The organism is Arthrobacter sp. ZGTC131, from assembly GCF_002929275.1.
In the GTDB taxonomy this organism is placed as follows: domain Bacteria; phylum Actinomycetota; class Actinomycetes; order Actinomycetales; family Micrococcaceae; genus Arthrobacter.
This window is the reverse complement of the sequence record NZ_PJIK01000001.1, coordinates 398,231-453,895: the sequence shown is the minus strand read 5'-3', so window position 1 is coordinate 453,895 and position 55,665 is coordinate 398,231. Positions and strand designations below refer to the sequence as shown.

General features: G+C 65.8%; 53 protein-coding genes and 1 tRNA gene (1 of these 54 running past the window's edge). 36 read left to right on the top strand and 18 right to left on the bottom strand.

All coding sequences use genetic code 11. The features are described from left to right. Positions 1–24 precede the first annotated feature (24 nt). A tRNA-Ala gene (locus CXQ90_RS02060) sits at positions 25–97 on the top strand. A 381-nt stretch (positions 98–478) separates the two neighbouring features. Beyond that, positions 479–778 (top strand): hypothetical protein, encoded by a 300-nt coding sequence (locus CXQ90_RS22005; RefSeq protein ID WP_146068836.1) that lies wholly within the window; start codon positions 479–481, stop codon positions 776–778. 73 nt (positions 779–851) lie between these two features. Here the strand turns inward: CXQ90_RS22005 and zapE are convergent, their stop codons facing one another. The 4 genes from zapE to CXQ90_RS02035 all read right to left on the bottom strand — a co-directional run bounded on the left by zapE (position 852) and on the right by CXQ90_RS02035 (position 3,436). After that, entirely contained in the window at positions 852–1,361 is a 510-nt protein-coding gene (gene zapE / locus CXQ90_RS02050; protein WP_104136580.1) for an AFG1/ZapE family ATPase, read from the bottom strand. Between the two features lie 4 nt (positions 1,362–1,365). After that, the gene (gene corA / locus CXQ90_RS02045) at positions 1,366–2,361 is read right to left on the bottom strand and encodes a magnesium/cobalt transporter CorA (RefSeq protein WP_104136578.1); all 996 of its coding nucleotides are present in this window, start codon (positions 2,359–2,361) and stop codon (positions 1,366–1,368) included. A 61-nt stretch (positions 2,362–2,422) separates the two neighbouring features. Next, positions 2,423–2,848, bottom strand: a complete 426-nt coding sequence (locus CXQ90_RS02040; protein ID WP_104136577.1) for a DUF1761 domain-containing protein — start codon at positions 2,846–2,848, stop codon at positions 2,423–2,425. 39 nt (positions 2,849–2,887) lie between these two features. Then, a complete protein-coding gene (locus CXQ90_RS02035; RefSeq protein WP_104136575.1) occupies positions 2,888–3,436 on the bottom strand; it encodes an Lrp/AsnC family transcriptional regulator in 549 nt (182 codons plus the stop codon). 152 nt (positions 3,437–3,588) lie between these two features. Between CXQ90_RS02035 and CXQ90_RS02030 the strand changes: the two genes are divergently transcribed. From CXQ90_RS02030 to CXQ90_RS02020, 3 genes are all read left to right on the top strand, one after another. After that, positions 3,589–4,827 (top strand): MFS transporter, encoded by a 1,239-nt coding sequence (locus CXQ90_RS02030; protein ID WP_104136574.1) that lies wholly within the window; start codon positions 3,589–3,591, stop codon positions 4,825–4,827. Positions 4,828–4,976: 149 nt separating this feature from the next. Continuing rightward, positions 4,977–5,687: a helix-turn-helix domain-containing protein gene (locus tag CXQ90_RS02025; RefSeq protein WP_104136572.1), complete on the top strand. Its 711-nt coding sequence runs from the start codon at positions 4,977–4,979 to the stop codon at positions 5,685–5,687. Next, the gene (locus CXQ90_RS02020; RefSeq protein ID WP_104136571.1) at positions 5,684–5,923 is read left to right on the top strand and encodes a 2-nitropropane dioxygenase; all 240 of its coding nucleotides are present in this window, start codon (positions 5,684–5,686) and stop codon (positions 5,921–5,923) included. The genes CXQ90_RS02025 and CXQ90_RS02020 overlap by 4 nt, the downstream gene beginning before the upstream one ends. Positions 5,924–5,946: 23 nt before the next feature. Here CXQ90_RS02020 and CXQ90_RS02015 read toward each other — a convergent pair whose 3' ends face one another. After that, entirely contained in the window at positions 5,947–6,459 is a 513-nt protein-coding gene (locus tag CXQ90_RS02015; protein ID WP_104136570.1) for an Lrp/AsnC family transcriptional regulator, read from the bottom strand. Between the two features lie 133 nt (positions 6,460–6,592). Between CXQ90_RS02015 and CXQ90_RS02010 the strand changes: the two genes are divergently transcribed. Continuing rightward, positions 6,593–7,756, top strand: a complete 1,164-nt coding sequence (locus tag CXQ90_RS02010) for a PLP-dependent aspartate aminotransferase family protein (protein ID WP_104136568.1) — start codon at positions 6,593–6,595, stop codon at positions 7,754–7,756. Here CXQ90_RS02010 and CXQ90_RS02005 read toward each other — a convergent pair. Continuing rightward, positions 7,753–9,060, bottom strand: coding sequence for an MFS transporter (locus CXQ90_RS02005; protein ID WP_104136882.1), 1,308 nt, complete (start codon positions 9,058–9,060; stop codon positions 7,753–7,755). The two genes, CXQ90_RS02010 and CXQ90_RS02005, sit on opposite strands and share 4 nt — an antisense overlap. Before the next feature lie 175 nt (positions 9,061–9,235). On the opposite strand from CXQ90_RS02005, the gene CXQ90_RS02000 reads away from it, so the two are divergent. After that, positions 9,236–10,219 carry a LysR substrate-binding domain-containing protein gene (locus tag CXQ90_RS02000; RefSeq protein WP_104136567.1) on the top strand — a complete coding sequence of 328 codons (984 nt, stop codon included), beginning with the start codon at positions 9,236–9,238 and terminating at the stop codon, positions 10,217–10,219. Positions 10,220–10,234: 15 nt separating this feature from the next. Here CXQ90_RS02000 and CXQ90_RS01995 read toward each other — a convergent pair whose 3' ends face one another. Continuing rightward, complete coding sequence (locus CXQ90_RS01995) at positions 10,235–11,266, bottom strand: nitronate monooxygenase (RefSeq protein WP_104136565.1); 1,032 nt, start codon at positions 11,264–11,266, stop codon at positions 10,235–10,237. A gap of 36 nt (positions 11,267–11,302) precedes the next feature. Between CXQ90_RS01995 and CXQ90_RS01990 the strand changes: the two genes are divergently transcribed. After that, entirely contained in the window at positions 11,303–12,283 is a 981-nt protein-coding gene (locus CXQ90_RS01990; RefSeq protein WP_104136564.1) for an N-acetylglucosamine kinase, read from the top strand. Between the two features lie 35 nt (positions 12,284–12,318). On the opposite strand, the gene CXQ90_RS01985 is transcribed toward CXQ90_RS01990, so the two are convergent. After that, on the bottom strand, positions 12,319–13,401 hold the full coding sequence (locus CXQ90_RS01985; protein ID WP_104136562.1) for a pirin family protein: 1,083 nt from the start codon (positions 13,399–13,401) through the stop codon (positions 12,319–12,321). A 58-nt stretch (positions 13,402–13,459) separates the two neighbouring features. Between CXQ90_RS01985 and CXQ90_RS01980 the strand changes: the two genes are divergently transcribed. The 8 genes from CXQ90_RS01980 to CXQ90_RS01945 all read left to right on the top strand — a co-directional run bounded on the left by CXQ90_RS01980 (position 13,460) and on the right by CXQ90_RS01945 (position 21,443). After that, positions 13,460–13,912, top strand: coding sequence for an NUDIX hydrolase (locus CXQ90_RS01980; protein WP_104136561.1), 453 nt, complete (start codon positions 13,460–13,462; stop codon positions 13,910–13,912). Positions 13,913–14,332: 420 nt separating this feature from the next. Beyond that, positions 14,333–15,445, top strand: a complete 1,113-nt coding sequence (rsgA, locus tag CXQ90_RS01975; protein ID WP_181038390.1) for a ribosome small subunit-dependent GTPase A — start codon at positions 14,333–14,335, stop codon at positions 15,443–15,445. Positions 15,446–15,620: 175 nt separating this feature from the next. Further along, positions 15,621–16,718: an ABC transporter ATP-binding protein gene (locus CXQ90_RS01970; protein WP_104136559.1), complete on the top strand. Its 1,098-nt coding sequence runs from the start codon at positions 15,621–15,623 to the stop codon at positions 16,716–16,718. After that, positions 16,718–17,431, top strand: coding sequence for an ABC transporter permease (locus CXQ90_RS01965; protein WP_104136558.1), 714 nt, complete (start codon positions 16,718–16,720; stop codon positions 17,429–17,431). Before CXQ90_RS01970 ends, CXQ90_RS01965 begins: the two co-directional genes overlap by 1 nt. Next, positions 17,428–18,174 (top strand): ABC transporter permease, encoded by a 747-nt coding sequence (locus CXQ90_RS01960; protein ID WP_104136557.1) that lies wholly within the window; start codon positions 17,428–17,430, stop codon positions 18,172–18,174. Before CXQ90_RS01965 ends, CXQ90_RS01960 begins: the two co-directional genes overlap by 4 nt. Next, positions 18,171–19,127, top strand: a complete 957-nt coding sequence (locus CXQ90_RS01955; RefSeq protein WP_104136555.1) for an ABC transporter substrate-binding protein — start codon at positions 18,171–18,173, stop codon at positions 19,125–19,127. Before CXQ90_RS01960 ends, CXQ90_RS01955 begins: the two co-directional genes overlap by 4 nt. A gap of 205 nt (positions 19,128–19,332) precedes the next feature. Beyond that, complete coding sequence (locus tag CXQ90_RS01950) at positions 19,333–20,553, top strand: pyridoxal phosphate-dependent aminotransferase (protein WP_104136554.1); 1,221 nt, start codon at positions 19,333–19,335, stop codon at positions 20,551–20,553. A 35-nt stretch (positions 20,554–20,588) separates the two neighbouring features. After that, complete coding sequence (locus CXQ90_RS01945) at positions 20,589–21,443, top strand: polyphosphate kinase 2 family protein (protein ID WP_104136552.1); 855 nt, start codon at positions 20,589–20,591, stop codon at positions 21,441–21,443. Between the two features lie 96 nt (positions 21,444–21,539). Here the strand turns inward: CXQ90_RS01945 and CXQ90_RS01940 are convergent, their stop codons facing one another. Together CXQ90_RS01940 and xseA are read right to left on the bottom strand one after the other, a co-directional pair. Next, entirely contained in the window at positions 21,540–21,785 is a 246-nt protein-coding gene (locus CXQ90_RS01940) for an exodeoxyribonuclease VII small subunit (protein ID WP_104136551.1), read from the bottom strand. Between the two features lie 67 nt (positions 21,786–21,852). After that, on the bottom strand, positions 21,853–23,172 hold the full coding sequence (gene xseA / locus CXQ90_RS01935; protein ID WP_104136549.1) for an exodeoxyribonuclease VII large subunit: 1,320 nt from the start codon (positions 23,170–23,172) through the stop codon (positions 21,853–21,855). A 179-nt stretch (positions 23,173–23,351) separates the two neighbouring features. Between xseA and CXQ90_RS01930 the strand changes: the two genes are divergently transcribed. Both CXQ90_RS01930 and CXQ90_RS01925 read left to right on the top strand, forming a co-directional pair. Further along, positions 23,352–24,200, top strand: coding sequence for a hypothetical protein (locus tag CXQ90_RS01930; protein ID WP_104136548.1), 849 nt, complete (start codon positions 23,352–23,354; stop codon positions 24,198–24,200). A 51-nt stretch (positions 24,201–24,251) separates the two neighbouring features. Next, a complete protein-coding gene (locus CXQ90_RS01925) occupies positions 24,252–25,328 on the top strand; it encodes a 4-hydroxy-3-methylbut-2-enyl diphosphate reductase (protein WP_104136546.1) in 1,077 nt (358 codons plus the stop codon). Between the two features lie 22 nt (positions 25,329–25,350). Here the strand turns inward: CXQ90_RS01925 and CXQ90_RS01920 are convergent, their stop codons facing one another. Next, complete coding sequence (locus CXQ90_RS01920; RefSeq protein ID WP_258064316.1) at positions 25,351–26,622, bottom strand: DNA recombination protein RmuC; 1,272 nt, start codon at positions 26,620–26,622, stop codon at positions 25,351–25,353. A 157-nt stretch (positions 26,623–26,779) separates the two neighbouring features. On the opposite strand from CXQ90_RS01920, the gene ychF reads away from it, so the two are divergent. From ychF to CXQ90_RS01900, 4 genes are all read left to right on the top strand, one after another. Beyond that, entirely contained in the window at positions 26,780–27,865 is a 1,086-nt protein-coding gene (ychF, locus tag CXQ90_RS01915; RefSeq protein ID WP_104136879.1) for a redox-regulated ATPase YchF, read from the top strand. Between the two features lie 325 nt (positions 27,866–28,190). Continuing rightward, complete coding sequence (locus CXQ90_RS01910) at positions 28,191–29,954, top strand: ABC transporter family substrate-binding protein (RefSeq protein ID WP_104136545.1); 1,764 nt, start codon at positions 28,191–28,193, stop codon at positions 29,952–29,954. A 184-nt stretch (positions 29,955–30,138) separates the two neighbouring features. Next, on the top strand, positions 30,139–31,680 hold the full coding sequence (locus tag CXQ90_RS01905) for an ABC transporter permease (RefSeq protein WP_104136543.1): 1,542 nt from the start codon (positions 30,139–30,141) through the stop codon (positions 31,678–31,680). A gap of 26 nt (positions 31,681–31,706) precedes the next feature. Beyond that, positions 31,707–32,816 carry an ABC transporter permease gene (locus tag CXQ90_RS01900; protein WP_104136878.1) on the top strand — a complete coding sequence of 370 codons (1,110 nt, stop codon included), beginning with the start codon at positions 31,707–31,709 and terminating at the stop codon, positions 32,814–32,816. A 25-nt stretch (positions 32,817–32,841) separates the two neighbouring features. Here CXQ90_RS01900 and CXQ90_RS01895 read toward each other — a convergent pair whose 3' ends face one another. Beyond that, complete coding sequence (locus CXQ90_RS01895; RefSeq protein WP_104136542.1) at positions 32,842–33,471, bottom strand: PH domain-containing protein; 630 nt, start codon at positions 33,469–33,471, stop codon at positions 32,842–32,844. 79 nt (positions 33,472–33,550) lie between these two features. Here CXQ90_RS01895 and CXQ90_RS01890 point away from each other — a divergent pair, with 79 nt between their 5' ends. The 5 genes from CXQ90_RS01890 (at position 33,551) to CXQ90_RS01870 (ending at position 41,043) form a co-directional block, all read left to right on the top strand. Then, complete coding sequence (locus tag CXQ90_RS01890; protein ID WP_104136540.1) at positions 33,551–35,383, top strand: ABC transporter ATP-binding protein; 1,833 nt, start codon at positions 33,551–33,553, stop codon at positions 35,381–35,383. A 230-nt stretch (positions 35,384–35,613) separates the two neighbouring features. Beyond that, positions 35,614–37,299 carry an ABC transporter substrate-binding protein gene (locus CXQ90_RS01885; RefSeq protein WP_104136539.1) on the top strand — a complete coding sequence of 562 codons (1,686 nt, stop codon included), beginning with the start codon at positions 35,614–35,616 and terminating at the stop codon, positions 37,297–37,299. A gap of 138 nt (positions 37,300–37,437) precedes the next feature. Then, the gene (locus CXQ90_RS01880; RefSeq protein WP_104136537.1) at positions 37,438–38,367 is read left to right on the top strand and encodes an ABC transporter permease; all 930 of its coding nucleotides are present in this window, start codon (positions 37,438–37,440) and stop codon (positions 38,365–38,367) included. Then, positions 38,357–39,307: an ABC transporter permease gene (locus CXQ90_RS01875; protein WP_104136536.1), complete on the top strand. Its 951-nt coding sequence runs from the start codon at positions 38,357–38,359 to the stop codon at positions 39,305–39,307. The genes CXQ90_RS01880 and CXQ90_RS01875 overlap by 11 nt, the downstream gene beginning before the upstream one ends. Positions 39,308–39,318: 11 nt before the next feature. Then, positions 39,319–41,043, top strand: coding sequence for an ABC transporter ATP-binding protein (locus tag CXQ90_RS01870; RefSeq protein WP_104136534.1), 1,725 nt, complete (start codon positions 39,319–39,321; stop codon positions 41,041–41,043). A gap of 112 nt (positions 41,044–41,155) precedes the next feature. Here CXQ90_RS01870 and CXQ90_RS01865 read toward each other — a convergent pair whose 3' ends face one another. After that, positions 41,156–42,010, bottom strand: coding sequence for an SGNH/GDSL hydrolase family protein (locus CXQ90_RS01865; RefSeq protein ID WP_104136533.1), 855 nt, complete (start codon positions 42,008–42,010; stop codon positions 41,156–41,158). 272 nt (positions 42,011–42,282) lie between these two features. Between CXQ90_RS01865 and typA the strand changes: the two genes are divergently transcribed. Continuing rightward, positions 42,283–44,211 (top strand): translational GTPase TypA, encoded by a 1,929-nt coding sequence (gene typA, locus CXQ90_RS01860; protein WP_104136531.1) that lies wholly within the window; start codon positions 42,283–42,285, stop codon positions 44,209–44,211. 32 nt (positions 44,212–44,243) lie between these two features. Then, positions 44,244–44,669: a hypothetical protein gene (locus CXQ90_RS01855; protein ID WP_258064315.1), complete on the top strand. Its 426-nt coding sequence runs from the start codon at positions 44,244–44,246 to the stop codon at positions 44,667–44,669. Here CXQ90_RS01855 and CXQ90_RS01850 read toward each other — a convergent pair. After that, a complete protein-coding gene (locus tag CXQ90_RS01850) occupies positions 44,666–45,172 on the bottom strand; it encodes a helix-turn-helix domain-containing protein (RefSeq protein ID WP_104136528.1) in 507 nt (168 codons plus the stop codon). The genes CXQ90_RS01855 and CXQ90_RS01850 overlap by 4 nt on opposite strands. A 24-nt stretch (positions 45,173–45,196) precedes the next feature. Here CXQ90_RS01850 and CXQ90_RS01845 point away from each other — a divergent pair, with 24 nt between their 5' ends. Continuing rightward, a complete protein-coding gene (locus CXQ90_RS01845; RefSeq protein ID WP_258064314.1) occupies positions 45,197–46,516 on the top strand; it encodes an MFS transporter in 1,320 nt (439 codons plus the stop codon). Between the two features lie 6 nt (positions 46,517–46,522). Here CXQ90_RS01845 and CXQ90_RS01840 read toward each other — a convergent pair whose 3' ends face one another. Then, entirely contained in the window at positions 46,523–46,768 is a 246-nt protein-coding gene (locus CXQ90_RS01840) for a hypothetical protein (protein WP_258064313.1), read from the bottom strand. 153 nt (positions 46,769–46,921) lie between these two features. On the opposite strand from CXQ90_RS01840, the gene fdxA reads away from it, so the two are divergent. The 3 genes from fdxA to CXQ90_RS01825 all read left to right on the top strand — a co-directional run bounded on the left by fdxA (position 46,922) and on the right by CXQ90_RS01825 (position 49,940). Further along, the gene (fdxA, locus tag CXQ90_RS01835) at positions 46,922–47,248 is read left to right on the top strand and encodes a ferredoxin (RefSeq protein ID WP_056636113.1); all 327 of its coding nucleotides are present in this window, start codon (positions 46,922–46,924) and stop codon (positions 47,246–47,248) included. A 13-nt stretch (positions 47,249–47,261) separates the two neighbouring features. Then, on the top strand, positions 47,262–48,410 hold the full coding sequence (dapC, locus tag CXQ90_RS01830) for a succinyldiaminopimelate transaminase (protein WP_104136525.1): 1,149 nt from the start codon (positions 47,262–47,264) through the stop codon (positions 48,408–48,410). A 246-nt stretch (positions 48,411–48,656) separates the two neighbouring features. Continuing rightward, the gene (locus CXQ90_RS01825) at positions 48,657–49,940 is read left to right on the top strand and encodes a citrate synthase (RefSeq protein WP_104136523.1); all 1,284 of its coding nucleotides are present in this window, start codon (positions 48,657–48,659) and stop codon (positions 49,938–49,940) included. Between the two features lie 87 nt (positions 49,941–50,027). On the opposite strand, the gene galE is transcribed toward CXQ90_RS01825, so the two are convergent. Continuing rightward, positions 50,028–51,044, bottom strand: coding sequence for a UDP-glucose 4-epimerase GalE (gene galE / locus CXQ90_RS01820; RefSeq protein WP_104136521.1), 1,017 nt, complete (start codon positions 51,042–51,044; stop codon positions 50,028–50,030). A 152-nt stretch (positions 51,045–51,196) separates the two neighbouring features. On the opposite strand from galE, the gene CXQ90_RS01815 reads away from it, so the two are divergent. Then, positions 51,197–51,850 (top strand): TetR/AcrR family transcriptional regulator, encoded by a 654-nt coding sequence (locus CXQ90_RS01815; RefSeq protein WP_104136520.1) that lies wholly within the window; start codon positions 51,197–51,199, stop codon positions 51,848–51,850. A gap of 89 nt (positions 51,851–51,939) precedes the next feature. After that, a complete protein-coding gene (locus CXQ90_RS01810; RefSeq protein WP_104136519.1) occupies positions 51,940–52,551 on the top strand; it encodes a hypothetical protein in 612 nt (203 codons plus the stop codon). On the opposite strand, the gene CXQ90_RS01805 is transcribed toward CXQ90_RS01810, so the two are convergent. Continuing rightward, complete coding sequence (locus tag CXQ90_RS01805; protein WP_104136518.1) at positions 52,548–53,399, bottom strand: hypothetical protein; 852 nt, start codon at positions 53,397–53,399, stop codon at positions 52,548–52,550. The genes CXQ90_RS01810 and CXQ90_RS01805 overlap by 4 nt on opposite strands. 62 nt (positions 53,400–53,461) lie before the next feature. Next, positions 53,462–54,490: a 2,3,4,5-tetrahydropyridine-2,6-dicarboxylate N-succinyltransferase gene (dapD, locus tag CXQ90_RS01800; protein WP_104136516.1), complete on the bottom strand. Its 1,029-nt coding sequence runs from the start codon at positions 54,488–54,490 to the stop codon at positions 53,462–53,464. Positions 54,491–54,554: 64 nt separating this feature from the next. Between dapD and dapE the strand changes: the two genes are divergently transcribed. Further along, on the top strand, positions 54,555–55,665 hold the 5' portion of the coding sequence (gene dapE / locus CXQ90_RS01795; RefSeq protein WP_104136514.1) for a succinyl-diaminopimelate desuccinylase. Its footprint extends 8 nt past the window's final position; 1,111 of the gene's 1,119 nt are visible here — the first part of the coding sequence; its start codon is at positions 54,555–54,557; the stop codon falls past the right edge of the window.

Here is a 55,665-nt window from a genome sequence, read left to right as displayed (position 1 = left end):
GTTGCCTTTGGCAGTGGCGCCCCCGGGGTTATAGCTCAGTTGGTAGAGCGCTTCGTTCGCATCGAAGAGGTCAGGGGTTCGAATCCCCTTAGCTCCACAATGTGGTGAGTCGAGACATCCTTTACGGATGTGTCGGGGTCATCGGTTACACCCCGGTCTTCGGACCGGGGTGTTTTTCTTTGTATGGACTGGTAGTCCCTGGTGGGGTCGATGGTGAGTTCCCGGATGATCTCTCCGCAGGCGGCGTCGCGGACGGTGACGTCGGCGTCGTGGATGAACATCAGGACGTGTTCGCCGGCTTAGGCGCGCCGATGCCGATGAGGCGGGGGCGTCCTGCATGGCGGCGGGGCGTTCGTGGTTGCAGATCCGGCGGATGGTCGAGGTCGACTGCGGCCGCCACTCGTACTTGTTGTCGTCCTTGCTTGCCCCCGTGGCCATGGCCATAGAGTACCTCTGCTCCGACTGCTACAGTCTGGCCATGGTCAGGTGGTTTAAACGCAAGGCCCTCAGCACGGAAGACCTCAGTTACGCCCGCTCCTGGATGATCTTCTTTGCCATCCTCAACCTCGGCAACGCGGCCCTGACCATCTCCGAGTATGAGGCCGAAAGCCGCGTTCCGCTTAGCGCTTGGGGATCCGTGGCCATTTCTGTCTTCAGCATCCTGACCGCTGCCTACTACCAGAAGCGACTGGACCAGGTCCGAGCCATAACCGGGATCATGCGCGACCCGGATCGGGGCCGTCCCCGAAGCGTCAACAATTCTGAAGCCGCGGATTAGCAACCGCGCCCACTCCCGTAGCTCCACAAAAACAACTTTGCGGAGAGCCAACCATTCACCGCACCCGGGCCACTCAGCACCCAGCGGTTTGTTCGTCTTCCAGCTCTTCGTCGGACTCGATCCGGCGCAGCGCCGACAGCCGCTCCGCAATGCGGGCAAGCACTGAGCCCTCCTCAGCCGGCACCGGTGCGGTCGGCGCGGCATCCTCCCAATCGAGCGGACCGGCACCGACCAGAAACAGCAGCCTGTCCCGGTCGTGGAGTATATCCAGAACGCTCAGGAAGCGGCGCCAGGTGGCCGCTGAGCCTGCGGCGGACTGCACCTCCGGTGGCGGGACGCTATCGATCACCCACGACGGAAACTCGTCCGCAAGCGCAAGGTAGTCGGCGGCTTCCCGCGGCGTGGCGCACAACGCCGCGAAACTGACCCAGAGCACGTCCGGATCGGCGCTCCCGACCGTCAGCGGCCCCGAGGGGAGGACCAGCACCTGCTGCTGCGGGGGTGAGGGCCGGAAAAGCCCGTAGGCGCCCAGTTGCCTTTCGGTTCCCGGCGTAATGATCAGCCCCCGCTGGAATTCGGGCATGACCCTACAGCCAGCCTTTCCTCTTGAAAATCACGTACATCAGGGCAGCGGTTCCGGCCATGAGGACCATCGCCATGGGATAGCCGTAAGCCCAGTGCAGTTCCGGCATGTGATCGAAATTCATGCCGTAGATGCCCGCAACAAAGGAGGGTGCGAAGAAAATGGCCGCCCACGAGGAAATCTTCTTCACCTGTTCATTCTGTTGGGCGCTGGCCTCGTTCTGCCGGTTTGCGGTCAACGTACCGTCCAGTGTGAGCGCGTTCTGCAGGAGGTCACGGAACGAGTTGGCGCGTGAAATGACCCGCTGCACGTGGTCCTCCACGTCACGGAGGCTGAGCCGGAGGTCCGTGTCCACCTCATACTTCTCGAAACCCTGCTTGAGTTGGTTCATCATGGCCGGCAGCGGATGGATCGCCCGCTGGAACTGGATGACCTCGCGGGCCAGTTCGTAGATGCGGCGGGACACCGTGCTATCGCCGGAGAACAGCTGGTCTTCGATTTCGTCGATGTCGTTTTCCAGCCCGGCGATCACCGGAGCGTAGTCATCCACCACCTGGTCCAGGAGGGCGTAGAGCACCGTTTCGGGCCCATGGCGGAGGAGGTCGGGGCGGGACTCCAGCCTGCGCCGGACCTGCCCCACGCCGGTCATTTCCGCGTGCCGGACGGTGACCACGAAGTTCCTGCCCGTGAAGATGTGGAGTTCGCCGAACTCCACCGTCTCGGTGTCATCACGGTACCTGGCGGGCCTGAGGACAGTGAACAGGTTGTCACCGTAGCGCTCCAGCTTGGGCCGCTGGTGCGCGGAGATGGCATCCTCGACAGCAAGCTCGTGAAGGCCGAATTCGTCTGCGACCGCGGCCATCTCCGTTTCGGAGGGCCGGTACAGCCCGATCCACGCCATGCCCCCGTGCTCGGCAAGCGTCTCAAACGTCTGCTCAAGGTTCTCCGGCTCGGCGCTGCGGAGGCCGTTAACGTAAACGGCGTTATCGATGATAGTCACAGTCGGCGGATCTCCGTCGGGGGGCTCTGGACGCTAAGGGTCACCAGGACGTCAGGGGACATCAGGACATGGCGCCGATGATGGCACCGGCAGCGGTCATGGCAAGCACGTCGTGGCCGGAATCAATGAGCGTCACGGCTACCGGGCGGCCGGCGAAGCCGTTGTGGATGACGTGCCCGCCGGCGCGGAAGACAACCGCCAGAACCAGGGCAAACCACCCGCCGGCCACCGCGTTATCCAGCCCCAGCTTGCCGATCAGCACGGCGAGCAGGACGGCGGTCAGCGCCGCGGCCACCATCATGGGCACCCAGATGCCGGCTCCACCCTCGGAATTTTTGAGGTCCTCTTCGGTCTTGCCGATTGCTGCCATCCATCTGTTTCCCAGCACTGCGGGCAGATACCAAACAAAGCCGATTGCCATGCTGGCGATGAAGGCAAGCAGCACGGCGAGCCAGTTGATCTGGGTTATGTAAGAGAGCCAATCCATCTTCGAATCCTATTCCCCAAGCGGAGTACCGGCCGCCGGTCAGCCGCCCGGCCGTGTCGGGAGGGCTGGGGCTCCCTGCGCTGAGGCTCCCTGCGCTGAGGCTCCTTGAACCAGGCGGCTGATCAGCGGCTCCGTCCGGTACTGGATGTGCGTGTGAAGCGCCAGCACAGTCTCGGTCCGGATGACACCCTTGATTCGCAGGACCGAGCGCAACGCGGCCTGCAGGTTGTGGGTATCCGTTGCCACCACGCGGCACCAAACGTCGCCGCGGCCGGAAATCTCGTGCACCTCGAGGACCTGGGGAATCAGCCGCAGCGCACCCACCACGCCGTCGAGTTCCCGGTGCGTCACCTCGATCGTCACGAAGGCGACGACGTCGTAGCCGACCGCTTCGAGGTCGATCTCGCGGCCGCCGTCGTGCAGTATGCCTGAGCGCAGCATGCGCCGGACGCGCGACTGGGCAGTGTTCCGTGCGATGCCGAGCTTGTCGCTCAGTTCGCCGATCTGGATCCGCGGATCGCGGACCAGTTCGAGCAGGATCTTGAGGTCTGTGGAGTCCAGGGTGTTCAAATCATCACTCCGGTTCATGTTTTGGTTCCAAGATTGACTGTTTTGATCAATTTTCCCACGGAAGAAGGTGCTTGTACGCATTCCTGCCTCATTCTGTAGATATCAATTTCCCTTCGCGGAGCAGCTCCCACAAGGGGCGGGCGACGCGGAACACAGGCAAGGGCACGGGCATGACCGTCTTTAGCGAACTCCGGATGCGTCCGGCCGCCGCTGGCCGCTGGGGTTGGGATGCATCCAACACCTCGCGCCTGGCGATGGCCGGCGTCGTCATCTTCACGCTCCTGGTGGGGGCAAACCTGGCGACGCCCCTTTATCCGCTGCTGCAGGCCAGGCTGGGCATTGGCTCCCTCGGCATCACCGTGGCATTTTCCGCCTATGTCCTGGCCCTCGTCTCCACCCTCATGCTGGCCGGCCACTGGTCCGACCACATCGGGCGCCGGGCGGCGCTGCTGCTCGCCGTGCTGACGGGGCTCGCGGGAGGCTTCGTCTTTGCGCATGCCGACAGCCTGCCCGCGTTGTGTGCAGGCCGTGCGCTCCAGGGCATCGCCGTGGCTCTTGCCACGGGTGCCAGCTCCGCCGCCCTGCGGGAGCTCCTGCCGGAGCGGCCGGAGTGGGCCTCACGGTTCACCCTGCTGGCCTCCGCGGGGGGAGTGGCGGCCGGCCCGGCGATCGGCGGCGTGCTGTCCCTGCTGCCGGGGGCCACGTCCACGCCGTACTTCATCCATTCCCTGGTCCTCCTTGCGCTGCTGGTCCCGCTCTACCTGCTCCGCGCCCGTCCCGCCATCAAACCAGCAGTCGCGCCGCGCCCGTTGAAGGCCCTGGCGCCGCGCCGCCCGTCGGTGTCGCGCGAGGCGCGCGGCGCATTCTGGCTCGCTGCCGCCGTCGGCTTCCTCAGCTTCGCCGTCTTCGGTTTCTGCCTGTCCCTCGCGCCGGCGTACTTCGCCCGGATCGTGAGCGTCGATTCCCGTCCCCTCATCGGCTTGCTGTCCGGGCTGACGCTCGGCGCCTCAGCCCTGAGCCAGCTGATCGGCATACGCAGCAGATTTGCCGTTCCGGCCGGCCTGGCCGTGCTGGGAAGCTCAGTGATGCTCATCGCCGCCGCCGCGGCCTGGAGCAATCCGTGGCTGCTGATCGGTGCCAGCCTTGCTGCGGGCGTCGGCCAAGGCATCGCCTTCCGTACCGTCTTCAATGACGTGGCCGGGAAGGTGGAGACGTCCCGCCATGCCCAGATCATCAGCACGGTATACGTCATTACGTACCTGGGAAGTGCCGTTCCGGTTATCGGGCTGGGACTCGCGACGGCGGCCTACGGGCTTGAGGGGGCCGTAGCAGGTTTCGTCGTGGTCTGCGGAGTCGCCGCAGGGGTGCTGGCGGCGGTGACGCTGCGCCAGAGCCTCCGCACCGCTTAAGGACCGGCCGCCGGAGGGTGCCGTGCGCGGCTGAACGAGGCAAAGCGCAATCCGTCGCCAGTGCTGCTCCCGGTGCAAAAGTTCATTTGCAAAGAATGCGTTGCAAAGAAACCATTGCAAAGCTTTCTTTGCAAGCGTAGCCTTACCGCATGGAAACCACTCCTCAGCCCGGCACGGACGACTCGAACGACGTCGAGGAGTTCCCGTTTCCGGTCCGCAGGATGGACACCGCCTCGCTGAAGGCCCTCGCCCACCCGCTCCGCGTCCAGATCCTGGAGATGCTGTCTCGCTACGGTGCGCAGACCGCCTGCGGCCTCGGGGAGCTGCTGGGGGAGTCCAGCGGTTCCACGAGCTACCACCTGCGCCAGTTGGCCAAGCACGACTTTGTTCGTGAGGTCGAGGGTAAAGGAACCGCAAGGGAACGGTGGTGGGAGAGGCCCCGGGGCGCCCTGCAGGTCTCGTCCCCGGAACTGGCCAGCTCGCCGGCCACCGAGGAGGCCTCACGGCTCGTGAGCCGGGAATTCGAGCACAGCCGCCAGGCCGTACTGGCCGACTTCATGGCCCACGGCCTGGATGCCCTGGACGGCCCCTGGCTTCACGCCGCGACCATCGACACTTCCAATGCGCGAATGAACGCCGAACAGCTGGGCCGGTATACCCGCGCGATGGAGGCCTACGGGCACCGGCTGATGGAGGAAATCCGCGACGAGGGCGAACAGGAAGACGCCCGGCCGGTCCAGATTCATTTCAATGCGTTCCCGATCCTTGGCGTTCCGGCCACGGCAGCGAGCCGCGGCGCGCGCAAAGCAACGAAAAAGAACTCCACCAAGAGAACAAGTCCCGAAAGGAAAGAGCCATGAGCGCTCTGTCGATCAGCCGGTCCGTCCAGGGCTCCGCCTACCGGCGCGCGTCCTTCATCGAGGCCGCGGCCGTTCGCTTGGGGTCCGGGCTGGTTGCCTGGGCGGAAAGCCGCCGCGCCCGGCCCGAGGAGGCCATGAGGCAATTGGAGGCCGCCGCCCTGCGCCGCGACGAACTCAACGTGCTCCGTGCCGACATGCTGGGCGCCGCCCACTCCGGCTTGCCGCCACGGCGCTGAGTCGCCGGCCGGCAAAGCTTCGGCTAGTCCTGTTCCGGCAGCGGGCCGTGGTTTCCCTGGATGTGGTCGAACACGAGTGTGGTTTCGGTGTGGCCCACCACCGGGTCGGTGGCCAGATTGTCCAGGACCCAGTCCCGCAGGTCCTCCGTGGTGGCGACGGCGATGTGCAGCAGGTAGTCCACCGAACCCGAGGTGTGAAACGTGGACAGCACGGCGGGCAGCTTGGGCACGCGGGCGGTGAAGCGGTCGATCTGCTCGCGGTCATGGGCGCGGAGCCGGACTGCGATCAGGGCCTGGACCGAGCGGCCGATTGCCGAGAGGCTCAGCTTGGCCTCAAAGCCCTGGATGATGCCCCGCTCGGAGAGTGCACGGGTGCGCATCAGGGCGGTGGAGGGGGCGATGCCCACCAGTTCGGCCAGCTGCTTGTTGGAGATCCGGGCGTCGTCGACCAGGGCGGCCAGCAGCCGTTCATCGATGGCGTCCAGCGGCTCAATGTTTCCCGCTCCAGACCGAATATTCTTCGCGATGCTGCTCACGGACCCTCCCTAAAGTGTTCTGTGTTCATCATAGTCGCGACTTTCCGGCCGATCCATTCATGGGCACTGTCTCTATCCGAATATTTGCCAGATACTTGCGGCATTCAATGGCGAATAATTCACAAGGAGTACCGTGCATTCTCTCGACTCGCTGGCAGTTCACGCCGGCCGTGACGGCCTCACGGACCAGGGCGTCCACGCCGTTCCGATCGACCTTTCCACCACTGCCCCGCTTCCGTCGGTCTCCGACGGAGGCCTTGCCTACGAGCATCTGGCAACCGGCGGCCCGCACGCGGAGGGCCAAAGCACCGTTTACCAGCGGCTGTGGAATCCCACCGTGGCACGTTTCGAATCCGGGGTGGCGCTTCTGGAGGGAGCCCCCGAGGCTGTGGCCTTCGCCACCGGCATGGCTGCCCTGAGCGCCGTACTGCTGGCAACCGTAGCGGGCGGAAAGAAACACGTGGTGGCGGTTCGGCCCTTGTATGGCGGCAGCGACCATATCCTGGCGTCCGGTGTCCTGGGAACCGAGGTGACGTTCACCGACGCCGAAGGTGTCCGCGCTGCGCTCCGGCCCGATACCGGATTGGTTGTGGTGGAGACCCCGGCCAACCCGAGCCTGGACCTCGTGGACATCGCGGCGCTCGCGGTCGCCGCGGACGGCGTGCCGCTGCTGGTGGACAACACCTTTGCCACGCCGATACTGCAGCGGCCGCTCGAGCACGGTGCCGCCCTTGTGCTGCACAGTGCCACGAAGTTCATGGGCGGGCACGGCGACGCCATGGGAGGCGTCGTGGCGGCCTCGGCGGAATGGGCCAGCCGCCTTCGCCAGGTACGGGCGATCACCGGCGGCATCCTGACGCCGCTGCCCGCTTACCTGTTGCACCGCGGGCTGGCCACGCTTCCCGTCCGCGTGCGCGCGCAGCAGTCCGCCGCGCACAAGGTGGCCTCAGGGCTGGGCGGGCACGAGCTGGTACGGACCGTGTACTACCCGGGGCTGCCCGAGTGCGATCCGCAGGGCCTGGTGGGCACCCAGATGTCGGGCCCGGGTTCGCTGATCGCCCTGGAGCTGCACAGCGCTGAGCATGCCGTTCGCGTTCCCTCGGCCGTCAGGATGATCACCCACGCCGTCTCCCTGGGCGGCATCGACACCCTCATCCAGCATCCCGCGGGCCTTACCCACCGTCCGGTGGCCGACGGCGCCAAGCCGCATGCGAGCCTGCTCCGCGTCTCCGTGGGCCTCGAGGATGCCACGGACATCCTCGAGGACCTCATCCAGGCAATCGAGGCAACGCGCTAACCACCTGCCGGGCTGTGCTGCGTCGCTGCCTTCCGCTGTCCGGCCGGGTTCCGCCTCCGCACGGAGCGGCGCAGGGGCCGCTTGCCCGGTTTGCCCGCTGAGCCGGGATGCACGACGGCGGTGATCACCGCCGTCGTGCATCCCAAGGCAATCACGGTAACGGCGAGCGCCGTCCAGCCAAGCGACTGGAACACCAGTCCGCCGGCCCAGCCAATGATGCTGGAGCCCAGGTAGTAGGCCAGGTTGTACAGCGACGCGGCTTGTGCGCGGCCGGAAACGGCGATGGCTCCCGTCCACCCCGCGCCGATGCTGTGGGCCGCAAAGAAACCGCCTGTAAAGACCACAAGTCCGGCCAGGATCAGCACCAGAACCTGGGTGAGCGTCAGGGCGAAGCCCGCCGACATCAGCAGGATTCCGGCGAGCAGCACGTTGCGCCGGCCGAAGCGCTGCGTCAGGCCTCCGGCCCAGCGGGAGGTCACCGTCCCGGAAAGGTAGGCCAGGAAGATCAGGCTGATAACTGTCGCGGGAAGGCCGAATGGCTCCCCGGAGAGCCGGAACCCCAGGTAGTTGTAAACCGCCACGAAACCGCCCATCAGCAGGAACGCCTGAACGTAGAGGGCCAGCAGCCCCGGATTCCGGAGATGCCCGCCCAGCGTCCGGGCTGCACCGCGGAAGCCGCTGGCCTTGGCCGGGCTGAAGCCCCGCGCTTTGGGCACAAGCACCAGGAACAGCACAGCGGCGACGGTGGCGAGAACGGATACCGCGAAGGCGGCGGCACGCCATCCCCACAATTCTCCGACCGGACCGGCCACGAGCCTCCCGGCCAGGCCGCCCAACGTGGTGCCGGCAACATAGCTGCCCGCGGCCATCGCCGCATGCGCCCTGTTGATCTCCTCGTTCAGGTAGGCGATGGCGATCGCCGGGATGCCGCCGAGCGCCATGCCCTCGAGCATCCGGAGACCCAGCAGCATGGGAAAGGACGTGGCCAGCGGAACCATCAGACCCAGCACTGTCGCAGCCGAGATTCCCCAGGCCATGGCCCGGACACGCCCGATCCGGTCCGCCAGGAAGGACCACGGGATAACGGTCACGGCCAGCCCCACGGTGGCCAGCGAAATGGTCAGTGCCGCTTCCGCTGCCGTGATCCGCAGTTCCGCCGCCATGACCGGCAGCACCGCCTGCGTCGAGTAGAGCTGCGCGAAGGTGGCCACGCCTGCGAAGGCCAGCCCGCCGAGGATCTTGCCGTACGCCGACGAACCCTTCGGGTGCCCTTCCCAGCGGTCCTGGTCCGGACGGCTGGGCATGGGCGCACCGGACGCCGGCTTGCTGGGCAGAGCCAGGGCAGGCAGTTTCCGGCCGGACGTGGGCGTGGTGGGCGTTGGCATTTTTCCAGCGTAGATCTATGCTGACTGAGCATCCAATGCATGATTCGGACCGGATTCATGTCGAAAACGGATGACTTTCCGGAGGCCGGGTGCCATGGACCTAGAGCACAGGCAGCTCGTGCAGCTGTTGCCGATCCTTCCGCTGCTCGCCGAGCTCGGCCGGACGCAGCACATCACCGAAACCGCCGAACTTCTCGGGGTTCCGCAGTCCACCGTGAGCCGGGCACTGGCCCGGGCCAGCGCCGTCGTGGGTACGGAGCTGCTCATCCGGGAAGGCAGGGGTGTCCGCCTGACGCCGGCGGCCAAGGCCCTGCTGCCGTACGTCGAATCTGCGCTGGCCGACTTCCGCACCGGGCTTGACCTGGTGCGGCATGAATCCGAAGTGGTCCGGGGCCGCATAGCCGTGACCTTCCAGCACACGTTCGGCGAGGCCACGCTGCCGCTGCTGATCAGCGCCTTCATGAGCCGCTACCCGCACACGGAGTTCGACCTCAGCCAGGGCTCCCGGGACAGCTGCCTTGCCGAGCTGGCCTCCGGCCAGGCCGACTTTGCCCTGACCGCCCCGGTGGCGGCGGCGAGCCGGACCATCGGCTCGGCCGCCCTGTACCGGGAACCGCTGCGGCTCGTCGTGCACCACCGCCACCGGCTGGCCGGCCGGCACAGCGCGGGCCTGGCGGACATCCGGCAAGACCCCTTTGTTGCCCTCGGGCCGGGATACGGCCTGCGGTCCCTCACGGATGCCATGTTCCGGGAAGCAGGATTCCGGCCCCGGATCGCCTTCGAAAGCCAGGATGCCCACACGGTCCGCGGCCTGGTGTCCGCCGGGCTGGGGGTCAGTATCCTGCCGCCGGGCGGCGCCGGGCAGGGGAGCGACGCGATAGCCCGGGCCGGCGGTCTGGGCTGGCTGGAGATCCCGCTGGAATCCGAGCTCGCGTTCCGGGAGATCGGCATGGCCTGGCGCGAACGCCGAAATCCGCGCGACACCGAGCCTGACCCGGTGCGGCTCTTCCGGGAGCTGGTGCTGGCGGATGGCCCCGCGCTGCTGGCCGGCCTGGTCCGGGCACGTTCGGAACCCTAGGCTCGGTGACGGGGCCTAGCCTCCCAGAAGACCGCCGATGGCATCGGCCACGGGCCCGGTCCGGGCCGTTCGCCACCCGGTGCCGGCCCACAGATTCAGGCGTTCAGCATCCCCGGCGGCGGCCGCGGCCGCGCGGATGGGGGCCGTCAGATGGTGGATGGCCGGGTATCCCTCCGGGGCGTCCTCATGGTCGCTGACGAAGTCGTTGACCAGGGCGCGCGCGTAGCGTCCCGTAAAAGCGCGGGTCAGCCTCGTTTCCGTGAACTGCGGGGCGCCCAAGGCGTCCTTGTGCAACTGCCGCGCGCCGCTCTCGTCGGTGCGCACGAGGGCAGTCCCCACCTGCGCCGCACTCGCGCCGGCGTCGAGCACCGACGTCACGGCGGCGGCGTCGGAAACGGCACCGGCTGCTATCAGCGGAAGGCCGACGGCGGCACGCACCTCCCTGACCAGCTCCGCCGTCGTGGACGGTGTACCGGCTGGCCGGCGGTCCGCCAGGAACGCGCCGCTGTGCGCGCCGGCGCTGCTGTGCTGCACCACGAGGGCGTCGACGCCGCGGTCCGCGGCCAGCTCCGCTTCGGCCTTGCTGGTAACAGTGGCAATCACCGCTGACCCCGCCCGCCGGAGCGCGGCCACCACCCCTGATGCCGGCAGGCCGAACGCGAAACTCACCAGCTCAACCGGATGCAGCAGGAGTTCGTCGATCTTGCCCTGCCAGTGATCGTCATCGTCAAGCCTCAGCGGCGGGAGGCTGACGCCGTAGCGGTCGGCATCCACGCGCAGAGTGAGCCGATACTGCTCCAGCCGGTTCACATCCTGGGGCGCGGGGTGCAGTTGCGCGGGATCCGGCACGAAGACGTTCACGCCGAACCTGATGCCCGCTTCGCGTGCGGCCCGTATCTCCTCGCTCATCGCGGGAACAGTTTTGTACCCGGCCGCGAGGAAGCCGAGGCCGCCGGCGCGGTGAACTGCTGCGACGAAGCGGGGAGTCGACGTCCCGCCGGCCATGGGCGCCGCGATTACCGGAGTGCCAAACAGGGGATGGGACATAGTCTGCTCCTTGAGACGACTCAGTAGGCTGTTCGGGTGACTAACTCTGACAACCTACCCGATGCTCCCTCTGTTCCTTCCGGCAGCACTGTTCCTTCCGACAGCACAGATCCTTCCGGCAGCACAGTTCAAGCCCACGACGTCGTGATCGGACTGGACATCGGCGGCACCAAAACGAGGGGAGTCCGCTTCGAACGCGGAGAACCCGTCGCCGACGAAAGCGTCGGGAGTTCGAACGTGCAGAATGTCAGCCGCGCAGAAGCGGCGGCGCACCTGGCGGAGCTCTTCGCCAAAATAGGCCAGGGCCCCGTGTCCTACGTCTACGCCGGGGCCGGCGGCATCGACACGGACGAGGACGCGGCCGCCCTGGCCGCCCTCATCGAACCGCACGTTCCCGGGGCCCGGATCACCGTGGTCCACGACTCGCGCCTGCTCCTTGCTGCCGGCGGGGCGAGCAGCGGTGTGGCCGTCATTGCGGGGACGGGCTCGGCGGCGTGGGGGCGGAACGGGCACGGTGAAGAAGCACGGGCCGGCGGCTGGGGCTACCTCCTCGGCGACGAAGGCAGCGGCTACTGGCTGGGCCGGGAGGCCGTCCGCCACAGCCTCCGCCGCATGAACCAGAGCCTGGAACCAGACCAGCTCACCCTGGCGTTGCTCGAGTCCTGCGGGGTGGACGATCCCAACAAGCTGATCGCCCTGTTCCATTCCCCCTCCACGGGCCGCCGCTACTGGGCGCAGCAGGCCAGGCTGGTGGTTGAGGCGGCGGACTCCGGCCACCGGATCAGCCAGCAGCTCGTTGACCAGGCAGGCCATGACCTTGCTGACATGGCGGCGCAGGTTCTGCGGCAGCTCAGGCTCGACGGTCCCGTCATCCTCGGCAGCGGGCTCGGCATGAACGTCGTCCGGCTCCAGGACGCATTCCGGACCCGGCTCGCAGCAGCGGGCGTCACGGACGTCCGCGTGCTCGACCGGGATCCCGTCTTCGGCGTCCTGCAGCTGGTGGGCGAACAGGGCTGAGGGGCCTGCCCCGGGGCTAACAGCGCAGTGAGGGGTCAGGACCGGGTCCGGGGCCTGAGCTGCACGCCGGGCAGGGGAGGTGCGGGGATCCTGCCGGCCTCGCGCCCGGCGTCGGACCCGTGCCCGCGGACCAGCCCGAACCGGGCCGCCGCGGCGGCATCAGCGGGCAGTGTTGCCTGGGCTTCCCAGTCGGCCCGTGCCTGCGCCACCTCCTCGTGCGTCCTGCCCACGAAGTTCCACCACATGAGCAGCTCCTCCTGGAGGGGCTCACCGCCAATCAGGAGGAACCGGGTGCCCGGCAGCCCGTCCACGCGGAGGGCCTCACGGCCCTCGCCCAGGTAGCCCAGCGGGCCGGGACCGATGTCCTGGCCGTCCACCGTCAGGCCGCCGTCGAGCACCAGGACGGCGTGCTCGAACTCCGGATTGAGCGGCAACGAGGCGGCGCTGTCGCACCGGACCTCCACGCCCACGATCGGCGTGTACATCGTGGCCGGCGAGGAGCCGCCGGCAAAACTGCCCACCATGACCGTTGCAACGAAACCGGGACCGTGGACAGTCGGCAGGTCGCGGTGCTGTTCGAAGGCCGGAGGCCGGTTTCGTTCGGCGTCCGGGAGAGCCACCCAGAGCTGAAGGCCGCGCTGTATCGGAAATTGCGCACCGCCGTCGTCAGCGTTGAAGTCTTGCGGCCCGCCGCCGCCCTCTGCGGCGCCGGCCACCGCGTCCTCCACCGGCAGGACGGCGAACTCCGAGTGCGCGACTCCGAAGCCGGCCGTCATGATGTTCAGTTCGCCCGGACGGACAATGACGTCGCTGCCCACGCTGTCCCGGTGCCGGACCTGCCCGGCCAGCGGCCATGTGACCGTCTGCAGCCCGGTGTGCGGATGCGGGAGCACGGACATCGGTGTCCGGTCCGGGCCAAAGCTGTCCAGGAAACACCAGGCACCCACCGTTGGCAGGCCCCGCTGCGGCAGGGTGCGTTGCACCTTGATGCCGCGGATGCCGCCCAGCGGAACCTCACGCGCCGGCCACAACTGCACGCAGGGGCCGGTTCCGGTGCCGGCATCCGGGCCCGCCGGCGGGCACACTTCCTCCTGGGGGAGGACCTCAAGATTCGTCACAGTCCCACTCTAGGGCTGCCGCCCTCGGCCGGCATAGGACCGGGGCTACGCTGGATCCATGAGCGTTCACTTCGACACCCGGCCTGCCGCCTACGCGGTCATCATCCACGACGGTGCCATCCTGCTCGCGTACTGGAAGCAGGACGGCAAGGAAGGCTGGACGCTTCCCGGCGGTGGCCTGGACCTCGCCGAACATCCAGTGGACGGCTGCATCCGGGAGATCTTCGAGGAAACGGGTTACCACGCCCAGATCGGCCCCATGCTAGGGATCGACGTCGGCCACTGGCCGGCAGGCACCAGGCTGGACGGCATCGACCGGGACTTCCAGTCCCTCCGGCTGGTGTACGAGGCGACCGTGACAGGCGGGGAGATCAGCCACGAGGTGGACGGCACCACGACCCACGCCGCGTGGATCCCGTTGGGCGAGGTCGGCTCGCTCAACCGGGTTTCCCTAGTGGACGCGGCCCTGCGGCTGTTCCGGGAGCGTCCGGTCAACGGCAAACTTGGGTGATTATTTCCCGGCCGGATCCCTTGCCGGATTCGTTGGCGTCATTCCCTAGCCAGGCCGGCGGAGGCTGGCTATCCTAGGGGAGTCGCTGGATGTTTCGGTCCGGCGGCAGCGATTCCGGCATGAACTCCGCAACGGGGAGGTGGACCTGATGATTGCAGCATTCCTGCGCGCACCGCGCACCGGCAAAGACTCCTTCATTACTCCTGCCCCGATCCTGCGCACCGCCTAAGCGGCATACAGCCGCAGCCTCCGCACCGTCTTTTTAGCAGCACGACGTCCTGTTGCGGAAGCAGGCCTGGCGCCCCGGGGCCACACCCGAGGTTCACAGTGAAAAATCCTTCAGGCAGTTCAGCAAACCCAATTCAACAATCAACCGACAATTCACCCCCGTCCGGGGACCGCCACCCTGCCCCGGACAGGTTGAGCGGACCCGTCCGCTACGGCTTCACGGAGGCCGTCGCGCTGCGCTTCGCCGCCCATCCCGTTGACGGCGGTGAGGTCCCGGCGCGTGTGGTGCGGGCAGACCGCAACCGCGTGGTGGCCGCCACGGTGGACGGTCTCATGCGCCTGCCCTACCCACCGGCCGGCAGGCATCCGGCGCCCGGCGCGCATCCGGCGGCGGCTCCCGCGCCTCCGGCGGTGCCGACGGCCGGCGACTGGGTCTGGCTCGGGCAGAACCGGGCCGGTGAACCCGCCATCGTCAGGGTGTTGCCCCGGGCGTCGGAGCTCAGCCGCAAGCGGGCCTACGAAGCCTCCTCCGAAGCCCAGGTTCTCGCCGCCAACATCGACGTGGTGGGCGTCATTGTGCCGGTGGACCGCCCGCTGACCCACAACAGGCTGGAACGGACGCTCGTCGCGGCCTGGGACTCGGGCGCCACGCCCCTGGTGATCATCACCAAGGCGGACCTGGCGGACATCGCGGACGACGTCGTCGGGAAAGTGATCCTGCAGGCCGCAGGCGTCGACGTGGTGACGACGTCGGCCGAGCAGGGCGACGGGCTGGACGAGCTGCTCACGCATGTGCTGCCGGGCCGGACGCTCGTGCTGCTGGGCCCCTCAGGCGCGGGCAAGTCCACGCTCATCAACGCGCTCGCGGGCCACGACGTCCAGTCGACAGGGAACGTGCGCGCCGCCGACGGCCGGGGACGGCACACCACCACGTCACGGGAGCTCGTGCCGCTGCCCAACGGCGCCGTGCTCATGGACACGCCGGGCGTCCGCGGCTTCGGACTCTTCGACGCGGACGACGGCATGGGCGAGATGTTCGGCGACCTGGAAGAGCTCTTCGGAAAATGCCGTTTTTCCGACTGTGCCCACGATAAAGAGCCGGGTTGTGCTGTCCGCGCCGCCCTGGAGGACGAATCGCTCGACACGCGGCGGTGGGCCAGCTACCTGAAGCTGCAGCGCGAACTCGCGGCGCTGAACCGGCGCCATGATGCGGCGGCCCGGAGGGCGTACCAGCGGGAATGGCACCAGAAAGTGGCCGTTGCGGGAAGGAGCCAGCGCGCGGCTGAACGGTACGGTAAGCGCTGACCCATCCGCAGCGGCCTTGTCTCCGAATGATTACGGTATTCGTACTGGCAGTTACTTTGCCGCAGGCACTGGTTACGCTTTGTCAAGACGTGCTTTACTCCTAAAAATCAGCGTGCTTATGATCAGTTCGCTTGACCGTCCGATGTTGCCGCTCAACAGTTAGGTAAGCCCGGGAATGGCCGAAGCCATGATTGAGTTCCAGAGCGTCACCAAGCAGTACCAGAGCGGGCAGCCGGCGGTGGATGAGTTGAGCATGTCCATCGACCAAGGCTCCATCACGGTGTTCGTCGGACCGTCAGGCTGCGGGAAGACAACCTCCCTGCGCATGATCAACCGGATGGTCGAGCCAACGTCCGGAACCATCACGGTCGGTGGCAAGGACGTCATCACGGTGCCGGCCGCCGAACTCCGGCGGTCCATGGGGTACGTCATGCAGTCATCCGGACTCATGCCGCACCGTTCGGTGCTGGACAACATTGCCACGGTGCCGCGCCTGAACGGCGTGTCCAAGGCGGACGCCCGCAAGCGTGCCGAGGAACTGCTCGACGTCGTGGGGCTGGCCTCGGGGCTGGGGAAGCGTTATCCGTCTCAGCTCTCCGGCGGGCAGCAGCAGCGCGTCGGCGTGGCGCGTGCGCTCGCGGCCGATCCGCCGGTGCTCCTCATGGACGAGCCCTTCAGCGCCGTGGACCCGGTGGTGCGCGACGAACTCCAGCAGGAGCTCCTGCGGCTGCAGCGCGACCTTGCCAAGACCATTGTTTTTGTCACGCACGACATCGACGAAGCCACCGTCCTGGGGGACAAAGTGGCGGTCTTCGCCGTCGGCGGCAAACTCGCGCAGTACGCCACTCCGGAGGAGATCCTGCGTGCCCCGGCCAACGAGTTCGTGGCATCCTTCGTGGGCCGGGACCGCGGGTTCCGGCACCTCGCGTTCACCGCGGCCGACGGCGTGGAAGTCCACCCGGTGCCGACGGTCACCCGGGACGGCGGCGCGGTCGAGCGTCCGGACGCCGCGGACGGCTGGCGGCTCGTGGTGGACGCGGACGCGCGGCCGCTGGGCTGGGAAGGTCCGGGCCCGGACTCCGACCTCATTCCGGGCGGTTCACTCTTCCGGCCCGGCGACACCCTTCGGCGTGCCTTGGATTCCGCCCTGTCATCGCCGTCGGGGCTGGGCGTGGCCGTGGATGAAGCCGGCCGGGTCTCGGGCGTCGTAAAGGCGGCCGAGGTGCTGGCCGTGATCGAATCGGCCCGCCAGGTCCGGCAGGGCGCGCTCTGATGGACTGGTTCCTGGCGAACAGTGGAATGGTCTTTGAACGGGCCGGACAGCACCTGGTCCTGGCGCTGGTTCCGATGATCCTCGGCTTGCTCATCTCGATCCCGCTGGCCCAGTTGTCCCGCCGGCACCCTGCACTGAGGTCCCTGGTGGCCACCGTCAGCTCACTCCTGTACACCATTCCCTCGCTGGCGCTTTTCATCATCCTGCCGCCGCTCCTGGGCACGCGGATCCTGGACCCGATCAACGTCATTGTTGCCCTGACCATATATGCGGTGGCCCTGCTGGTTCGGGCGGCCATGGACGCTTTCGACTCCGTGGATGACGACCTCCGGCAGGCGGCCGTGGCCATGGGCTACAAGCCCGCGGCACGCTTCCTGCAGATCGACCTGCCGCTATCCCTGCCGGTGCTTTTTGCGGGTCTCCGCGTGGTCTCCGTGAGCAATATTTCGCTGGTGAGCGTCGCCGCGCTGCTCGGGGTGGGCAATCTCGGCATGCTGTTCACGGACGGGCTGCAGCGGACATTCATCACCGAAGTGGTGGTGGGCATCATCGCCATCCTGCTGCTGGCGCTGCTGATGGATGCGGTGCTGGTCCTCCTGGAGAGGCTGCTCACGCCGTGGACCCGGGCTTCGGCCGCTGCGGCCAAACCTGATGCGAAAACGGGCGCCGAATTCATTGCCGAAACACACGTGCATGCGGGAGCCGGGTCATGAGCAACATCTTCACCGAGACGTTCGCCTGGCTCGCGGACCCCGAGCACTGGTCCGGGAGTTCCGGCATTGCCACGCGGCTGCTGGAACACCTGCAGTACAGCGCCCTGGTTCTTGTCATCGCCGCGGCCATCGCCGTACCGGTTGGCCTTTATATCGGGCACACCGGCAGGGGCCGAGTTGCGGCAGTGGCCGTTGCCGGTGCCCTGCGTGCTTTGCCGACGCTCGGACTCCTGGTGCTCTTTGCCCTGATTGCCGGCAGCGGCCTCATGCCGCCTGTGTGGGCGCTGGTGATCCTCACCGTGCCGCCGCTGCTTGCCGGCACCTACGCGGGTATCTCCAGCGTGGACCCCACCGTGGTGGATGCGGCGCGGGCCATGGGCATGAAGGAACTCCAGATTCTGTTCGGCGTCGAGCTCCCCAACGGACTCCAGGTGATGTTCGGCGGCATCCGCACGGCCGTGCTTCAGGTGATCGCCACCGTGTCGGTTGTGGCCTACCTTCCGCTGGGCGGGCTCGGACGCTACCTCTTCGACGGCCTGGTCCTGCAGGACTTTCCGCGGATGCTGGCGGGCTCGCTGCTGATCGCGGGCCTGGCGATCGCCGTCGACCTCATCCTGGCGGCTGTGCAGAAGCTGCTGGTTTCCCCCGGACTTTCCACCGGTTCCAAGGGCGGCCGCAAGGCCGCCACCGATCTCACGGCTGCCGCACCCGCGGCGGCTGCTGTTCAAGGAGGCACCCCATGAAGCACCCCATCCGCACGACCCTCACCCGCCGTGGCCTGGGCGGCCTCGCCGCAGGTGTGGGCATTGCCATGGCCCTGTCAGCGTGTGGCGGCGGCGACCCGCTGACGTCCCCCACCACCACCGCGGGCAGCGCCGCTGCGGGCGGCTCCCTGGTGGTCGGATCCGCAGACTTCCCCGAGAGCCAGATCATCGCGGAGATCTACGCCGGCGCCCTGACCCAGGCCGGCGTCACAGCCACCACCAAGCCCAACATCGGCTCGCGTGAGATCTACTTCAAGGCTGTCCAGGACGGTTCCGTTGACGTCGTTCCGGACTATTCCGGAAACCTGCTCTCGCATGTGGATGCAGAGGCTCCCGAAGTCGCCGCCGAGGACATCTACAAGGCACTGCCGGGCAAGCTTCCGCAGGGCCTCGGAGTGCTGGAGCCGGCAAAGGCCGAGTCCAAGGACGCCATGGTGGTCACCAAGGCCACCGCCGAGAAGCACCAACTGAAATCCATCGAGGACCTGGCCAAGGTCTGCAAGGACTTCACCATGGCAGCTCCAGCCACCTTCGAGACCCGGGCCTACGGCTTCCCCGGGCTGAAGAAGAACTACGGCTGCGAGCTCAAGGCCCTCAAGCCCTTCAGCGACGGCGGCGGCAACCTGACGCTCCAGGCCCTCCTGACGGACGATGTGCAGGTGGCCGATATCTACACCACCACCCCCTCCATCGCGGACAACGACCTGGTGGTGCTGGAAGACCCCAAGAACAACTTCAAGGCGCAGCAGGTGCTGCCGCTCTACAACGAGGCCAAGATGACGGACAAGGCCAAAGAGGCACTGAACAGCGTCTCCAAGATCCTGACCACTGAAGACCTCATCAACCTCAACCGTGCTGTCAGCGGCACCCAGAAGCAGAATGCGAAGGATGCCGCCGCGGCCTGGCTCAAGGACAAGGGCATCGTCAAGTAGCCCCGGGCCAGGGACCACAGCGCCTACGCAGCCTGAGCATCCTGGCAAGGAACTAAAGCACGACGGCGGCTGCCGGACTCCTCGGGAAACGGGGAACAGGCGGCCGCCGTCGGTGTCTGAGTGCGATGACCGGACTGCCCGGTCCGCCGTACAGTGTGAGCCAAGTCTCCGCGGAAGTACATCCCGCTTATGGCATATTTGATGAATGGCAGAATTCAAGCAGTCCACCAAGCTTCATAATGTCCTTTACGACATCCGTGGACCGATTCTTCAGGCCGCCCAGCAGATGGAGGCAGAGGGTCACCGAATCCTCAAACTGAACATCGGAAACCCGGCCCCTTTCGGTTTTGAAGCGCCGGACGCGATCCTGGTGGACATGATCCGCCACCTGCCCCACGCCCAGGGGTACAGCGACTCCCGCGGCATTTTCTCGGCCCGGACCGCCGTCTCGCAGTACTACCAGACGCGCGGCATCCAGAACATCCACGTGGACGACATCTACCTCGGCAACGGTGTCAGCGAGCTCATCACCATGTCGCTCATGGCCCTGCTGGAGGACGGTGACGAGGTCCTGATCCCCACGCCGGACTACCCGCTGTGGACCGCCTCGGTGGCGCTGGCCGGCGGCCGTCCGGTGCACTACCTCTGTGATGAGGATTCGGGCTGGCAGCCTGACCTCGACGACCTGGAAGCAAAGATCACGCCGCGCACCAAGGGCATCGTGGTCATCAACCCGAACAACCCCACCGGCGCCGTGTATCCGGAGAGCACGCTGCGCAAGATCGTGGCGCTGGCGGAAAAGCACGGCCTGGTCATCTTCGCCGACGAGATCTACGAGAAGATCCTGTACGAGGATGCGGTTCACGTGAACATGGCGGGGCTCACGGGCGACGACGTCCTGTGCCTGACGTTCAGCGGGCTGTCCAAGGCCTACCGCGTATGCGGCTACCGCGCGGGATGGATGGGCATTTCCGGGCCGAAGAAGGATGCCTCGGATTACCTCGAAGGCATCAACCTGCTGGCCAACATGAGGCTGTGCGCCAACGTGCCCGCGCAGCACGCCATTCAGACGGCGCTCGGCGGCTACCAGAGCATCAACGACCTGATCCTGCCCGGCGGGCGCCTGCTTGAACAGCGGAACAAGGCCTACGACATGCTCAATGCCATTCCGGGCGTCAGCACGCAGCAGGCAAGGGGTGCCCTGTACCTGTTCCCGAAGCTGGATCCCGAGGTCTACAACATCCGCGACGACGAGAAGTTCGTCTTGGACCTGCTGAAAGAGCAGAAAATCCTGGTGTCCCACGGCAGGGCGTTCAACTGGGTGCGGCCCGACCACTTCCGGATGGTGACCCTGCCCAACGTCAAGGACATCGAGGAAGCAATCGGACGGATGGGAGACTTCCTCAGCAGGTATCCGGGGAACTAGCCTGTTCCCACCTACAAATGCAGAAAGAGGACCCCATGGCCGGCGTCGTCGAGTTTGAAAAGTTTCCTTCCGGAACTTTGAAGGTGGAGAAGGGCTTCAACCTTGCGGACCTCGATCCTGACTCGACCCCCGGCTACACAGGGAACAAGGCCGACGGCGAGGCTTTGCTCAGCGACCTTGACGGCAAGCTGGCCGAACTGCAGGAGCAGCTGTTCGCCGGGTCCAAATTCGGCGGCACCAAGAGGGTCCTGCTGATCCTGCAAGGAATGGATACCGCGGGCAAGGGCGGGATCGTGAAGCACGTCCTGGGCACGATGGATCCCCAGGGCGTTCAGTTCAAGTCGTTCAAGGCGCCCACCCCGGAAGAGAAGGCCTACGACTTTCTCTGGCGGATCGAAAAGGAAGTGCCGGCGGCCGGCATGATGGGGGTCTTCGACCGCTCCCACTACGAGGACGTCCTGATCCACCGTGTCCATGGCTGGGCGGACCCCAAGGAAATTGAGCGGCGCTACGCGGCCATCAACGAATTCGAAGCCCGGCAGACGGCAGTGGGCACCGCAGTCATCAAAGTCATGCTGAATATCAGCAATGAGGAGCAGAAGGAGCGGCTGCTGGCTCGGCTAGACAAGCCGGAGAAGCACTGGAAGTACAACACCGGGGATCTGAAGGAGCGGGCATTCTGGGGTGACTACATGGCGGCGTATCAGGCCGTGTTCACTGCGACCAACACGGAACATGCCCCCTGGTATGTGGTGCCCGCGAACAAGAAGTGGTACGCGCGGATTGCGGTGCAGCAGTTACTGCTCGAGGCGCTGATGTCCCTGAAGCTGGAGTGGCCCAAGGCAGAGTTCGACGTGGAGGCCGAGCGCCGTTTGGCCGAGAGGTCCTGAGCCCCGTCTGATCCGTCCTCATGCAGGTCGTCCGGCTAATCAGCGGCGCCAGTCCGGCTCCGCGGTGCCCCGGCGCTTGGCTCTCCTGGCGGGGCGTTAGCTCTCCTTGCGCGCAGCTGCGAGCCTTTTGCGTGCCCCCTCGAGCCAGTCTTCGCACCGTTTGGCCAGTGCCTCGCCCCGTTCCCACAGTGCCAGTGAGTCTTCGAGACTGGTGCCGCCTGCTTCGAGCTTGGACACGACGCCCACCAGTTGCTCCCTGGCTTCCTCGTAGCTGAGGGACTCGATGTCGGACTGGCCGGCGGCCGCGCTGGCGGGGTCGGTGCCGATGGAATGGTCTGTCATGTTGGCTGGCCTGTCGTGTCGGTGGGGTGGGTTCCGTTGGTCTGGCTGGTGCCGCTGGTGGGATCACTCATGGGGCTCCTTGGGTTTTGGGCCCGGGCACGGCGGCATCGGATCCGCCGGTGGATTCGGCGCCGAACCGCCCGCCGGCCACGCGGACGGAGAGTTCCGTTCCGCGGGGAGCCTGCGAAGGATGGCGCACCACGGTGCCGGTGCCGGCGGATCCCTTGCTTCCGGCGAGCTGGACCACGGCGTAACCGCGGTCCAGGGTCTGCTGGGGTGAGAGGGACCGGACCTGCGCCTGCAGATGGACCAGCTGATCGGCCGCCCTCGTGACGGCTGCGGTGATGGCTGCAGTGGATCGGCGGGTCAGCCGGTCGACGTCGTCGGCGCGTGCGGTGACCATGCCTTCCGGAGCCGCCAGCACGGGACGGGAGCGGATCGCCGCAAGGCGATCGGTTTCCCGGGCCACGAGCTGGGTGACAGAGCGGCGCAGCTGGGCTTCGGCCTGCCGGACCCTGGCGAGCTCCTCGGAAACTTCGGGGACAATGCGCTTGGCGGCGTCCGTGGGCGTGGATGCCCGGAGATCGGCCACATCGTCCAGGATGGGGCGGTCGGCTTCGTGGCCGATGGCGCTGACGACGGGTGTTTGCGCCGCGGCCACAGCGCGGATGAGTTGCTCGCTGCTGAAGGGCAGGAGGTCCTCAAGCGCCCCGCCGCCCCGGGCAATGACGATGACGTCGACGTCAGCGCGGGCGTCGAGTTCCCGAAGTGCTCCGACCACCTGCGAAACCGCCGTGTTTCCCTGCACTGCGACCTCGCGGATTTCGAATTCGACCGCCGGCCAGCGCAGGGCGGCGTTGCGGAGCACATCCTTCTTGGCATCGGAGTCGCGCCCGGTGATGAGGCCGATCCGGTGGGGGAGCAGCGGCAGCCGTTTCTTCCTGGACTCGGCAAAGAGGCCTTCGGCGGCAAGGGCGTGCCGGAGCCGCTCGATCCGTGCAAGGAGGTCGCCGAGGCCCACGGGGCGGATGTCCTTGACGGACATGTTCACGCGTCCGGTCTTCAGCCAGAATTCGGCCTTGAGGAGCGCAACAACCCTGCTCCCGCGTTCGAGCGGTGTTTCCTGGCGGTCCAGGACGTTGGACCAGATGGATGCGGGCAGCGAAATTTCGGCATCAACGTCCCTGAGGGTAAGGAATGCGCTGCTGCCGCGCCGGTTCAGCTCGATGACCTGTCCCTCGACCCAGGCGGCCGGTGCCCGCTCGATGTGGGTCTTGAGTTTCTGGGAGAGCAACTGCAGCGGCCAGGGGTTGTCCGGCGTGGTATCTGCCGCGGTGGCAGGTACCGTGGTGGGCCCGGAAGCGGGCACCGTGGCATTTTCAGCCATGTGCTGCCTCGACGGCGGCGATTGCCTGTTGCATGTGGCGGTCCTTTGCCTTCGCGGTGGGTTAACCAACTCTATCCATAGCTCTACCACCGGGCGGTGACATTTTTGATAGGGAGGCGGCGCCCCTAGGATGGCAGTGTCCCAGCGACAAGCCAGGAACCCGACCAGCTAGGAATCCCTTGCGCTCTTTTGTTGCGGCTTTGGCCGTCATCCTTGGTCTGCTGTTGTCCGCGGTGGCCGTCCCCGCCATCTGGGTGGACCGCAACATCGTGCAGGAGGATGGCTTTGTGGCCCTCGCGGCGCCGCTGGGCAAGGATCCGGCCTTCCAAAAGCGTCTCGCGACTGCCGCGGTGGGGAGCATCGATGCCGGAGCCAATCTCCCGGATCCGGTGGCCCAGCTCGTCCGCCCGGTTCTGGAATCGGCGGCCGGTTCGCTCACCGGCCTGCCGGCGTACCCGGCCGCCTGGGAAGAAACGCTGCGAAAGAGCCACCGCCTCAACTTCGCTGACCCGGCAACGCTGCCGCCGGAAGTGGACTCCGCCACGTCCCTGACCCTCGATGTGGCCCCTCTCGTGGCGCTGGCGACCAAGCAGATCTCAGACAAGGTGGGCGTCAAGCTGGAAGCGCCGAACCAGACGCTGGTGAACATCGGACAGTCTGGCCAGCGCCAGCTGATCGAACGCGTGTCGGCGTACTCACCGGTGGGTTACAGCCTCGCCATCGGCGCAGGTGTGGCATTCCTGCTGGCGCTCGTGACGGCGCGGCGCCGCTGGAAAGTGCTGGCGGTTATCGGCCTGGGAGGGCTGGGGTTGGCAGGACTGTGGACGTGGGCATCCGGCTGGGCTTCGGATGCCGTGACGAGTACGGCCAGCGGAAACGAAATGGCGGACCTCTTCAAGCGGGAGTTCGTTGCGGCGGCAGCGGCAGGGTTCGGATCCTGGGTCGTTGCAGCCGCGGTGGCTGGCGCGATTCTCCTGGCGGCGGGGCTGATCATCAGGGTCTTTGGAGGACCGGCACGCCGGGTGTGAGCCAGCTCTACCCCGCCCGGGGCGAAGTCCGCCAACCGGTAGCATGGAGAAATGACCTCCTCAGCAGTTTCCCTTTCGATGCCAACCGTCCCGCGCAGGCGCCGTTCGCCGGAGGAAGTGCTGGCTGCGGCACCGGTGGCCGGTCCCAAGAAAGTTCTGCTGGCGGCTCCGCGCGGATACTGTGCCGGGGTGGACCGCGCCGTCATCGCCGTCGAGAAGGCGCTGGAACATTACGGGCCGCCCGTCTACGTGCGCAAGCAGATTGTCCACAACGTGCACGTGGTCAGCTCGCTGGAGGAGCAGGGGGCCATCTTTGTCGATGAAACCGATGAGGTCCCCGAGGGCGCCCTGGTGATCTTTTCCGCTCACGGAGTCTCTCCGGCGGTTGTCCAGTCTGCAGAGGACCGCGGTCTGCGCACCATCGACGCCACATGCCCCCTGGTGACCAAAGTCCACAAGGAAGCAGTCCGCTTTGCGAAGGACGACTTCGACATCCTGCTGATCGGCCACGACGGCCACGAGGAAGTGGAAGGCACCGCCGGAGAAGCCCCTGAGCACATCCAGATCATCAACGGCCCCCACGAGGTGGACAAAGTGACCGTCCGGGACCCGGAGAAAGTCATTTGGCTGTCCCAGACCACCCTCAGCGTCGACGAAACCATGGAAACGGTACGGCTGCTCAAGGAGCGCTTCCCCACGCTCCAGGACCCGCCCAGCGACGACATCTGCTACGCCACCACCAACCGTCAGGTGGCCATCAAGAAGATCTCCCCGCAGGCGGACCTGGTGATCGTGGTCGGTTCTGCGAACTCGTCCAATTCCGTGCGCCTGGTGGAAGTGGCGCTTGAATACGGCGCCAAGGCCTCCTACCGCGTGGATTTTGCCAACGAGGTGGACGAAACCTGGTTTGAGGGCGTCGCCACGGTGGGAGTCACCTCGGGAGCGTCCGTGCCGGAGGTTCTCGTCAAGGACGTCCTCCGTCTCCTTTCCGACTACGGCTACGGCGCCGTAGAGGAAGTTGTCACGGCGGAAGAGGACCTGCTGTTCTCCCTGCCGAAGGAACTTCGGGCCACCCTCAAGAAAGCCGGGGATGTCTCACGGGCGCTCGGCGGCAGGCGCTCAAACTAGGTCCTGCCCCTAGGCCCACTGCTCAGGCGGCGTCCTCTTCCGCCTCCGGTTCTCCGCCTGCCCTGCCGTGCACTGTGCCCAGCTGACCCATCGCCTCGTCCCGCGGCTGAAGCTCGGGAGCTGAGACGGACCGCGGCGTGACCTGGACGGCCGGCGGCGTGACCAGCCCGGCGGCGTCCATGGCATTCAGCTTCCGGGCCGTGGGGAGGACCCGGGCCTCCAGGGTGCCGACCATCGAGTTGTAGCGGTCAACGGAGGACTTCAGCGACGACCCCAGCTTGCTGACGTTTTCGCCGAGGGTCCCCATGCGTTCATACAGTTGCCGGGCGAGCTCGAACAGCTCGCGGGCGCTGTCTGTGAGGACGTCCTGGCGCCAGGTGAACGCAACCGACTTGAGCACCGCCAGCAGAGTGCCGGGGGAGGCAAGCACGACGTTCTTGGAGAGCGCATGGTCCAGCAGGGCGGGATCGGCGGAGAGCGCCGCGGCGAGGATGGACTCCGCGGGCAGGAAACAGATGACCAGCTCCGGCGAATTTCCCGAGATATCCCAGTACTTCTTGCTGCTGAGGGCGTCGACGTGGGCCTTGAGCGCCTTTGCGTGGGCGGCCATGAGATCCTGCTGGGCGGACTGGCCGAGTCCCCGCCGGTCGCCGTCCGACTGGCCCAGCTCCTGTGCCTGGAGGTAGGCGGACAGGGGCACCTTGGCGTCCACCACGAGCTGCTTGTGGCCCGGAAGCTGAACCACGAGGTCCGGACGGACCGAGGATTCAGCCCCGGCGCTGTGCAGCTGCTCGTGGAAATCGACGTGGCGGAGCATCCCCGCGGCCTCCACCACCCGGCGCAACTGGACCTCCCCCCACTGGCCGCGCGCGCTGTTGGAGCGGAGCGCCGATTCGAGGGCGTGCGTTGAGCGCATCAGCTGTTCGTCCGAAAGCCTGGCCTCCTGCAGCTGCTGCGCCAGTTGCCCGTACTGCTCCAGCCGGTCCCGTTCCAAAAGGGAGACCTGCTGCTGCACCGCAGTCAGCTTTTCCGCCACCGGTGCCAGCGCCCGCAGCACACTGCCGTCCTGCTGGCGTGACTCACCCAGTTCCCGGTTCTGGGCTGCCAGAAGTCTCCGCTCCGCGTCGGCCGCGGCGAATTGGGCGCTCACTTCCGAAAGCCGCGCCGATACGCCGTCGAAATCCGCTTCAAGGGCGGTGCTACGGCGGCGCAAGACCGTGTACGCCACGGCAGCGCCGGCCACGGCGCCCAGCAGCAGCATCAGTAGGGCGAGAATGACTGCAAAAGGTTCCATGCCTTCACTGTGGCATGCAGGTGCGACATTTTTGCCGAAGGCAACGGCAGCGCAACTACCGGCGGCCCGCAGCATGCAGTCCGGAGCCCGTCACCGGACGGGGCCACCCACGGGCGGCCGCATGGTTCCTGCCCGATTACCGGTAGAATCAATGTCCGTGGCTCTTACTATTGGCATCGTCGGCCTGCCCAACGTCGGCAAATCAACTCTTTTCAACGCACTGACCCGCAATCAGGTGCTGGCAGCGAACTACCCGTTCGCCACCATTGAACCGAATGTCGGCGTCGTGAACCTGCCGGATCCCCGCCTGGCGAAGCTGGCGGAAATCTTTGGTTCCCAGCGGCTGCTGCCGGCCCCGGTGTCCTTCGTGGACATCGCCGGCATCGTGAAAGGTGCGTCGGAGGGTGAAGGCCTGGGCAACAAGTTCCTCGCCAACATCCGCGAGGCCGAGGCCATCGCCCAGGTTGTCCGTGTGTTCGATGACCCCGATGTCATCCACGTCGACGGCAAGGTGGATCCCCGCTCGGATATGGAGACCATCAACACCGAGCTGATCCTGGCCGACCTGCAGACCATCGAAAACGCGATTCCCCGGATCGAAAAAGAAGTCAAGATCAAGAAGCGGGAAGCGGCCGAGCTGGCGGCCATCAAGGCGGCCCAGGCTGTCCTGGAACGCGGCGACACTATTTTCGCTTCCGTCAAGAGCGACAAACTGGAGATGGAGCACCTCAAGGAGCTCAGCCTCCTGACCGCCAAGCCCTTCATCTACGTCTTCAACGCTGACGAAGGGATCCTCGGCAGCCCGGAAAAGCAGGAGGAGCTGCGTGCCCTCGTGGCACCGGCAGACTGCATCTTCCTCGACGCCAAGCTGGAATCCGACCTCGTGGAGCTGGATGAGGAAGAAGCCCGCGAGATGCTGGAGATGAACGGGCAGGACGAATCCGGCCTGGACCAGCTCGCCCGCGTCGGCTTCCACACACTCGGGCTGCAGACCTACCTGACGGCAGGGCCCAAGGAAACGCGTGCGTGGACCATCCACCAGGGCGACACGGCGCCGCAGGCCGCGGGCGTCATCCACTCCGATTTTCAGCGCGGTTTCATCAAGGCCGAAGTCGTCTCGTTCGATGACCTCATTGCTGCCGGTTCCATGGCCGAGGCGAAGTCCCGCGGCAAGGTCCGCATCGAGGGCAAGGAATATGTGATGGCCGACGGCGACGTCGTCGAGTTCCGCTTCAATGTGTGAGTCCCAGCCACAAATTGAGTGATTGAGATTTGACATTCAAAAGCCCCGATCCTTTGGATCGGGGCTTTTGTTGTGATTGGCTTGCATGGCTGTCAACGTTGCACAGATCAAGGAATCCTTACGGCAAATGTTCCGTGGTTCCGGATAGGTTGCATCTCGGTAACAACCTTTACTGAGGGACAACTTTCGGACCGCAGGGGCTGGGTTGGGGTCTAGGCTACTTTTCATGTGAGACACGCCACATGCTCACTGGGGGGATTTGGCGGTCTGGCCGGCGCCTACAGCGGCGGTCTTTTCCACACTCAAAAAGAAACAAGGAGGCGGAATGCGCTTCGGTCGTATTTCCAAAGCAGTGGGCGTGGCAGCTGTTGCTGCTCTTGCTCTCAGCGCCTGCGCGGGCAACACCGGGACAACCCCGACGAGTGCCGCAGCCGGTAAGCAGGGTGGCAACGCCACCGTCGTTGAAGTCAACGCTTTCTCGTCGTTCAACCAAGGATCTGCCGACGGAAACAGCGACATCAACGGCAACATCAGCTACATCACCCGTTCGGGCTTCTACTACGTGGATGACAAACTCAACATTGTCCACAACGATAAGTTCGGCAAGTACGAAAAGGTCTCAGATGATCCGCTGACGGTCAAGTACACCGTCAACGAGGGCGTGAAGTGGTCCGACGGCGAAGCAATCGACGCCGGCGACCTCCTCCTTTCCTGGGCGGCCAACTCCGCTTACTACGACGACGCAGATGCCGACGCAAAAACGGGCACCACGTATTTCACCACCGCCGCGGACACCAGCGGGCTGAACCTGACCGAGTTCCCTGAAGTCGGCGACGACGGCCGGTCAATCACCCTCAAATACTCCAAGCCCTTCGCTGACTGGGAAATCGCCTTCGACATGGACATGCCGGCACACGTCGTGGCCAAGAAGGGCGGCCTGGCCGACGAGAAGGCACTGATCGACCTCCTCAAGAAGACTCCGCGCGGCGATTCCAAGGCACCGAAGGTCAACGCCGAACTCAAGAAGGTCGCAGACTTCTGGAACTCCGGCTTCGACTCCAAGACGCTGCCGAGCGATCCCTCCCTGTACCTCTCGAGCGGTCCCTACATCGTCAAGAGCATCGAGCAGGATGCGTCCATGACCCTGGTCAAGAACAAGGACTACACCTGGGGTCCTGAGGCCCACCTGGATGAAATCACCATCCGCTACATCGGTTCGGCACCGGCGGCAGTCCAGGCGCTCAAGAACGGCGAGGCGGACATCATCGCCCCGCAGCCCTCGGCCGACACCCTGGAACAGCTGAAGGCACTGGAGAGCCAGGGCGTAACCACGGAGAGCTACGGCGAACTCGCTTACGACCACCTGGACCTGAACTTCTCCGGCCCGTTCAAGGACAAGAAAGTCCGTGAAGCGTTCATGAAGACGGTCCCGCGCCAGGACATCGTGGACAAGATCGTCAAGAAGCTCGATCCGAACGCCAAGCCGCTGGATTCCGAGCTCTTCCTGCCCTCGCAGGCCAAGTACGCCGACGCCGTCAAGAACAACGGTTCCGCGAACTACGCTTCCGTTGATATCGCCGGCGCCAAGGAACTCCTTGCAGGAGCCACTCCGGAAATCAAGATCATGTACAACAAGGACAACCCCAACCGGGTTGACGCCTTCTCGCTGATCCGCGAATCGGCCACCAAGGCCGGCTTCAAGATTGTCGACGGCGGCCTGGGGGCGTCCGACTGGAGCGGCACTTTGGGTGACGGCAGCTACGATGCCACCATCTTCGGCTGGATCAACTCAGGTGTGGGCGTCTCAGGCGTTCCGCAGATCTTCAAGAGCACCGGCGGCAGCAACTTCAACGGATTCAAGAGCGCCGAAGCGGACAAGCTCATGGACGAGTTGATCACCACCACGGACAAGGGCAAGCAGGATGAACTGACCGCCCAGATCGACAAGCTCATCTGGGACGAAGCCTACGGCGTTCCCCTGTTCCAGACGGTCGGCGTTGCCGCTGTCAGCGACCGCGTAACCGGTGTGAAGTCCAGCCCGGGCCAGCGCGGAGTCTGGTGGAATGTTTGGGACTGGCAGGTCAAGTAAGCCTCCGGGCCCAGGCCTGACGGGCTAGTTCAGGCGCCGGGACTACCAGCACCACGGTCCCGGCGCTTTCTAGCGCCAAGGCGACCGCCCCGCATTGGACGATTAACGGGTCCGTGCGCGGCGGAGAACCACGACGGCGAGCTGACCGGGCGGATCCCCGGTCACCAGATCAGAGGTACTCACCATGTTGACCTATATCGTCCGGCGGCTCGTCACCGCCGCCCTCATCCTCCTGGGCGCATCATTCCTCGTGTATCTCCTGACAGCGGCGTCAGGGGATCCACTGGCTGAACTCCGTGCCAGCAATGCTCCCAACCGGGAGCAACTGATGGAGGCCCGCTCAAACCTGCTGGACCTTGATACGCCCGCGCCCATCCGGTATTTCAAATGGCTCGCCGGCGCCTCGCAATGCCTGATCCCGTTCGCCGGAACTTGCGACCTCGGCCGGAACACGGCGAACCAGCCCATTACCGATGCCCTGGGCCACGCCCTCGTCCAGACGCTGACACTCGTGACGGCCGCCACAGTCCTCGCCATCCTCGTGGGCATCACGCTGGGAATCATCACGGCGCTTCGCCAGTACAGCACCCTGGACTACGGCGTCACCTTCATGGCCTTCCTGTTCTTCTCGCTGCCGATCTTCTGGGTGGCCGTGCTCCTCAAGGAATTCGGCGCCATCGGTTTTAACAATTTTCTTCGGAACCCTGAAATTCCGCTGCCGGCGGCAATAGGGATTGGCGGAGTGTTGGGAATTGTCGCCGCCATCGTCGCCGGCGGCGACACCAGGCGGCGGGTATTGACCGGAGGCATCGTTTTTGCGGTGGTCACTGCCCTCCTTATCTATTTCTCGGTCACGCTCTGGTTCAAGACGCCGGGCCTAGGGCCCGTGGTCATCGCCATCGCCGGTGTCGGGCTCGCCTACGCCGTCACTCTTCTCACCGCTGGCCTGAAGAACCGCAAGGCGCTGCAGTCAGCACTTATCGCCGTGGGCGTGGGCGTTGTTGCGTACTTCGCCATCCAGCCGCTGCTCAATCAGGCAACGTTCCTGATGATCGTCCTCCTCGCGATCGCAACCGTTCTCGTCGGCGTGGCCATCGGTTACTTCGTGGGGGGCTACGACCGTGGCCAGTCCATGCGGGCGGCCGCACTAACTTCCTTCCTTGTGGGATTCCTGATCCTCCTGGACCGCTTCATGCAGGCCTGGCCCACGTATTTCGACAACAGCAGGGTCCGCGGGCGGCCCATCGCAACCATCGGCGCCACCACCCCTAACATCGAAGGCGATTTCTGGGTCCTGAGCCTGGACTCGTTCACCCACCTCATCCTGCCCACCTCGGCGCTGATCCTCATTTCACTGGCCGGATACACACGCTTCACGCGCGCCTCGATGCTGGAAATCATGAACATGGACTACATCCGGACCGCGAGGGCCAAGGGGCTGTCCGAACGGACTGTCGTCATGAGGCACGCATTCCGCAACGCCCTCATTCCGATAGCCACGATCGTCGCCTTCGACATCGGGGCCCTCATCGGCGGTGCCGTCATCACGGAACGGGTTTTCTCCGTCCGCGGCATGGGGTTCCTGTTTTTCGACGGCATCGAACATGTCGACCCCAATCCCGTCATGGGCGTGTTCGTTTGCGTGGCCATCACGGCCATGGCATTCAACCTGATCGCGGACCTTGCCTACTCCGCACTTGATCCACGAGTAAGGGTGAAAGCATGAGCCAGCCGAGTCAGCAGGATGAAATCATGGCCGAGCAGGCGAGCCTCAAGCATCCGCCCGCCGCGGGAATCGAGCCAATCATCGAAGCCAAGGGCCTCAGCCAGGGACAAATTGTCCGTAAAAGGTTCCTGGGCCACGCGGGTGCCATCGTAGGACTCATTGTTTTCGCACTGATCCTCGTCGCGGCATTTTCTTCGGTGGGGTACGCCGGTATTCCAGGCTGGTGGAAATACGACCACGAGGAAGTGTCGCCACTGGTGAACGACGGCGTACCCACGGCGTCGCTTTTTCCGCTGGCCTGGGGGGAACACCCGTTCGGCCAGGACCGGATCGGACGTGACCTGTTCGCAATGACCATGCGGGGCGCGCAGCAATCGATCACCATCATGGTGGTCATCGGGCTCATCGCAGGGCTCATCGGCGTCATCGTGGGAGCCCTGTCCGGCTACTTCCGGGGCTGGGTGGAGGCGATCCTGATGCGGCTGACGGATGTCATCATCATCATTCCCGCCCTGCTCCTTGCCGCGGTGATGGGGCAGATTGCGGGCAACAGGGATGACGGAAACTGGTTGTCGGCGTTCACCAGCAATAACGCTGTCCTGGCGTTGGGGATCTTCCTCGGCCTAGTCAGCTGGGTGGGCCTGGCCCGGCTCATGCGGGGGGAATTCCTGAGCCTGCGCGAACGTGAGTTCGTGGACGCCGCCAGGATCTCCGGGGCGAGCAACGCAAGGATTATCTTCAAGCACATCCTGCCCAACGCCGTCGGCGTCCTGATCGTCAACGTCACACTGACGATGTCAGCCGCGATCCTGACCGAGACGGCCCTGAGCTACCTGGGCGTTGGAGTTAAATCCCCGGACACCTCCCTTGGCCTGCTGATCTCGCAAAACCAGGAAGCATTCTCCACCCGACCCTGGCTGTTCTGGTACCCGGGCGTCTTCATCGTGCTCATCTGCTTGAGCATCAACTTCATCGGAGACGGGCTGCGGGACGCTTTTGATCCGCGCCAGAAGAAGTTCAACGCCAAGAAGGCCAAGGACACGGGTGCCCCGATGGCGCCCGAAAAGACCCCTGTGGCGGCCATGGACGGAACCGCGGCAGACGGATCGGCAGCCGGCGGAACCAGGGGAGCCTGAGATGCCTTCCGAGCGTCGCCGGCCGCTACGCCAGGGCCACACCCCAAAAGCTGAGTGCGACCAGCAGCAGGGTGACCGCCAGTTCCGCCCAGCGGTACCTCACGGCCACGGCGGTGGTCTCGGCGTTTCCGGCGTCGAGCGCCCCGGATTCAACCAGCTCCTGCCAGCGGACGCGCACCAGTTGCGCGGCCTGGCCGGAGTCGGTGCTCTTCAGGTCGCCGGGGCGCACGGAATTTCCCGGACCGTACGTGCTGCCTGCCAGGCCCTGGAGATCTTCGGGGCGGGCGTTGCGGCCGCCCCAGATGCCGGGCGCCGGCGCCGCCCACGCCCCGTAGCTTTTGCCCGGCGTGACCAGGGTCAGCGCATAGCGCGTGTCCACGTGCACCAGGGCCTCCCACGGCACCACTATGGACCGGAAGGGATTTTCGAGGCTGACTCCCGCATCGTGGACCACCACCGCGGGGCGCCAGAACAACAGCCATCCCAGGTAGGCGATGAGCAGCAGGGGCCCCGCGCCGATCAGGGCCCCGGCCCCTCCCGTCAATGCAATGCCGGCGATGCCCACGCCGGCGACGAGCCAGGACAGCCCGGCGAACCACCTATTGGTGCGGGCTTTGAATACTTCAGCGTTTTCGGCATGCGGCGCAGTGCTCATGCCCCCAATAATTCAGGAATCCCGGCCGCAGCACTAATCTCAGCTGCTCCGCCGGCACGGGTGGAAGGAAAACCCCAACATGTCTGACTACATCAGCCCAGACCCCGCCGGTGCCGATTCCGGTCCGGGTGAAAAGGGCGCGGTGGTGCTTGAAGTGCGCGACCTGAGCGTCGACTTCGGCGTGGATAAGAAGTGGGTTCCGGCCGCCGTCGGACTTAACTACCAAGTCCGCGCGGGAGAGGTGCTGGCCATCGTGGGGGAGTCCGGGTCAGGCAAGAGTGCCAGCTCCATGGCCCTGCTGGGCCTCCTGCCCAGCAACAGCCGGGTTTCCGGCAGCGTCAGGCTCTCCGGCAAGGAACTGTTGGGAGCGGACGCCGCCAACATCCGCAGCGTCCGCGGCAAGGACGTCGCCGTCATCTTCCAGGAGCCCATGACCGCGCTGAACCCGGTCTACACCGTGGGGGCGCAGATCGTGGAAACAGTGCGCCTGCACAACGAAGTGTCGCCCGACGAAGCCCGCGAACGCGCACTGCGCATGCTGGACCTGGTCGAGCTCCCGGACCCGGAGAAGGCCTTCAGGTCCTACCCCCACCAGCTTTCCGGCGGCCAGCGCCAGCGCGCGATGATCGCCCAGTCGCTGTCCTGCGACCCCAAACTGCTGATCGCCGACGAACCCACCACAGCTCTGGACGTCACCGTGCAGGCGGAAATCCTTGACCTCATGAGGAACCTGCGCAACAAGCTCGACAGCGCCATCGTCCTCATCACCCACGACATGGGCGTCGTGGCCGACCTCGCCGACCGGATCGCCGTCATGCGCCGGGGCCTGATCGTGGAAACCGGCACGGCCGACCAGATCTTCCACAATCCGCAGCATCCCTACACCCAGGCCCTCCTCGCCGCGGTGCCGCACCTTGGCCAGGGCGGGACCGACGCCGAAACGGAGGTGGACGTGACGGCCGCCCTAGCCGCCGCCACCCACGCCGAGCTCGAGTCGGTGGACCACGACGAACTGCTCCGCCGCGAACGCGAGAACGCAGCGGCCCTTGCCGCCGCAGAGGCTGCGCGGCCCGCAGGCGAGCCGGTCCTCGAACTGACGGACGTGGCCATCGAGTACCCGAAACAGGGCCGCGTGCCCGCCTTCCGGGCCGTTGAGGGCGCGAACCTGACCATCTACCCCGGGCAGGTGGTGGGGCTCGTGGGGGAGTCCGGATCGGGCAAGACCACCATCGGCCGTGCGGCCGTGGGACTGCTGCCGGTCGCGGCCGGCTCGATGCGCGTCGTGGGGCAGGACATTTCCGCGGCCAAGAAGAACGGGAAACAGCTCCATCAGGTCAGGCGGCACATCGGAATGGTCTTCCAGGACCCCTCCTCGTCCCTGAATCCGCGCCTGCCCATCGGCGAGAGCATCGGCGAGCCGATGTACCTGGCCGGGGTGGCGAAGGGTCCTGACCTGCAGAAACGGATTGAAGCCCTGCTGGACCAGGTGGAGCTGCCGCGTGATTACCGGAACAGGTACCCGCATGAGCTGTCCGGCGGGCAGAAACAGCGCGTGGGTATTGCCCGCGCCCTCTCACTCAAGCCCAAGCTGATGGTGGCCGATGAGCCCACATCGGCGCTGGACGTGTCCGTGCAGGCCAAGGTCCTTGAGCTGTTCCAGAACCTCCAGCAGGAGCTCGGTTTCGCCTGCCTCTTCGTCACGCATGACCTCGCCGTCGTGGATGTTCTGGCGGACCGCATCTGCGTCATGCAGCGCGGCCGCATCGTGGAGCAGGGGACGCGGGACCAGATCCTGCGGAACCCGCAGGAGCCCTACACCCAGCGCCTGCTGGCCGCCGTTCCGCTGCCGGATCCCGAAAAGCAGCGCGAACGGCGTGAACTCCGTGCGCAGCTGCTGGCAGTCGGAGAGTAATCTGCGCCACATTTCCTGGCGTATAGTACCAGTCGGTAACTTGTGAGTTGAAGTCTGCCACGGCAGCCAATCCAACCCGGTCACGGTTTGGCAACGGAGTACCACTATTTGGACTACTTGCGGGTAGGCTTCCTGCATATGTAGCCCACGTCACAGTGACACGCCTGTGCCTGGACTGCGGGGATGCAAAAGATATCCCTGAATCTCTCCCACAACTCATAGGAGGCGGAATGCGTTTTTCGCGCACTTCCAAAGCACTGGGCATGGTGGCAATCGCCGCTCTTGCCCTGACCGGATGCGGAGCCGGAGGTGGTACCACTCAAGGTGCCAGCAACGGCGCCGGGGACCCGAGCAAGGTCATTACGGCCTACAGCAACGAGCCACAAAACTCGCTCCTGCCGGCCAACACCAACGAGGTCTACGGCGGACGCGTCGTCGAACTGCTGTTTGAAGGACTGCGGGCCTACGACCCCAACGGCAAGCCCATAGACGCGCTCGCTGAGTCCATCGAATCCACTGATGGCCAGAACTACACCATCAAAGTGAAGAGCGGCACCAAGTTCAGCAACGGCGAAGAAGTCACTGCCAAGAGCTTCGTGGATGCCTGGAACTTCGCGGCCCTGAGCACCAACCTGCAGAACAACGGAACCTTCTTCGAGTCGATCGAGGGCTACGCGGACGTCAGCGCCGTGAAGACCGAGAAGGGCGCCGACGGCAAGGACAAGGATGTTCCTGCTCCGACCGCCCAGACCATGTCCGGCCTGGTCCTGAAGGATGACACCACCATCCAGGTCAAGCTCACCCAGCCCGAGGCCGACTGGCCGCTCCGGCTCGGCTACTCGGCGTTCTACCCGCTGCCCTCGGCTGCTATCAAGGACCCGAAGACCTTCGGCGAGAACCCGGTGGGCAACGGCCCGTACAAGCTGGCCAAGGAAGGCGCCTGGGTCCATGACCAGTCCATCTCCCTGGTCAAGAACGCGGACTACAGCGGTCCCCGTGCCGCCAAGAACGGCGGCGTGACCTTCAAGTTCTACACCGATCCGGGCCCCGCATACACGGATATCCAGGCCAACAACCTGGACGTGACCGACGTTTTGCCCACCAATGCGCTGAAGACGTACGAGACCGACTTCCCGGAAAACCACCTGAACAAGGCCTACGCCGGCAACGCCACCCTGAACATCCCGGGCTACAACCCGAACTTCCAGGGCGAGGCAGGCAAGCTGCGCCGCCAGGCACTCTCCATGGCCATCAACCGTGAAGAAATCACCAAAGTGATCTTCAACGGCACGCGCATCCCGGCGAAGGACTTCACCGCCCCCGTCATCGACGGCTACAACGAGAATGTCGCCGGTTCCGAGGTCCTGAAGTTTGACGCCGCCAAGGCGAAGGAACTGTGGGCCAAGGCTGATGGCATCAAGCCGTACGACGCCTCCAAGGCCCTTCAGCTCGCCTACAACACCGACGGCGGCAACAAGGAATGGATCGACGCCGTAGCGAACAACTTCAAGAACAACCTCGGCATCCAGGCCGAAGGCCAGCCTTTCGCGAAGTTTGCTGAAATCCTGAACCTGCGTAAGGCCAAGACCCTCCCCGGCCTGACCCGCGCAGGATGGCAGGCGGACTACCCGTCGCTGTTCAACTTCCTCGGCCCGCTTCTGAAGACCGGCGCCAGCTCGAACTACGAGGACTACTCGAACCCTGCGTTCGACAAGCTCCTCACGGAGGGCCTTGGGGCGAAGTCGACGGACGAGGCGAACAAGAAGTTCACCCAGGCCCAGGAGGTCCTCTTCCAGGACCTGCCCAACCTGCCGCTCTGGTACCAGGCCCGCCAGGCCGTGTGGAGCCAGAATGTCAGCAACGTGGACAGCGGCTGGAACGGCGTGATCCAGTACTACAACATCACCGCCAAGTAGTCCCCTGGAAACACTCCAGATCAGTTAGCTCATGGGGGTCCGGCAGAACACCGCCGGGCCCCCATAGCCATGAATCCGGCATGAAAGCTGTCCCATGATCCCCCACATTATTTCCGCAAGCTCCGGGGAGGACGTGCTGTGATCCAGTACATCCTCCGCCGGTTGCTGCAGGTTATTCCCGTTTTCCTCGGGACCACCCTGCTTGTCTACTACATGGTCTTCGCCCTCCCGGGAGACCCCATCGCAGCCCTGTTCGGCGACAGGCAGCCCAACCCTGCCGTGATCGCCGCCTTGCGTCAGCAGTACAACCTGGATGAACCGTTCTGGGTCCAGTACGGACTCTTCCTGAAGAACCTGTTCACCTTCAACCTCGGCAACGATTTCACCGGCCAACCCATCGCCGCCACCCTCGGCCGGGTCTTCCCCGTGACGGCAATGCTCGCCATCGAGGCCCTGGTCATCCAGGGCGTGTTCGGCGTGGCCGCAGGCCTCTTCGCCGGCCTGCGCAAGGGCAAGCTCTTTGACTCCACGGTCCTGATTACGTCGCTCGTGGTCATCGCCATTCCCACGTTCGTCCTTGGCTTTGTCCTGCAGCTCGTGGTCGGCGTTCAGCTGGGGTGGGCCAAACCCACCGTCGGCGCGAACGTCACCTGGGGAACACTGCTCCTGCCGGCGTTCGTCCTGGGACTGGTGTCCTTCGCCTACGTACTCCGGCTCACACGGGCATCCGTGATCGAGAACATGAACGCCGACTACGTCCGGACGGCCACCGCCAAGGGCCTCTCACGCCCACGGGTCGTCTTCGCGCACATTCTCCGCAACTCCATGATTCCCGTGGCCACGTACCTCGGCGCCAACCTCGGCGGACTGATGGGCGGCGCGATTGTCACCGAGGGGATCTTCAACGTTCCCGGCGTGGGACAAAAGCTCTACCAGGCGATCCTGCGCAGCGAAGGCCCCACCATCGTCGCGATCGTCAGCGTGTTTGTGCTGATTTTCGTGGTTGCCAACCTCCTGGTGGACCTGCTCTACGCCTGGCTCGACCCAAGGATCCGCTATGACAAATAACTTCAAAGCAGAGCACTACGTCGCACCCATCGACGAGACGCCGCTGCTCGCCACGGACTCCCTGAAGTCCGACCAGGCTCCGTTGAGCCTCTGGGCCGACGCCTGGCACAAGCTGCGGCGCCGTCCGCTGTTCATCATCTCGTCGCTGATGATCCTCCTCCTGGTGGCCATCGCCGTCTTCCCCGGGCTCTTCACCCAGGTGGCACCCAACGACAACTGCGACCTGCAGTTCTCCGACGGTGCGCCGCAACCGGGCCACCCGTTCGGATACACCTTCCAGGGCTGCGACGTCTACTCCCGCGTCATCCACGGCACCCAGGCCTCCCTTGCGGTCGGCGTGCTCTCGGTGATCTTCGTGGTGATCATCGGCGTGACGCTCGGTGCGCTGGCCGGCTTCTTCGGCGGCTGGCTTGACGCCTTCATTGCCCGGCTCGGGGATATCTTCTTCGCGCTGCCGCTCGTCCTCGGCGCGCTGGTCATCACCCAGTTGCCGTTCTTCAAGGACAACAAGAGCGTGTGGACGGTTGTCATGGTGATTGTGTTGCTCGCCTGGCCGCAGATGGCCCGCATCACCCGCGGGGCGGTCATCGAAGTCAGGAACGCGGACTTCGTGACGGCCGCGCGGTCCCTGGGCGTGTCACGCATGGGCTCGCTGGTCAGGCACGTCCTGCCGAACGCGCTGGCGCCCATCATTGTGCTCGCCACCATGGAACTGGGCGTCTTCATCGTCACGGAAGCCACACTGTCCTTCCTGGGCATCGGGCTGCCGGGAAGCGTCATGTCCTGGGGCAATGACATCGCGGCGGCCCAGTCCTCCCTGCGAACCAACCCTGCCGTGCTGCTCTACCCGGCAACGGCCCTGTCCATCACCGTCTTGAGCTTCATCATGCTGGGCGATGCCCTCCGGGATGCCCTTGACCCGAAGAGCCGTCAACGATGAAGGAGGCGCACATGACAACGCCCGACGTCAGAATCAGCGAAGCCGGCGGCCCGGCTACCCGGCCGCTGCTCGAGATCAAGGACCTGGCCATTTCCTTCGCCACCGGCGGCGGGGAAGTGCAGGCGGTCCGTAACGCGCACCTGACCATCATGCCTGGCGAAACCGTCGCGATCGTCGGCGAATCGGGGTCCGGAAAGTCGACGACGGCGCTCGCCGCCATCGGCTTGCTGCCGGGCAACGGACGGGTGTCCGCGGGTCAGATCCTGCTGGACGGCGAGGACATCTCGCATGCCACGGAGAAGCGCATGATCGAGCTGCGGGGCAACACGATCGGCATGGTCCCGCAGGACCCGATGTCGAACCTCAACCCGGTCTGGAAAATCGGCTACCAGGTGCGGGAAACGCTCCGCGCGAACGGCCGCCCCTCCGGCCCGGATGATGTGGCGGAAGTCCTGGCGGAAGCCGGACTTCCGGATGCGCACCGGCGTGCGAAGCAGTATCCGCACGAGTTCTCCGGCGGTATGCGGCAGCGCGCCCTCATTGCGATCGGCCTGTCCTGCCAGCCGCGGCTGCTGATCGCCGACGAACCGACGTCGGCCCTGGACGTGACCGTACAGCGGCAGATCCTGGACCACCTCGAGGCGATGACCTCCGAGCTGGGTACGTCGGTCCTGCTCATCACCCACGATCTGGGCCTCGCGGCCGAACGTGCAGACAAGGTGGTGGTGATGTACCGCGGGAACGTCGTCGAAGCGGGGCCGTCGCTGGATCTCCTGCGCAATCCCCGGCACCCGTACACCCAGCGACTGGTGGCCTCGGCGCCGTCGCTGGCCTCGCGCCGCATTCAGGTGGCCAAGGAAATGGGCGTCGAGTCGGACGAGCTGCTGGCCCCGACCGATGCGGCAGTCCAAGAGCCGGAGAAGGCCGAAGAGGTACTGCGGATTGAAAACCTGAGCAAGGTATTCAAGCTGCGGTCCGGCATCGGGCGGTCCACGGACTTTACCGCCGTGGACAACGTCTCCTTCAGCGTCAAGCGCGGAACCACGACGGCGATCGTGGGGGAGTCGGGTTCCGGCAAGTCCACGGTGGCGCAGATGGTGCTGAACCTGCTGACGCCCACCTCGGGAAAGATCGTGTTCGACGGCGTGGACACCTCCACGCTTAACAACAAGGAGATCTTCGCCTTCCGCCGCCGTGTGCAGCCGATCTTCCAGGACCCCTACGGATCCTTGGACCCGATGTACAACATCTTCCGGACCATCGAGGAGCCCCTCCGCACCCACAAAGTGGGAAACAGGGCCAGCCGGGAGAAGAAGGTCCGGGAACTGCTGGACCAGGTGGCGCTGCCGCAGTCCACGATGCAGCGGTACCCCAACGAGCTCTCCGGCGGCCAGCGCCAGCGTGTGGCCATCGCCCGCGCGCTTGCTTTGGATCCGGAGGTGATCATCTGCGACGAGGCAGTTTCCGCACTGGACGTGCTGGTCCAGGCGCAGGTGCTGAACCTGCTCGCGGATCTTCAGTCGAAGCTCGGCCTCACCTACCTGTTCATTACCCACGACCTCGCGGTGGTCCGGCAGATCGCCGACCACGTGTGCGTCATGGAGAAGGGCAGGCTGGTGGAAACCGGCTCCACCGATGACGTCTTCGATTCGCCGCAGCAGGACTACACCAAAGCCCTGCTCAACGCGATTCCCGGTGCCCAGCTGATGCTGCCGCCGGAGGTTGCGAGGGCGTAGCCTGCCAGACTGACGGGGAAACAACAAGAGCCGGCGCGCACCGAAAGGTGGGCGCCGGCTCTCTTGCTGTCAGGCCATTGCTGTCCGGCTTCTTGCCGTCCGGTCTTGCGTCCTAGCCGAGCCCAAGGCCCAGCGCCCCGAGCCTGTCACCCAGCAGCGTCCCCAGGGCGCGGTGACCGGTGTCGTTCATGTGGACGGCGTCGGCGAGCTCGGCCTCGAGGCCGTACCGCGTCAGCCAGTCGCCGACGCTGACGAACGGAATGCCATGGTCCGCAGCTACCGTCCCCAGCAGGGCGTCCACCTCGGTGCGCCGGCCGCCGCCGTGGTGGGCACCCTTGGCCAGCGTGCCCACCATGGCCAGCTTCGCACCCGGATACCGCTGCTTGATGGTCTTGATGAGGCGTTCCGCGTTCGCGACGATCTGTTGGTCGCTGGCCCCCTGCTTGGCGTCATTTCCGCCGCCCTCGATCACCACCAGCGGAGGAAAACCGTACGGCAGGTGCCAGTCACCCCGCTGAAGGGCATCGATGTAATTGCCCGTCGTTCCGTTGGAAGCAACGTAGCCGGTGCCTCCCATGCCGCAGAAGAACACCTTGTAGCCGTTGGCGGCGAGGGCCCGGCGCGGCCAGCTGTGAACGGGTTCGGACTGCGAATCACCGATCAGCAGGGCCGTCCGGCCGATGTCGTCCACGATCACCTCATCGCGTCCATTGGCGGGATTCCGGTAAAGGGCACCGGCGGGAAGGCTGGCGGGGTCGGCGGCGGCGTCCAGGTCACCCTGGACCGTCGTGCCGGCAGCCACGGCCTCGCCCGGTCCGGCGACCGGAGCTGCGGCAGCGGGGAGTGGTGCCGGGCCGCCCGCCGCCGTACCGGAAACGGGCTCCGAGGAAATTCCGCAGCCGGCCAACAACACCGTGGCGGCAATCATGGGGCCAATCAGGACGGCCCGCATCGAGGCTTGTAACATCCTGGTACTCCTGGCCTGTTCGTAAGTGGTCCAGCAATAGTGGTGCATCACTTCGGGAAAAGCCAGTGATTTTGCTCACGTGTCGCCCCTGCCGATTCACGATTTGGTAACGGGGCGGGGAACGGCGCACTAGCCGTTTTTAGGCCAATAAAAGGCAGAGCGTCTAGACTTGCAGTAGGAGCCCTGTGTTAAAGGGTCTGATCCGTCGTGCGTTCCGGTTGGAAATGTCGCGATACAACAGCTGACTTCACCACTGAATCGAGCAATAACGCATGTCTGAAACCACCACCAACACTGCGGTAGCCACTGCATCGCGCAGTGACCTGCGCAACGTCGCGATTGTGGCCCACGTTGACCACGGCAAGACCACCCTGGTCGACGCCATGCTCAAGCAGACCAACTCATTTGCCGCTCACAACCACCTCGAAGACCGGGTCATGGACTCCGGCGACCTTGAGCGTGAAAAGGGCATCACCATCCTCGCCAAGAACACCACGGTTGCCTACAACGGCCCGTCGTCCAACGGCGAAACCATCACCATCAACGTCATTGACACCCCCGGCCACGCCGACTTCGGCGGCGAGGTGGAGCGCGGCCTGTCCATGGTAGACGGTGTGGTGCTCCTGGTTGACGCTTCCGAGGGCCCGCTGCCGCAGACCCGCTTCGTGCTCCGCAAGGCCCTCGCCGCGCACCTCCCGGTGATCTTGCTGGTGAACAAGACGGACCGTCCCGACGCCCGCATCGAGGAAGTCGTCCACGAATCCATGGACCTGCTCCTGGGCCTGGCCTCCGACCTCGCGGACGAAGTTCCGGACCTGGATCTGGACAAGATCCTCAACGTCCCCGTGGTTTACGCCGCCGCCAAGGTCGGCCGCGCGTCCCTCGAGCAGCCGGCCGACGGTTCGGCCCCCGAGAACGAGGACCTCGAGCCGCTCTTCCAGGCCATCATCGAGCACATCCCGGCTCCCACGTACAACCCGGACGGTGTCCTGCAGGCGCACGTCACCAACCTGGACGCCTCCCCGTTCCTCGGCCGCCTCGCGCTGCTGCGCATCTACAACGGCACGCTGCGCAAGGGCCAGACCGTGGCCTGGGCCCGTGCGAACGGTGAGCTCAAAAACGTCAAGATCACCGAACTGCTCGCAACCAAGGCGCTGGACCGCGTTCCCACCGAGTCCGCCGGGCCGGGTGAAATTGTTGCAGTCGCCGGCATCGAGGAGATCACCATCGGTGAGACCCTGACCGACGCCGATAACCCCCAGCCGCTGCCGCTGATCACCGTGGACGATCCCGCGATCTCCATGACCATCGGTATCAACACCTCCCCGCTTGCCGGCAAGGTCAAGGGCGCCAAGGTCACCGCCCGCCAGGTGAAGGACCGCCTGGACAAGGAACTGATCGGTAACGTCTCCATCAAGGTGCTCCCCACCGAGCGCCCGGATGCCTGGGAAGTCCAGGGCCGCGGTGAGCTCGCGCTGGCCATCCTCGTCGAGCAGATGCGCCGCGAAGGCTTCGAACTGACCGTCGGCAAGCCGCAGGTGGTCACCCGGACCGTCGACGGCAAGATCCACGAGCCGATGGAGCACATGACCATCGACGTGCCGGAAGAATACCTCGGCGCGGTCACGCAGCTCATGGCTGCCCGCAAGGGCCGCATGACCAACATGGCGAACCACGGCACCGGCTGGTGCCGGATGGAGTTCATCGTCCCCGCCCGTGGCCTCATCGGTTTCCGCACCAAGTTCCTCACGGACACCCGCGGTGCGGGCATCGCGTCCTCCATCTCCGAGGGCTACGAGCCCTGGGCCGGCCCGATCGAGTACCGCACCAACGGTTCGATGATCGCCGACCGCGCCGGTGTTGTGACGCCGTTCGCCATGATCAACCTGCAGGAACGCGGCTCCTTCTTCGTGAAGCCCACCTCCGAGGTCTACGAGGGCATGATCGTCGGCGAGAACTCCCGCGCTGACGACATGGACGTGAACATCACCAAGGAAAAGAAGCTCACCAACATGCGTGCTGCTTCCTCCGACACCTTCGAGAACCTGACGCCGCCGCGCGACCTGACCCTCGAAGAGTCCCTCGAATTCGCCCGCGAAGACGAGTGCGTTGAGGTTACCCCGGATTCGATCCGCATCCGCAAGGTCATCCTCGACACCAACGAGCGTGCCAAGGCCAACCGCGCCCGCGCGAAGGTCTAACCGGCGCTTCCGCTCCGGGGGACGGAACCATCGTGAATAGAAGAGCTGCCGGTATGGCAGGCGGCATTGCCGCCGCCGTGCCGGCAGCTCTTTTTGCTGCGTCGGCCGGCACGGCGCTGCACCGTCAGCGGCTGGTGATGGCCGACCTCGAACTCCCGCTCGGGGCGGTCGCCGCGCTGCTGCTGCTGGCCTCGCTCCAGCTGCTGCTCGGGGCGGCCTTCAGGTCCGTGATCCCGACGGCGGTCTGCGGCGTCCTCTGCTACGTCCTGGCCGGCTGGTGGTCATCGATGGCACCCGGAAAGCGCCTGATCGCCGGTGACCTCGCCGGAAACGTCTGGGTCTTCGGAATCGCCGGCGTCACCGTGCTCATGCTGGTGTGGTCCAGGCGGTACCGCCGCCGGGCGCGCAGGAAGACTGTAACTGCCGGTGCCGCCCCGCCGGCCGGCGGGCGGTCCTAGTCCGCCGTCGGATCCCGGTGGTGGGCAATCATGAGTGAGCTGGCCTCGCCGTCGTCGTCCGCGGGGAGCGCAATGTATTCGTCGAGGACCGCCCGGAGCTTGGCCAGCATTTCCTCACGCCGTGCGGCGTTGAACTTCACGCCGAGCCGCCACACTTCAATGTCCTCAGGCGGAAGATCCCGGATTTCCTGCAGGAACGTCTCGATCAGGATGGGTGCAACATTGTCCACCGGAGTGCTCCAGGACTTGCGGCTGGCAATGTAGGGCACTTCCGTGGCCCCGCGCCGGCCCTTCCGGCGTTCCTCTGCGAGCAGGAACCCGGTCCGCACCAGCGTGCGGACGTGGTGCAGGCTGGAAGCGGGATTGAGGTCCAGGAGTTCGGCGATTTCCTTGTTGGTCCTGGACTGGTGCAGGCACAGCCGGAGAATCCTGAGCCGCAAGGGAGAACTGAGCGCCCGGCCTTTAGCCACCAGGTCTGCGTCGTCGCTCTCCAGCGGGATCATAGACGCAAGTGTAGCCAGCAATAAGTGATTGACATACATCAATCACTGCCGGAAACTGGTGCCGTGATCGCCGACTCCACCGCAGCAGAGACAACCGCCAGATCACTGTGGCGCGACCGCAACTTCCTCACCTTCTGGACTGGGCAGTCCATGAGCCAGCTCGGCGCCCAGCTGGGACAATTGGCCTTTCCGGTGCTGGCGGTTTCAGTGCTTCAGGCGTCCGAATTCGAGGTGGGCGTCCTGAATGCCGCAGGCCTCGCGGCGTTCCTGATCATTGGACTGCCCGCCGGCGCGTGGGTGGACCGGTGGCTTAAACGGCGAACCATGATCATCGCCGATCTTGCCCGGATGGCGGCCATGGCCGCTGTGCCGCTGCTGTGGTGGGGCGGACTCCTGGAAATCTGGCACCTGTACGTCATTTCCGCGCTCGTGGGAACGGCCACACTGTTCTTTGATGTGGCGTACCAGAGCTACGTGCCGCTCCTTGTAGGGTCCGGGCATGTCACCGAGGCCAATTCCAAACTCGAATCCACCGCGCAGGTAGCCAGGATCGGCGGTCCCGCAGCGGGCGGGGCGCTCCTCACGGTTGTCTCGGCCCCGCTGTTGTTTGTGGGGGAGGCCGCCGGTTACCTCCTCTCGGCCCTCTTCCTCGCCCGGACCCGCGACAGCGAGGAGCGCCCGGCCGCGGCGGACAGGCGGCCGCTCGGCACGGAGATCAAGGAGGGTCTCGTGTTCGTGGTGAGGCACCCTTTGATCCGCCGCATCGCGGCCTGCACCGCAGGCATGAATTTCTGCGGGACACTGGTCTTCACGCTCACGCCTGTGCTTGTCCTGAGGGATCTCGGACTCGGGCCCCAGGGGGTGGGGCTGTTCATGGCGGCCGGCGCAGCCGGTGGCCTCCTTGGCGCCGTGGCCGCGACGCGGCTGGCAGCCCGGATCGGCGAAGGCACCGTGATACCGCTGTGCGCCGTGGCCAGCTCGGTGTTCCTGGTGCTCGTTCCGGTTGCCGCCGTCGTGGACCAGCCCGCTGTCTCTCTGGTGCTCCTGCTAATTTCCGACTTCGGCTTCGGCTTCGGAGTGCTCGTCTACAACATCATGCAGCTGACCATGCGCCAGCGGGTGTGTCCGCCCCGGCTGCTGGGCAGGATGAACGCTTCTATCCGCTTCGCCGTCTGGGGGGTCATGCCTCTGGCGGCGGTGGCGTCCGGGATCCTTGGCGAGCACATCGGACTTGTTCCCGCCATCTCGATCGGCGCGGCGTGCGGCCTCCTGGCGGCCCTTCCGGTGCTGTTCTCGCCGCTGCGGGGGATGCGGAAGCTTCCGGACCAGGTGCTCGGGGCCTGATGGCCGTCAGGCTTCGGTGCGCGGCCGCCGGCGCGGCGGTGCCGGCGGCACCTGTTTGGCGGCCACCACCAGCTCCAGGGCAATGACGACGTCGGCACTCCGGGTCCGCACGGTGCACTCGCCTGCGCCGCACTCCAGGAGGTCTCCCAGCGCATCCGTGAATCCGCCGTCGATCCGGTAACGGACCACCACGCGGGTCCCGGGCGTGGCGGAGGCCAGGAATTCCCGGGGCGAAGGCGTTGTCAGGCTCACGCGTTCATCGTATGACGCTTCCGCGAGTGTGACGCGCCGCTTCGTTCGCGGTGCGGGCCTAGGAGATAATAGGCTCGGAAGTCGATAGTCCGGCATGCAGGCCGGAAGCAGCAACCGGCCAGCGGCCGGAACCAACGTGGAGAGGCAAGGGACGTGACGTACGTAATCGCGCAGCCGTGTGTAGATGTCAAGGACAAGGCATGCATTGAGGAGTGCCCCGTCGATTGCATCTACGAAGGCGAGCGTTCCCTCTATATCCATCCCGATGAATGCGTCGACTGCGGTGCGTGCGAACCGGTCTGCCCGGTGGAGGCCATCTACTACGAGGACGACACCCCCGAAGAGTGGGCCGACTACTACAAAGCCAACGTGGAATTCTTTGACGAGCTCGGTTCCCCGGGCGGTGCCGCTAAGGTGGGCAACACCCACACGGACCACCCGATGATTGCAGCGCTGCCGCCGCAGAACCAGGACCACTGAGGCAGGCGCATCAGTGACAACAGCTGTGCGTAGCTTCGGCCTGAGCCTTCCCGATTACCCGTGGGAGGCCATGGCGCCGTACCTCGCCAGAGCCGCCGAGCACCCGGGCGGGGCCGTCAACCTGTCCATCGGAACGCCCGTGGATCCCACCCCCGCGGTCATCCGGGAGGCGCTGCAGGCCGCGGCGGACGCTCCCGGCTACCCCACGGTCCACGGCACTCCTGCGCTGCGGGAGGCAATCGCCGGGTGGTTTGCACGCCGCCGCGGCGTGGAGGGGCTCGACCCCCGAAACGTCATGCCCACCGTCGGATCCAAGGAGCTGGTGGCATGGCTGCCGTTCCTGCTCGGCCTGAAGCCGGGCGACGTGGTGGTCCGTCCGACGGTTGCGTACCCCACCTACGACATCGGAGCTACTTTTTCCGGCGCCACCGCGGTGGCAGCGGACGACCTCGATGAACTGGACTCCGCCACCCGCGCAAAGGTCCGGCTGGTCTGGGTCAACTCCCCGGGCAACCCCACCGGCAGCGTGCGGGACGCGGCTTCGCTGCGGAAGATCGTGGACCAGGCCCGTGAAGTCGGTGCGCTCGTGGCCTCGGACGAGTGTTATGCCGAACTCGGGTGGGGCGAATGGGACCTCCAGCGCGGGGGAGAGGCTGTTCCGAGCGTCCTTGATCCCCGTGTGGCCGGAGGCTCCCATGAAGGCCTCCTCGCGGTGTATTCGTTGAGCAAGCAGTCCAACGTTGCCGGCTATCGGGCTGCCTTCGTAGCGGGGGATTCAGCCATCATGGCCAACCTGGTGAACAGCCGCAAGCACGCGGGAATGATTGTTCCCTACCCGGTCCAGGAAGCCATGCGGGTGGCCCTGGGCGACGACGCGCACGTGCAGGCACAGAAGGACCTGTACCGGGGGCGCCGAGAGCGGATCCTGCCGGCGCTTGAACGTTTCGGCCTGGAGGTCCACGAGTCCTCGGCCGGCCTCTACCTGTGGTGCACCGCTGGCGAAGCCACCTGGGACACGGTCGCGCGCCTCGCGGAACGGGGGATCGTGGTGGGACCGGGAGTGTTCTACGGCGAGGCCGGCAACGGTTACGTGCGCGTGGCGCTCACCGGATCCGATGAGCGGATCGACGCTGCGGTGGCCCGGCTGGCCGGTGCGGCGTAACCGCCGCCCGTAACAATGGTGTGACACGCACCACAAGTGGGGCGTTTTCAGGGCATTTCGGCACGAGCGGATTAGTGCCACCTTGCCTAGGGGCGGTACTTTTTAACTGACTATCAATGGTGGCTTTCTACAAGAAGGTAGCCCGGCCGTTGGAATGCCTGTCCATGCAGGCTCCTTGGGGCGGCTTCACCAGAAGTTGGATCAAGCTTTCTACAGAGAGGCCCCGACGCCTCATGAGGAGACTCCATGACTGAGACCACCAGCGCAACCCTGCGCCATGCGGGCGGCGAACTCGAACTCCCGCGCATCAAGGTTGTAGAAGGAAACGAAGGCTATGACGTTTCCAAACTGCTGAAGCAGACAGGCGCCGTCGCCTTTGACCCCGGCTTCATGAACACCGCGGCCACCACTTCGGCCATCACCTATATCGACGGCGACGCCGGGGTCCTGCGGTACCGCGGCTACCCGATCGAGCAGTTGGCCCAGCACTCCAGCTTCCTGGAAGTTTCCTACCTGCTCATCTATGGCAACCTGCCTACGCCCACCGAGCTGGATGCCTTCGATCAGCGGATCCGCCACCACACCCTGCTGCACGAAGAGCTCAAGGGCTTCTTCAGCGGCTTCCCGCGTGACGCCCACCCGATGCCCGTGCTGTCTTCGGCCGTGTCCGCGCTGTCCACGTTCTACCAGGATTCGCTGGATCCCTTCAACGCCGAGCAGGTGGAGGTCTCCACCATCCGCCTGATGGCCAAGATGCCGGTCATCGCCGCCTACGCGCACAAGAAGTCCATCGGCCAGCCGATGCTCTACCCGGACAACTCCCACAACCTCGTGGAAAACTTCCTGCGGCTGAGCTTCGGCCTGCCCGCTGAGCAGTACGAGATGGACCCGGTGGTTGCCAAGGCTCTGGATCTGCTGCTGATCCTGCACGCCGACCACGAGCAGAACTGTTCCACCTCGACGGTCCGGCTGGTCGGCTCGTCCAACGCCAACCTCTTCGCCTCCGTCTCTGCAGGCATCAACGCGCTCTTCGGCCCGGCCCACGGCGGCGCCAACGAGGCCGTCCTGAAGATGCTGCGACAGATCCAGGCCGACGGCATCAAGCCTGAGGACTACATGGAGAAGGTCAAGAACAAGGAAGACGGCGTCCGCCTCATGGGCTTCGGGCACCGGGTCTACAAGAACTACGATCCGCGCGCCAAGATCATCAAGGCGACCGCCCACGAGGTCCTCAGCAAGCTCGGCGGCAACGACGAACTGCTGGACATCGCGATGCGTCTCGAAGAGAAGGCCCTGGGTGACGACTACTTCATCCAGCGCAAGCTCTACCCGAACGTGGACTTCTACACCGGCCTGATCTACAAGGCCATGGGCTTCCCGGAGAAGATGTTCACCGTGCTCTTCGCGATCGGCCGCCTGCCGGGCTGGATCGCGCAGTGGCGTGAAATGATCAGCGATCCCAACACCAAGATCGGCCGCCCAAGGCAGCTCTACACAGGAGAGCCCGAGCGGCACTACCCGGCCCGCTAGCTCCCCACCGGCTCCCAAACCTCGCAGGCCGCGCACCCTCGAAAGGGGGTGCGCGGCCTGCATCGTTGTTGGTGGTTTCGCCCAGGCTCAACCGGCGTTGTAGCCCTGCGGGTTGTTTTTCTGCCAGCGCCAGTGGTCCTCGCACATCTCGTCGACGGTCTTGGTTGTGGACCAGGAGAGATCCGCCAAGGCCGAGGTGGCGTCCGCCCAGAAGGCCGGCAGGTCCCCGGCGCGGCGGTCCGTGACCTCGTAGGGAAGGGAGCGGCCCACGGCCTTTTCGAAGGAGCGCAGAACCTCCAGCACGGAGGAACCCTTTCCTGACCCAAGGTTCCAGCGGAACACTCCGTTGCGGCCGCCTATGTGATCCAGCGCCGCCACATGGCCGTCGGCTAGATCCACCACGTGGATGTAGTCGCGCAGGCACGTGCCGTCCGGGGTGTCGTAGTCGCCGCCGAACACCATGAGCTTCTCGCGCCGGCCGACGGCCACCTGGGCGATGAACGGAACGAGGTTGTTCGGGATCCCCTGCGGGTCTTCACCGATGCGGCCTGAGGGGTGGGCGCCCACCGGGTTGAAGTAGCGCAGCAGTGCTATGTGCCACCGGTCGTCCGCGGCGCCGAGGTCCGACAGGATGTCCTCGATTTGTTCCTTGGTGCGGCCGTACGGGTTGTTCGCGCCGATTTCCATCTTCTCCACATACGGCACGGCGTTGTGTTCGCCGTAGACGGTGGCGGAGGAACTGAAGACAATCGAACGGACGCCGTGCCGGTCCATGGCCCTGATGAGGTTCAGGGTGCCGACCAGATTGTTGTGGTAGTACTTCAGCGGCTCGCGGACGGATTCGCCCACGGCCTTGAGGCCCGCGAAGTGGATGACGGCATCGATGCCGTGCCGGTCGAAGACGGCGTCGACGGCGGGCTCGTCCACCAGATCCACGTCGTGGAAGGCCGCGTCCTTCCCCGTGAGCTCGGCGACCCGGCGCAGGGACTCCTCGCTCGAGTTCACCAGGTTGTCGATGACAACCACCTCGTGGCCGGCTTCCTGAAGGGACAATACGGTGTGCGAACCGATGTAACCGGTGCCGCCCGTGACCAGAATTTTCATGATCCAACGGTATCCCAACAGCAGGGGCGGTTACCGAGTGTTTCGGGCGCCGGCCACGGGCCGGGGCCCGCGGTGGGTTCAGGCGCCCGCGGCGGGCCTTCCCGGCGGCGGGGCCTACCTAGATTGACGGCACAAGCGTGCTAAAAACGAGGATGCCCAAAATTGTGGATGCCGCCGCCCGGCGCCTGGAGATTGTTGACGCCGTTTGCCGGATTATTGCCACTGACGGGCTGGAACGTGCGTCCCTGCGTGAGGTGGCTGACGAGGCAGGCCTGGCGGTGGGTTCCGTGCGGCACTACTTCGCCACCAGCGAGGAGCTGCTCGCGTTCACCTTCTCGGCCGTCGCGGACCGCATCCTGGCCCGTGCTGCCGCGGCCCTCGCCGGAGTGTCCCGGGCAGTTGGCGCCGAGGAGCAGCACGAGGCCGTATTAACCCTGCTGAGCGAATTCCTGCCCCTGGATGAAGAGCGCGCCCTGGACGCCTGTGCGTGGCTCGCTTTTAAGAATGCGGCGCGGATCCGGCCCTTCCTTGCCGCGGAGGCGGACCGGAGCCACCGCGCGGTGGCCGCCGTCGTCGGACAGTTGATCTCCCGGCTTCGGGCGGAGGACGATGCGCCAGCGGACGCGCTGACGGCGGACCGCGGCGGGGAGCAGCTGGTCACTGAGGCGGAGCGCCTACTCGCAACCTTGGACGGGTTGACGATGCACGCCCTCCTACAGCCGGCGTGGCTGACCCGGGAAATGTGCCTGGACGTGCTTGAATCCCATCTGGCGGGACTCCGCAGGACCGCCGCCGCCAAGCATTAACCTCCCCGGGCTGGGGGAATAGACTGAAAGCCGGAGAGCGGGATGCCGGAAAGCGGGGGCGGAGATCAAGATGCCAAGGAGGCATGCGGATGCAGCACACAGGCGGTCCAGGCTGGCGAATCACCATGGACACGTCAGGGCCCATGCTCATTGCCCTTTACATACGTGATGTCTCCGGACTGGACGGTGCGGGCTTTCCGGCCCTTTCCCATGCCGCGCCCAAAGTCCGGCACGCTGACCACTCCCACCTGACCGCGGAGGTGGGTGGCATCAGCGCGCTCAAGACCGAGTGGGAAGCCTGGTGGGAACAGCTCCTCAAAGCCCATCCGCAGATGTCCCCGGAGATGTCGCCGCCAGGCTTCAGGTCTTTTGCCAATTCCCCTGCGCTCCGGCGGGTCCTGCAGGCGCACTTCGGGGCAGCCCTGACGTGGGCCCGGGAGCGCCGGACAGAATACGCGGAGCTGGAGGCCGAACGCGTGGCCGGCGGGTCCACGCACCTGCTGGAGGACATCGTGGAGGACCGGCTGCTCGAGGTGGGCCGGAATTCGCGGGACTTCGCGCTGACCATCATCGAGCTCCCGCTGGATGAGCAGCGCGCCTGGTACCTGGAACCGGACAAGATCATCATGAGCCACGATCTGCTGTCCCAGCCCGAGGTGTTCCGCAGCTATGTGCAGCCGGTAGTGGAAATGCTGGTCTAGGCCGGGGCCTCGGCAAGCGTGATGATCACCTTTCCGTCGGAGGCGTCCGAGGCCTGCCACCCGTTCCGGGCCTGCCGGTCCCAGTTCTGACCGTCCACTTGGACGCGGGTCACGGCGAACTCCTTCGCGTTGGCCACCGCCCAGTGCGCCAGCGACCACGCCAGGTCATCCGTTGCCTCCAGTTCGAGGGTCCGGCCGGACGCCGTGGCGGGAATCCCTCCGTACACGGACTCCGCCTCGGCGAGCAGGGCCGCGGGGTCGCCGGCGGCGTCGGGAGAGCGCAGCGTGCAGTCGAGGGCCCCGTGGGCCTGGCCGGTCAGCGCCGACGCGAAGGAGCGGCCCATGGCCTCGTGCTGGGCGTAGGCGCGAGGGTACGCCGAACGCTGGACGCGCTGCGCCGCATCGGTGATCTCCAGCGTCGCGTAACCGGGCACCTCCACGAGGGCGTCATAAAACGCATTCGTGGCGTGGTGCGGATCCATCACCTGTTCCTGTGTGCCCCAGCCCTGCGAGGGGCGCTGCTGGAACAGGCCCCTGGAGTCCGGTCCCGCCAGATCGCCGTGGCCGACGTTCCTCAGTTTGGACTCCTGCATGGCCGTGGCCAGTGCGATGCTTGCCGCGCGGGGCGGCAGCCCCCGGCGCACCGACACGGCGGTGATCAGGGCCGCGTTGGCCGCCTGGTCCGTGGCCAGTTCGGCACGCTGCGTGCCGACGACGGCGGTGCAGCCTTCCGTGACCAGCTGCTCCGAACGCTGCAGCAGCGCCGCCACCGTGTAGACGCCGCCGGCGACGAGTACGAGGGAGAGGACCACGACGATCGCTCCGCGCAGCTTGCGTCTGCGTGTCACGTACTTACTCCCTCAGGCCCTCGTCAGGCCGGTAGATGCCGGTGCCGGCGGCATTCGGACGGTCAGTTGGCGTGCAGTGCGTCGTTCAGCTCCACGGTCTGGCCCTTGCGCGGCAGGACTTCCACCTCACCGGTGCTGGAGTTGCGGCGGAAGAGCAGGTTGGGCACGCCGGAGAGTTCCACGGCCTTGATGATCTTGGAGGTGTCTTCGCCGTCGGCGTCCTGAGGACCGACCACGCGGACGCGCGTGCCGGCGGTGACGTAGAGGCCGGCCTCCACCACGGAGTCGTCGCCAATGCTGATTCCGACGCCGGAGTTTGCGCCCAGCAGCACCCGCTGGCCCAGGGCGATCTTTTCCTTGCCTCCGCCGGAAAGGGTGCCCATGATCGAGGCGCCGCCGCCGACGTCGGTGCCGTCGCCCGCCACCACGCCGGCCGAAATGCGGCCTTCAACCATTGAGGTGCCCAGCGTGCCGGCGTTGAAGTTGACGAAGCCCTCGTGCATGACCGTGGTGCCTTCGGCGAGGTGGGCACCGAGCCGGACGCGGTCGGCGTCGGCGATGCGGACTCCGGCCGGGACAACGTAGTCAACCATGCGGGGGAACTTGTCCACTCCGTAGACAGTCACCGCGCCGCGTTTGCGGAGCTTGGCGCGCGTCAGTTCAAAACCGTCCACGGCGCACGGGCCGAAGTTGGTCCAGACGACGTTCGGGAGCTTCCCGAAGATGCCGTCGAGGTTGATGGTGTTCGGCTTGACGAGGCGGTGCGACAGCAGGTGGAGTCGAAGGTAGGCATCGGCGGTGTCCGCCGGTGCTTCGTCCAGGCTGATCTGCACGAACACAACCTTCTGCTCGGTGCCGCGGTCCGCATCGGTTCCTTCCGCCGCGATCGCGGCCAAGGATTCGTCGGCGTTTTCGACGGCGCGGAGGCTTTCGGCGGCGACGCCGAGGGCGGGGGCCGGGAACCAGACATCGAGCACCGTGGCGTCACCGTTTCGGGTGGCGATGGTGGCCACTCCGAATCCATAGGCCGAACGGGAGTCGTCGGACAGCGTCTGGGCAGCGGGCACGGCGGAAGAAGCGGTTTCAGTCATGGCCCCAGTGTATCGAGACGACGTGCACGCGCCGAAACCTGCCGCCTTGCGGCGATAGAGTTGGATGGTGATTGCCGAAACAGTAACCCTTGACCTGCGCCAGGACGTGGCCCTGCTGACGTCTGCCCTCATCGACATCAACAGCGTGTCGGGCAACGAAGGCGCGCTTGCCGATGCAGTGGAGGCCGCGCTCCGCCAGCTTCCCGGCTTCAAGCTGGTCCGGGACGGGGACTCGATCATCGCCCGGACTGACCTCGGCCGGGCAGAGCGCGTGATCCTGGCGGGCCACCTGGATACGGTGCCGCTGCCTGTGACGGCGGGCTCGCTGGGAACGGTTCCGTCCAGCTGGCCTTCAGGCGTTCTTGGCGAGGGAGTCCTGTACGGCCGCGGCGCCACGGACATGAAAGGCGGCGTTGCGGTGCAGCTCGCCCTCGCCGCGTCCATGTTCGACGGCGGCGCGGAGCCGTCCAAGGACGTCACGTTCGTCTTCTACGACCACGAGGAAGTGGAGGCCGTCAAGAGCGGCCTGGGCCGGCTGGTCCGCAACCACGGCGACCTGCTGGAGGGCGACTTCGCGATTCTGCTGGAGCCGACCGACGGCACCGTTGAAGGAGGTTGCAACGGAACCATGAGGCTTGAAGCCACCACGGCGGGGGAGGCTGCCCATTCGGCCCGTGCCTGGATGGGCCGCAACGCCATCCACGCCGCGGCTCCCATCCTGGAACGGCTGGCAGCGTATAGCCCGCAGACCATCAACGTTGACGGCCTGGACTACCGCGAAAGCCTGAACGCCGTGAAGATCCACGGCGGCACCGCCGGCAACGTCATTCCTGACCGTTGCGTGGTGGAGATCAATTACCGCTTCGCGCCGGACAAGACGCCCGACCAGGCAGAGGCCCACGTGCAGGAGCTACTCGAAGGTTTCGATGTGGTCCGCACGGACAGCGCCGCCGGCGCGCGGCCCGGACTGCACCACCCCGCCGCCGCGTCCTTCGTGGCAGCAGTGGGAGCCGAGCCCAAACCCAAATACGGCTGGACCGACGTCGCGCGTTTCAGCGAGCTCGGCATCCCGGCAGTGAACTTCGGGCCCGGTGATGCGCTGCTGGCGCACAAGGACAATGAGCACGTGGAGGCCGAGGCTGTCCGGACCTGCCTCCGCGCACTGCAGACATGGC

Excerpts from the sequence above, each read along its gene's own strand:
- CXQ90_RS22005 (WP_146068836.1), top strand. The coding sequence starts at position 479 with ATGGTCAGGTGGTTTAAACGCAAGGCCCTCAGCACGGAAGACCTCAGT.
- zapE (WP_104136580.1), bottom strand. The coding sequence starts at position 1,361 with ATGCCCGAATTCCAGCGGGGGCTGATCATTACGCCGGGAACCGAAAGG.
- CXQ90_RS02040 (WP_104136577.1), bottom strand. The coding sequence starts at position 2,848 with ATGGATTGGCTCTCTTACATAACCCAGATCAACTGGCTCGCCGTGCTG.
- CXQ90_RS02035 (WP_104136575.1), bottom strand. The coding sequence starts at position 3,436 with ATGAACCGGAGTGATGATTTGAACACCCTGGACTCCACAGACCTCAAG.
- CXQ90_RS02030 (WP_104136574.1), top strand. The coding sequence starts at position 3,589 with ATGACCGTCTTTAGCGAACTCCGGATGCGTCCGGCCGCCGCTGGCCGC.
- CXQ90_RS02025 (WP_104136572.1), top strand. The coding sequence starts at position 4,977 with ATGGAAACCACTCCTCAGCCCGGCACGGACGACTCGAACGACGTCGAG.
- CXQ90_RS02020 (WP_104136571.1), top strand. The coding sequence starts at position 5,684 with ATGAGCGCTCTGTCGATCAGCCGGTCCGTCCAGGGCTCCGCCTACCGG.
- CXQ90_RS02005 (WP_104136882.1), bottom strand. The coding sequence starts at position 9,060 with ATGCCCAGCCGTCCGGACCAGGACCGCTGGGAAGGGCACCCGAAGGGT.
- CXQ90_RS02000 (WP_104136567.1), top strand. The coding sequence starts at position 9,236 with ATGGACCTAGAGCACAGGCAGCTCGTGCAGCTGTTGCCGATCCTTCCG.
- CXQ90_RS01995 (WP_104136565.1), bottom strand. The coding sequence starts at position 11,266 with ATGTCCCATCCCCTGTTTGGCACTCCGGTAATCGCGGCGCCCATGGCC.
- CXQ90_RS01980 (WP_104136561.1), top strand. The coding sequence starts at position 13,460 with ATGAGCGTTCACTTCGACACCCGGCCTGCCGCCTACGCGGTCATCATC.
- CXQ90_RS01970 (WP_104136559.1), top strand. The coding sequence starts at position 15,621 with ATGGCCGAAGCCATGATTGAGTTCCAGAGCGTCACCAAGCAGTACCAG.
- CXQ90_RS01965 (WP_104136558.1), top strand. The coding sequence starts at position 16,718 with ATGGACTGGTTCCTGGCGAACAGTGGAATGGTCTTTGAACGGGCCGGA.
- CXQ90_RS01960 (WP_104136557.1), top strand. The coding sequence starts at position 17,428 with ATGAGCAACATCTTCACCGAGACGTTCGCCTGGCTCGCGGACCCCGAG.
- CXQ90_RS01955 (WP_104136555.1), top strand. The coding sequence starts at position 18,171 with ATGAAGCACCCCATCCGCACGACCCTCACCCGCCGTGGCCTGGGCGGC.
- CXQ90_RS01950 (WP_104136554.1), top strand. The coding sequence starts at position 19,333 with ATGGCAGAATTCAAGCAGTCCACCAAGCTTCATAATGTCCTTTACGAC.
- CXQ90_RS01945 (WP_104136552.1), top strand. The coding sequence starts at position 20,589 with ATGGCCGGCGTCGTCGAGTTTGAAAAGTTTCCTTCCGGAACTTTGAAG.
- CXQ90_RS01940 (WP_104136551.1), bottom strand. The coding sequence starts at position 21,785 with ATGACAGACCATTCCATCGGCACCGACCCCGCCAGCGCGGCCGCCGGC.
- xseA (WP_104136549.1), bottom strand. The coding sequence starts at position 23,172 with ATGGCTGAAAATGCCACGGTGCCCGCTTCCGGGCCCACCACGGTACCT.
- CXQ90_RS01925 (WP_104136546.1), top strand. The coding sequence starts at position 24,252 with ATGACCTCCTCAGCAGTTTCCCTTTCGATGCCAACCGTCCCGCGCAGG.
- CXQ90_RS01920 (WP_258064316.1), bottom strand. The coding sequence starts at position 26,622 with ATGGAACCTTTTGCAGTCATTCTCGCCCTACTGATGCTGCTGCTGGGC.
- CXQ90_RS01910 (WP_104136545.1), top strand. The coding sequence starts at position 28,191 with ATGCGCTTCGGTCGTATTTCCAAAGCAGTGGGCGTGGCAGCTGTTGCT.
- CXQ90_RS01905 (WP_104136543.1), top strand. The coding sequence starts at position 30,139 with ATGTTGACCTATATCGTCCGGCGGCTCGTCACCGCCGCCCTCATCCTC.
- CXQ90_RS01900 (WP_104136878.1), top strand. The coding sequence starts at position 31,707 with ATGGCCGAGCAGGCGAGCCTCAAGCATCCGCCCGCCGCGGGAATCGAG.
- CXQ90_RS01895 (WP_104136542.1), bottom strand. The coding sequence starts at position 33,471 with ATGAGCACTGCGCCGCATGCCGAAAACGCTGAAGTATTCAAAGCCCGC.
- CXQ90_RS01890 (WP_104136540.1), top strand. The coding sequence starts at position 33,551 with ATGTCTGACTACATCAGCCCAGACCCCGCCGGTGCCGATTCCGGTCCG.
- CXQ90_RS01885 (WP_104136539.1), top strand. The coding sequence starts at position 35,614 with ATGCGTTTTTCGCGCACTTCCAAAGCACTGGGCATGGTGGCAATCGCC.
- CXQ90_RS01875 (WP_104136536.1), top strand. The coding sequence starts at position 38,357 with ATGACAAATAACTTCAAAGCAGAGCACTACGTCGCACCCATCGACGAG.
- CXQ90_RS01870 (WP_104136534.1), top strand. The coding sequence starts at position 39,319 with ATGACAACGCCCGACGTCAGAATCAGCGAAGCCGGCGGCCCGGCTACC.
- CXQ90_RS01865 (WP_104136533.1), bottom strand. The coding sequence starts at position 42,010 with ATGTTACAAGCCTCGATGCGGGCCGTCCTGATTGGCCCCATGATTGCC.
- typA (WP_104136531.1), top strand. The coding sequence starts at position 42,283 with ATGTCTGAAACCACCACCAACACTGCGGTAGCCACTGCATCGCGCAGT.
- CXQ90_RS01850 (WP_104136528.1), bottom strand. The coding sequence starts at position 45,172 with ATGATCCCGCTGGAGAGCGACGACGCAGACCTGGTGGCTAAAGGCCGG.
- CXQ90_RS01825 (WP_104136523.1), top strand. The coding sequence starts at position 48,657 with ATGACTGAGACCACCAGCGCAACCCTGCGCCATGCGGGCGGCGAACTC.
- galE (WP_104136521.1), bottom strand. The coding sequence starts at position 51,044 with ATGAAAATTCTGGTCACGGGCGGCACCGGTTACATCGGTTCGCACACC.
- CXQ90_RS01815 (WP_104136520.1), top strand. The coding sequence starts at position 51,197 with ATGCCCAAAATTGTGGATGCCGCCGCCCGGCGCCTGGAGATTGTTGAC.
- CXQ90_RS01810 (WP_104136519.1), top strand. The coding sequence starts at position 51,940 with ATGCAGCACACAGGCGGTCCAGGCTGGCGAATCACCATGGACACGTCA.
- dapD (WP_104136516.1), bottom strand. The coding sequence starts at position 54,490 with ATGACTGAAACCGCTTCTTCCGCCGTGCCCGCTGCCCAGACGCTGTCC.